This window comes from Aphanothece stagnina RSMan2012 (assembly GCF_046764815.1).
In the GTDB taxonomy this organism is placed as follows: domain Bacteria; phylum Cyanobacteriota; class Cyanobacteriia; order PCC-6307; family Cyanobiaceae; genus NIES-981.
On sequence record NZ_JBKOUC010000018.1, the window covers coordinates 1 to 54,547 of the forward strand.

At 69.9% G+C, this 54,547-nt stretch carries 53 protein-coding genes, 1 tRNA gene and 1 pseudogene (1 of these 55 cut by a window edge); 25 read left to right on the forward strand and 30 right to left on the reverse strand.

The genetic code is table 11. The features are described from left to right. Nucleotides 1-971: ribosome small subunit-dependent GTPase A (rsgA, locus tag ACLNEE_RS12190; protein ID WP_412007180.1), on the forward strand; the 971-nt coding region annotated here is incomplete at its 5' end. Between the two features lie 6 nt (nucleotides 972-977). Here the strand turns inward: rsgA and ACLNEE_RS12195 are convergent. Genes ACLNEE_RS12195 through murC form a run of 3 tightly spaced genes read right to left on the reverse strand, consistent with a single transcriptional unit; the run spans nucleotide 978 to nucleotide 3,713 of the window. Then, entirely contained in the window at nucleotides 978-1,319 is a 342-nt protein-coding gene (locus ACLNEE_RS12195; RefSeq protein WP_411424147.1) for a YbaB/EbfC family nucleoid-associated protein, read from the reverse strand. A gap of 41 nt (nucleotides 1,320-1,360) precedes the next feature. Next, complete coding sequence (murB, locus tag ACLNEE_RS12200) at nucleotides 1,361-2,260, reverse strand: UDP-N-acetylmuramate dehydrogenase (RefSeq protein WP_411424146.1); 900 nt, start codon at nucleotides 2,258-2,260, stop codon at nucleotides 1,361-1,363. A gap of 16 nt (nucleotides 2,261-2,276) precedes the next feature. Then, a complete protein-coding gene (gene murC / locus ACLNEE_RS12205; protein ID WP_411424145.1) occupies nucleotides 2,277-3,713 on the reverse strand; it encodes a UDP-N-acetylmuramate--L-alanine ligase in 1,437 nt (478 codons plus the stop codon). Nucleotides 3,714-3,915: 202 nt separating this feature from the next. Between murC and ACLNEE_RS12210 the strand changes: the two genes are divergently transcribed. Further along, on the forward strand, nucleotides 3,916-4,938 hold the full coding sequence (locus ACLNEE_RS12210) for a type I glyceraldehyde-3-phosphate dehydrogenase (protein WP_412007181.1): 1,023 nt from the start codon (nucleotides 3,916-3,918) through the stop codon (nucleotides 4,936-4,938). 144 nt (nucleotides 4,939-5,082) lie between these two features. Here the strand turns inward: ACLNEE_RS12210 and thiL are convergent, their stop codons facing one another. Both thiL and ACLNEE_RS12220 read right to left on the reverse strand, forming a co-directional pair. Beyond that, the gene (gene thiL, locus ACLNEE_RS12215) at nucleotides 5,083-6,150 is read right to left on the reverse strand and encodes a thiamine-phosphate kinase (RefSeq protein WP_411421840.1); all 1,068 of its coding nucleotides are present in this window, start codon (nucleotides 6,148-6,150) and stop codon (nucleotides 5,083-5,085) included. Beyond that, nucleotides 6,150-7,190, reverse strand: coding sequence for a peptidylprolyl isomerase (locus tag ACLNEE_RS12220; protein ID WP_411421839.1), 1,041 nt, complete (start codon nucleotides 7,188-7,190; stop codon nucleotides 6,150-6,152). The genes thiL and ACLNEE_RS12220 overlap by 1 nt, the downstream gene beginning before the upstream one ends. A gap of 164 nt (nucleotides 7,191-7,354) precedes the next feature. Between ACLNEE_RS12220 and efp the strand changes: the two genes are divergently transcribed. Next, nucleotides 7,355-7,915, forward strand: coding sequence for an elongation factor P (gene efp, locus ACLNEE_RS12225; RefSeq protein ID WP_411421837.1), 561 nt, complete (start codon nucleotides 7,355-7,357; stop codon nucleotides 7,913-7,915). Nucleotides 7,916-7,920: 5 nt separating this feature from the next. Then, nucleotides 7,921-8,412: an acetyl-CoA carboxylase biotin carboxyl carrier protein gene (gene accB, locus ACLNEE_RS12230; RefSeq protein ID WP_411421836.1), complete on the forward strand. Its 492-nt coding sequence runs from the start codon at nucleotides 7,921-7,923 to the stop codon at nucleotides 8,410-8,412. A 2-nt stretch (nucleotides 8,413-8,414) separates the two neighbouring features. Here the strand turns inward: accB and pdxA are convergent, their stop codons facing one another. Further along, the gene (gene pdxA / locus ACLNEE_RS12235; protein WP_411421835.1) at nucleotides 8,415-9,440 is read right to left on the reverse strand and encodes a 4-hydroxythreonine-4-phosphate dehydrogenase PdxA; all 1,026 of its coding nucleotides are present in this window, start codon (nucleotides 9,438-9,440) and stop codon (nucleotides 8,415-8,417) included. Here pdxA and ACLNEE_RS12240 point away from each other — a divergent pair. Next, nucleotides 9,439-9,627, forward strand: coding sequence for a hypothetical protein (locus ACLNEE_RS12240; protein ID WP_411421834.1), 189 nt, complete (start codon nucleotides 9,439-9,441; stop codon nucleotides 9,625-9,627). The two genes, pdxA and ACLNEE_RS12240, sit on opposite strands and share 2 nt — an antisense overlap. Here the strand turns inward: ACLNEE_RS12240 and ACLNEE_RS12245 are convergent. Continuing rightward, nucleotides 9,600-10,478 carry an SDR family oxidoreductase gene (locus ACLNEE_RS12245; RefSeq protein ID WP_411421833.1) on the reverse strand — a complete coding sequence of 293 codons (879 nt, stop codon included), beginning with the start codon at nucleotides 10,476-10,478 and terminating at the stop codon, nucleotides 9,600-9,602. The genes ACLNEE_RS12240 and ACLNEE_RS12245 overlap by 28 nt on opposite strands. A gap of 270 nt (nucleotides 10,479-10,748) precedes the next feature. Beyond that, nucleotides 10,749-11,225, reverse strand: coding sequence for an HNH endonuclease (locus ACLNEE_RS12250; RefSeq protein ID WP_411421832.1), 477 nt, complete (start codon nucleotides 11,223-11,225; stop codon nucleotides 10,749-10,751). Between the two features lie 74 nt (nucleotides 11,226-11,299). Here ACLNEE_RS12250 and ACLNEE_RS12255 point away from each other — a divergent pair, with 74 nt between their 5' ends. Next, nucleotides 11,300-12,886, forward strand: coding sequence for a DEAD/DEAH box helicase (locus ACLNEE_RS12255; protein ID WP_411421831.1), 1,587 nt, complete (start codon nucleotides 11,300-11,302; stop codon nucleotides 12,884-12,886). A 22-nt stretch (nucleotides 12,887-12,908) separates the two neighbouring features. Here ACLNEE_RS12255 and ACLNEE_RS12260 read toward each other — a convergent pair whose 3' ends face one another. The 3 genes from ACLNEE_RS12260 to ACLNEE_RS12270 form a co-directional block, all read right to left on the reverse strand. Then, complete coding sequence (locus ACLNEE_RS12260) at nucleotides 12,909-13,382, reverse strand: hypothetical protein (protein ID WP_411421830.1); 474 nt, start codon at nucleotides 13,380-13,382, stop codon at nucleotides 12,909-12,911. After that, a complete protein-coding gene (locus ACLNEE_RS12265) occupies nucleotides 13,345-13,764 on the reverse strand; it encodes a DUF6554 family protein (RefSeq protein ID WP_411421829.1) in 420 nt (139 codons plus the stop codon). Before ACLNEE_RS12265 ends, ACLNEE_RS12260 begins: the two co-directional genes overlap by 38 nt. Nucleotides 13,765-13,834: 70 nt before the next feature. After that, nucleotides 13,835-14,548, reverse strand: a complete 714-nt coding sequence (locus ACLNEE_RS12270; protein ID WP_411421828.1) for an AbrB family transcriptional regulator — start codon at nucleotides 14,546-14,548, stop codon at nucleotides 13,835-13,837. Between ACLNEE_RS12270 and ACLNEE_RS12275 the strand changes: the two genes are divergently transcribed. The 3 genes from ACLNEE_RS12275 (at nucleotide 14,501) to ACLNEE_RS12285 (ending at nucleotide 16,001) form a co-directional block, all read left to right on the forward strand. Further along, nucleotides 14,501-14,866, forward strand: a complete 366-nt coding sequence (locus ACLNEE_RS12275; protein ID WP_412007189.1) for a hypothetical protein — start codon at nucleotides 14,501-14,503, stop codon at nucleotides 14,864-14,866. The genes ACLNEE_RS12270 and ACLNEE_RS12275 overlap by 48 nt on opposite strands. 209 nt (nucleotides 14,867-15,075) lie before the next feature. Beyond that, a complete protein-coding gene (locus ACLNEE_RS12280) occupies nucleotides 15,076-15,213 on the forward strand; it encodes a hypothetical protein (protein ID WP_411421826.1) in 138 nt (45 codons plus the stop codon). 464 nt (nucleotides 15,214-15,677) lie between these two features. After that, nucleotides 15,678-16,001 (forward strand): hypothetical protein, encoded by a 324-nt coding sequence (locus ACLNEE_RS12285; RefSeq protein ID WP_412007182.1) that lies wholly within the window; start codon nucleotides 15,678-15,680, stop codon nucleotides 15,999-16,001. A gap of 92 nt (nucleotides 16,002-16,093) precedes the next feature. On the opposite strand, the gene ACLNEE_RS12290 is transcribed toward ACLNEE_RS12285, so the two are convergent. After that, a tRNA-Gly gene (locus ACLNEE_RS12290) sits at nucleotides 16,094-16,165 on the reverse strand. Between the two features lie 181 nt (nucleotides 16,166-16,346). Next, entirely contained in the window at nucleotides 16,347-17,498 is a 1,152-nt protein-coding gene (locus ACLNEE_RS12295; RefSeq protein WP_411421847.1) for a pyridoxal-phosphate-dependent aminotransferase family protein, read from the reverse strand. 106 nt (nucleotides 17,499-17,604) lie between these two features. On the opposite strand from ACLNEE_RS12295, the gene cbiD reads away from it, so the two are divergent. From cbiD to mrdA, 5 genes are all read left to right on the forward strand, one after another. Beyond that, nucleotides 17,605-18,753, forward strand: a complete 1,149-nt coding sequence (gene cbiD / locus ACLNEE_RS12300; protein WP_411421824.1) for a cobalt-precorrin-5B (C(1))-methyltransferase CbiD — start codon at nucleotides 17,605-17,607, stop codon at nucleotides 18,751-18,753. 33 nt (nucleotides 18,754-18,786) lie between these two features. After that, entirely contained in the window at nucleotides 18,787-20,424 is a 1,638-nt protein-coding gene (guaA, locus tag ACLNEE_RS12305; protein WP_411421823.1) for a glutamine-hydrolyzing GMP synthase, read from the forward strand. A gap of 75 nt (nucleotides 20,425-20,499) precedes the next feature. After that, complete coding sequence (locus ACLNEE_RS12310) at nucleotides 20,500-21,129, forward strand: hypothetical protein (protein WP_411421822.1); 630 nt, start codon at nucleotides 20,500-20,502, stop codon at nucleotides 21,127-21,129. 54 nt (nucleotides 21,130-21,183) lie between these two features. Further along, nucleotides 21,184-21,567, forward strand: a complete 384-nt coding sequence (locus ACLNEE_RS12315) for a hypothetical protein (protein WP_412007183.1) — start codon at nucleotides 21,184-21,186, stop codon at nucleotides 21,565-21,567. A gap of 2 nt (nucleotides 21,568-21,569) precedes the next feature. Then, the gene (gene mrdA / locus ACLNEE_RS12320) at nucleotides 21,570-23,321 is read left to right on the forward strand and encodes a penicillin-binding protein 2 (protein WP_411421820.1); all 1,752 of its coding nucleotides are present in this window, start codon (nucleotides 21,570-21,572) and stop codon (nucleotides 23,319-23,321) included. A gap of 12 nt (nucleotides 23,322-23,333) precedes the next feature. On the opposite strand, the gene ACLNEE_RS12325 is transcribed toward mrdA, so the two are convergent. The 4 genes and pseudogenes from ACLNEE_RS12325 to ACLNEE_RS12340 all read right to left on the reverse strand — a co-directional run. After that, a complete protein-coding gene (locus ACLNEE_RS12325; RefSeq protein WP_411421819.1) occupies nucleotides 23,334-24,482 on the reverse strand; it encodes a glycosyltransferase family 4 protein in 1,149 nt (382 codons plus the stop codon). Nucleotides 24,483-24,506: 24 nt separating this feature from the next. After that, complete coding sequence (locus ACLNEE_RS12330) at nucleotides 24,507-25,700, reverse strand: NAD-dependent epimerase/dehydratase family protein (protein WP_411421818.1); 1,194 nt, start codon at nucleotides 25,698-25,700, stop codon at nucleotides 24,507-24,509. 105 nt (nucleotides 25,701-25,805) lie between these two features. Next, the gene (gene psb34 / locus ACLNEE_RS12335) at nucleotides 25,806-25,976 is read right to left on the reverse strand and encodes a photosystem II assembly protein Psb34 (protein ID WP_411421817.1); all 171 of its coding nucleotides are present in this window, start codon (nucleotides 25,974-25,976) and stop codon (nucleotides 25,806-25,808) included. A gap of 95 nt (nucleotides 25,977-26,071) precedes the next feature. Then, nucleotides 26,072-26,860: pseudogene (locus ACLNEE_RS12340) on the reverse strand (glycine oxidase ThiO); the annotation flags it as partial. A gap of 156 nt (nucleotides 26,861-27,016) precedes the next feature. Between ACLNEE_RS12340 and ACLNEE_RS12345 the strand changes: the two are divergent. Further along, a complete protein-coding gene (locus tag ACLNEE_RS12345) occupies nucleotides 27,017-27,643 on the forward strand; it encodes a hypothetical protein (RefSeq protein WP_411421816.1) in 627 nt (208 codons plus the stop codon). A 9-nt stretch (nucleotides 27,644-27,652) separates the two neighbouring features. On the opposite strand, the gene ACLNEE_RS12350 is transcribed toward ACLNEE_RS12345, so the two are convergent. The 3 genes from ACLNEE_RS12350 to rpmI are packed head-to-tail and all read right to left on the reverse strand — an operon-like array spanning nucleotide 27,653 to nucleotide 28,809. After that, the gene (locus tag ACLNEE_RS12350) at nucleotides 27,653-28,189 is read right to left on the reverse strand and encodes a tetratricopeptide repeat protein (RefSeq protein ID WP_411421815.1); all 537 of its coding nucleotides are present in this window, start codon (nucleotides 28,187-28,189) and stop codon (nucleotides 27,653-27,655) included. Between the two features lie 23 nt (nucleotides 28,190-28,212). Further along, nucleotides 28,213-28,560: a 50S ribosomal protein L20 gene (gene rplT, locus ACLNEE_RS12355; protein WP_411421814.1), complete on the reverse strand. Its 348-nt coding sequence runs from the start codon at nucleotides 28,558-28,560 to the stop codon at nucleotides 28,213-28,215. Between the two features lie 51 nt (nucleotides 28,561-28,611). Beyond that, nucleotides 28,612-28,809: a 50S ribosomal protein L35 gene (gene rpmI, locus ACLNEE_RS12360; RefSeq protein WP_411421813.1), complete on the reverse strand. Its 198-nt coding sequence runs from the start codon at nucleotides 28,807-28,809 to the stop codon at nucleotides 28,612-28,614. A 72-nt stretch (nucleotides 28,810-28,881) separates the two neighbouring features. Between rpmI and ACLNEE_RS12365 the strand changes: the two genes are divergently transcribed. Both ACLNEE_RS12365 and ACLNEE_RS12370 read left to right on the forward strand, forming a co-directional pair. Beyond that, a complete protein-coding gene (locus ACLNEE_RS12365) occupies nucleotides 28,882-30,480 on the forward strand; it encodes a SpoIID/LytB domain-containing protein (protein ID WP_411421812.1) in 1,599 nt (532 codons plus the stop codon). 24 nt (nucleotides 30,481-30,504) lie between these two features. Continuing rightward, nucleotides 30,505-31,869, forward strand: a complete 1,365-nt coding sequence (locus ACLNEE_RS12370) for a glycosyltransferase family 2 protein (RefSeq protein ID WP_411421811.1) — start codon at nucleotides 30,505-30,507, stop codon at nucleotides 31,867-31,869. A gap of 38 nt (nucleotides 31,870-31,907) precedes the next feature. Here ACLNEE_RS12370 and ACLNEE_RS12375 read toward each other — a convergent pair whose 3' ends face one another. From ACLNEE_RS12375 to tig, 5 genes are all read right to left on the reverse strand, one after another. Beyond that, entirely contained in the window at nucleotides 31,908-33,809 is a 1,902-nt protein-coding gene (locus ACLNEE_RS12375) for a DNA polymerase III subunit gamma/tau (RefSeq protein ID WP_411421810.1), read from the reverse strand. A 32-nt stretch (nucleotides 33,810-33,841) separates the two neighbouring features. Next, nucleotides 33,842-34,531 (reverse strand): lecithin retinol acyltransferase family protein, encoded by a 690-nt coding sequence (locus ACLNEE_RS12380; protein WP_411421809.1) that lies wholly within the window; start codon nucleotides 34,529-34,531, stop codon nucleotides 33,842-33,844. 11 nt (nucleotides 34,532-34,542) lie between these two features. Further along, entirely contained in the window at nucleotides 34,543-35,904 is a 1,362-nt protein-coding gene (clpX, locus tag ACLNEE_RS12385; protein WP_411421808.1) for an ATP-dependent protease ATP-binding subunit ClpX, read from the reverse strand. 114 nt (nucleotides 35,905-36,018) lie between these two features. After that, nucleotides 36,019-36,630 carry an ATP-dependent Clp endopeptidase proteolytic subunit ClpP gene (clpP, locus tag ACLNEE_RS12390; RefSeq protein ID WP_411421846.1) on the reverse strand — a complete coding sequence of 204 codons (612 nt, stop codon included), beginning with the start codon at nucleotides 36,628-36,630 and terminating at the stop codon, nucleotides 36,019-36,021. Nucleotides 36,631-36,785: 155 nt separating this feature from the next. Beyond that, nucleotides 36,786-38,246, reverse strand: coding sequence for a trigger factor (gene tig / locus ACLNEE_RS12395; RefSeq protein WP_411421807.1), 1,461 nt, complete (start codon nucleotides 38,244-38,246; stop codon nucleotides 36,786-36,788). 396 nt (nucleotides 38,247-38,642) lie between these two features. Here tig and ACLNEE_RS12400 point away from each other — a divergent pair, with 396 nt between their 5' ends. From ACLNEE_RS12400 to ACLNEE_RS12410, 3 genes are all read left to right on the forward strand, one after another. Next, nucleotides 38,643-39,674: an aspartate-semialdehyde dehydrogenase gene (locus tag ACLNEE_RS12400; RefSeq protein WP_411421845.1), complete on the forward strand. Its 1,032-nt coding sequence runs from the start codon at nucleotides 38,643-38,645 to the stop codon at nucleotides 39,672-39,674. Then, nucleotides 39,671-40,588 (forward strand): 4-hydroxy-tetrahydrodipicolinate synthase, encoded by a 918-nt coding sequence (dapA, locus tag ACLNEE_RS12405; protein WP_411421806.1) that lies wholly within the window; start codon nucleotides 39,671-39,673, stop codon nucleotides 40,586-40,588. The genes ACLNEE_RS12400 and dapA overlap by 4 nt, the downstream gene beginning before the upstream one ends. 73 nt (nucleotides 40,589-40,661) lie before the next feature. Next, nucleotides 40,662-42,674, forward strand: coding sequence for a ribonuclease J (locus ACLNEE_RS12410; RefSeq protein WP_411421805.1), 2,013 nt, complete (start codon nucleotides 40,662-40,664; stop codon nucleotides 42,672-42,674). A gap of 22 nt (nucleotides 42,675-42,696) precedes the next feature. Here the strand turns inward: ACLNEE_RS12410 and ACLNEE_RS12415 are convergent, their stop codons facing one another. Together ACLNEE_RS12415 and tilS are read right to left on the reverse strand one after the other, a co-directional pair. After that, on the reverse strand, nucleotides 42,697-43,353 hold the full coding sequence (locus tag ACLNEE_RS12415; protein WP_411421804.1) for a hypothetical protein: 657 nt from the start codon (nucleotides 43,351-43,353) through the stop codon (nucleotides 42,697-42,699). Continuing rightward, nucleotides 43,337-44,413 carry a tRNA lysidine(34) synthetase TilS gene (gene tilS, locus ACLNEE_RS12420; RefSeq protein WP_412007184.1) on the reverse strand — a complete coding sequence of 359 codons (1,077 nt, stop codon included), beginning with the start codon at nucleotides 44,411-44,413 and terminating at the stop codon, nucleotides 43,337-43,339. The genes ACLNEE_RS12415 and tilS overlap by 17 nt, the downstream gene beginning before the upstream one ends. 54 nt (nucleotides 44,414-44,467) lie before the next feature. Between tilS and ACLNEE_RS12425 the strand changes: the two genes are divergently transcribed. From ACLNEE_RS12425 to uvrB, 3 genes are all read left to right on the forward strand, one after another. Continuing rightward, nucleotides 44,468-45,247, forward strand: coding sequence for a DUF561 domain-containing protein (locus ACLNEE_RS12425; protein ID WP_411421802.1), 780 nt, complete (start codon nucleotides 44,468-44,470; stop codon nucleotides 45,245-45,247). Nucleotides 45,248-45,363: 116 nt separating this feature from the next. Further along, nucleotides 45,364-45,792, forward strand: a complete 429-nt coding sequence (locus tag ACLNEE_RS12430) for a phage holin family protein (protein ID WP_411421801.1) — start codon at nucleotides 45,364-45,366, stop codon at nucleotides 45,790-45,792. A gap of 118 nt (nucleotides 45,793-45,910) precedes the next feature. Then, a complete protein-coding gene (uvrB, locus tag ACLNEE_RS12435) occupies nucleotides 45,911-47,917 on the forward strand; it encodes an excinuclease ABC subunit UvrB (protein WP_411421844.1) in 2,007 nt (668 codons plus the stop codon). 21 nt (nucleotides 47,918-47,938) lie between these two features. On the opposite strand, the gene ACLNEE_RS12440 is transcribed toward uvrB, so the two are convergent. Together ACLNEE_RS12440 and holA are read right to left on the reverse strand one after the other, a co-directional pair. Further along, complete coding sequence (locus ACLNEE_RS12440) at nucleotides 47,939-49,795, reverse strand: aspartate kinase (RefSeq protein WP_411421800.1); 1,857 nt, start codon at nucleotides 49,793-49,795, stop codon at nucleotides 47,939-47,941. A 33-nt stretch (nucleotides 49,796-49,828) separates the two neighbouring features. Beyond that, complete coding sequence (gene holA, locus ACLNEE_RS12445; RefSeq protein WP_411421799.1) at nucleotides 49,829-50,833, reverse strand: DNA polymerase III subunit delta; 1,005 nt, start codon at nucleotides 50,831-50,833, stop codon at nucleotides 49,829-49,831. Between holA and ACLNEE_RS12450 the strand changes: the two genes are divergently transcribed. Further along, complete coding sequence (locus tag ACLNEE_RS12450) at nucleotides 50,832-51,530, forward strand: precorrin-8X methylmutase (RefSeq protein ID WP_411421798.1); 699 nt, start codon at nucleotides 50,832-50,834, stop codon at nucleotides 51,528-51,530. The genes holA and ACLNEE_RS12450 overlap by 2 nt on opposite strands. Here ACLNEE_RS12450 and mutS read toward each other — a convergent pair. Next, a complete protein-coding gene (mutS, locus tag ACLNEE_RS12455; protein WP_411421797.1) occupies nucleotides 51,515-54,376 on the reverse strand; it encodes a DNA mismatch repair protein MutS in 2,862 nt (953 codons plus the stop codon). The two genes, ACLNEE_RS12450 and mutS, sit on opposite strands and share 16 nt — an antisense overlap. Nucleotides 54,377-54,525: 149 nt before the next feature. On the opposite strand from mutS, the gene psbZ reads away from it, so the two are divergent. Further along, nucleotides 54,526-54,547 carry the 5' portion of a photosystem II reaction center protein PsbZ gene (psbZ, locus tag ACLNEE_RS12460; protein ID WP_254934362.1) on the forward strand. 167 nt of this gene lie beyond the right edge of the window, so the window shows 22 of its 189 coding nt (coding positions 1-22); it begins with the start codon at nucleotides 54,526-54,528; its stop codon lies off the right edge, out of view.

Genomic DNA, 54,547 nt, shown 5'->3' on the forward strand with positions numbered 1-54,547 from the left:
GCACCCGGCTCGGCAAGAGCGGTCAGACCATCTGTGTGGGGGATCGGGTGAGGCTGGAGGGGGTCGACTGGGCCGCGGGCAGGGGAGCCGTGGCGGCCCTGGAGCCCCGTGCCACCCGGTTGGATCGGCCCGCGGTCGCCAATGTCACCAGGATCGTTGTGGTGGCGTCACTCGCTGAGCCTCTGCTGGATCCCCTCCAGCTCACCCGCTTTCTGCTGACCGCCGAAGCCACCGGCTGCGCCGTTCTGCTGGTGTTCTCCAAGGCCGATCTGCTGCCCCCCGCTGAGGTCGCCAGCTGGTGCTCCCGGGGCCGGGCCTGGGGTTATGAACCCGTCGCGGTGTCCAGCGCCACCGGAATGGGGCTGGAGGTGCTGCGGGAGCGGCTGAGCGGGCCGGGTATCAGTGTGCTGTGCGGCCCTTCGGGTGTCGGCAAGAGCAGTGTGCTCAATGGTCTGCTGCCCGGCCTGGAGCTGCGGGTGGGCGAAGTGTCGGGCCGGCTGCAGCGCGGCCGGCACACGACCCGTCACGTCGAGCTGTTTCCCCTGGCGCCTTCGGCCCGGGTGGCGGACACCCCGGGTTTCAACCGACCTTTGCTCCCCCCCGACCCCGCCGCCCTGGCTCCGTTGTTTCCCGAGGTGCGCGCTGCTCTGGCGCGGCACGGTGGCTGTCGCTTCAGCAATTGTCTGCACCTGGGCGAACCGGGCTGCGTTCTGGGGCTCGAGTGGGATCGCTGGCCCCTCTACCGCCAGTGCCTGGCAGTGCTCCAGGCCGACGCCGAACGCCGTGGGACCCGCCCGGCCTCCAGTGCGGAGGGCCCGGGGCTGCGGCGCCGGGGGGGCGGGCTGGAACCGCGGCTGGCACCCCAGCTGCGGCAGGTGTCCCGCCGGCGTCAGCGCCAGCAGGTGGCGTCTGAATCCGAGCTGCCCAACGCGCTGCCCAGCGAGCCGCCCGCCGGTGCTGAGGAGTGCTGAGCAGGCCTAGCCTCCCAGACCAGGCAGGTTCAGGTTCAGGCCGCCGGTGAGTTCCTCCATCCGACCCTTCATCGTGCTTGTGGAGTTCTCGTAGGCGGCCTGGAGGGCCTCGAGCACGGCCGTCTCGCAGGCGCCGGCACCATCGGCGACCAGTTCGGGAGCCAGCCGCACCTTCAGGGGCTGCTGGTTGCCGGACAGCCAGACGCTGGCGCGCCCATCCGCACTGCTGCCCTCCAGTTCCATCGCATCGAGTTCCTCCTGGAGCTTCTGCGCGTTCTGCTGGAGTTCCTGGGCCTTCTTGAAGGCTTCGGTGAGCTGACCGAAGTTGGGGAGTCCGAAGCCGGCCATGCCTGATGAAAAGCTGCGGGCAGGCTAAGCGGGCCCCGGTTTCAGAATCCCAGCCGCTTCACCTCGGGATGGAGGGCAATGCCGTGGTGCTCCTGCACCCGGTGCTGCACCTCGCGGATCAGGGCGTCGATGTCGCTGGCGGTGGCCTCCCCGGTGTTCACGATGAAATTGGCATGGATCCGGGAGACCTCGGCCCCGCCGATGCGCAGGCCCTTCAGGCCGAGCGCCTCGATCAGACGCCCGGCCTTGAGGGGTTCCGGATTGCGGAACACGCTGCCGCAGCTCGGTTGCTGGTACGGCTGGGTGCTGGTGCGGCTGTGCAGGTTGGTGCTGGTGCGCTGGCTCACCGTGGCGGGATCGTGGCCGGGTTCCAGCTGGAAACGGGCGGAGAGCACGATCAGGGGTTCCTCCTGGAGCCGGCTGTGGCGGTAGGCGAAGTCGAGATCGGCCCGGCCCAGCTCGAAGGGGTGGTCCGGCCGGGCGGGGTCCAGGACCCAGACCGAGTGGAGCCATTCCGCGGTGCACCCCCCCTGGGCACCGGCATTCATCACGGCGGCACCCCCCACGGTGCCGGGGATGCCCACGGCCCATTCCAGGCCACTCAGCCCGGCGCGGGCTGCCTTGCGGGCCAGGCTGGGGATGGGTTCCCCCGCTGCGGCTTCCACCCACCCCGTCGTCGCGTCGAGCTGGCTGCCCTGCAGGCGACGGTTGCAGAGCGTCAGCCCGGTCAGCCCGGCGTCGGCAATCAGCAGGTTGGAACCGGCCCCGATGCAGCGCAGGGGTCTGGCTTCCCGCCAGGCCCAGGCGGCCAGGGCCACCAGCTCCTCATCCCGGGAGGGCTCCGCGAACCATTCCGCCGGTCCGCCCACCTTCCAGGTCGTGAAGGCCTCCAGTGGGATGTGCCGGCGCAGACCCGGCGGCTGGCTGCAGGTGGCTGGCATCGCGGCGGCTCCGGGCTCAGGCCACCAGCTCGAAGGAATCCGACTGCAGCCGTTCCAGCCGTGTCCAGAGGCTGTTGACATCGCCCGCTCCCATCGCCAGCACCAGATCGCCGGCAAGGCTCGCCTCGGCCACCTGGGCGGCCAGGTCATCGAGGCTTTCCGCCACGGTCACGGACAGACCCGGCGCCAGGGCCCGAACCGCTTCGCCGATGGCACGGCTGCTCACCCCCGCGATCGGAGCCTCGCCGGCGTCGTACAGCGGGGCGATCATCACCGCATCCGCCAGGGTGAGTGCCTCGGCGAAACCCTGAAGGAACTGGGCGGTGCGGCTGTAGCGGTGGGGCTGGAACACGGCCACAAGCCGCTGGGGAACCTCAGGCAGGGGGCTGCGGCCGCTGCTCACCATCAGCCGGGCCATGCCGAGGGTGGCGGCCACCTCGCTGGGGTGGTGCGCATAGTCATCCACGACCATCCGCCCGTGCCAGATCCCCCGGAAGTCGAAACGCCGGCCGGGTGGTCTGAGCTGGCTCACGGCCAGGCGCAGCTCCTGGAAGGAGATGCCCTCCAGCCTGCAGGCGGCCAGGGCGGCGAGGGCATTGCTGAGGTTGTGCCGGCCGGGCAAGGGGAGCGCGATCTGGCCCACCAACTGCCCGTGTTCGAAGAAGTCGGCCAGGGTGCCATCACCCCGCTCCTCACGGGCAATGGCGGCGTAGTCGACGCCGCTGGGCGACGCGGTCGACCACCAGTGCTGGGCGTCGAAGTGCTCCCGCAGGATCGGGCAGTCCCTGTTGGCCAGCAGGCGGGCGGAACGGCCAGCGAAGCGCTGCAGGGTGCTGATCAGGGCGTCCAGGTCGGGGTAGTGGTCGGTGTGGTCCAGCTCCACATTGGTGAGGACGCCGAGCTGGGGGCGGAACTTCACCAGCGATCCGTCCGACTCGTCGGCTTCCGCCACCAGCAGGGCCCCCTTGCCGTGGCGTCCGTTGCTGCCGAAGGCGGGCACGACCCCACCGATGACGGCCGTGGGGTCGTGGCCGGTGGCCTCCAGCAGGGTGGCGATCAGCGTGCTGGTGGTGGTCTTGCCGTGGCTGCCGGCGACGGCGATCGAGGGCTGGGCGTTGATCAGGGCCGCCAGCACATCGGACCGGTGGAAGATCTGCAACCCGGCGCGCCGGGCTTCGCTCAGCTCCGGATTCGACTCGGGCACGGCCGAGCTGACCACCACCTGGGGGGGGATGGAGGTGCCGCTGCGGATCGCCGCCACCGTGGTCGCGCTCTGCTCACGGAACACCCTGACCCCGAGACGCCTGAGGTTGGCCAGCACCGCATTGTCGCGGGGGTCCGAGCCGCTCACCGCATAGCCCCGTTCGGCCAGGATCCCCGCCAGGGCGGACATGCCGATGCCACCGACCCCGATGAAGTGCAGCGGCTGGTGGCGATCGAGCTGGGGGATCAAGGTCGTCTCCGAACCGGGAAGCTGCTTCTGGGGAAATTAGGCTGCCCCGGGCCCCCAGCACCATTACGAGATGCTGCGCCCGGGCGGTGTCGCCGGCCGCATCCTCCTGCCTGGCTCAAGGCGCAGCAAGGGGGGCGGAGGCAATTTCTGTATGATCGGCAGCCAAATCCCCCCTTGCCGGCGGTTCTGACCGCCCTCAGCCATGACGTTGAAAGTTGCGATCAATGGATTCGGCCGGATCGGTCGCAACTTCATGCGCTGCTGGCTCAGTCGCGGTGCCAACACCGGGATCGAGGTCGTGGGTCTCAACGACACCTCCGATCCCCGCACCAATTCCCACCTGCTCACCTACGACTCGATGCTGGGTCGGATCCGTGATGTCGAAGTGGGCTATGCGGATGATGCCATCATCGTGAATGGCAAGACGATCAAGTGCTTCTCCGATCGCAATCCTCTCAACCTCCCCTGGAAGGAGTGGGGAGTGGATCTGGTCATCGAGTCCACCGGGGTCTTCATTGACAAGGACGGAGCCGGCAAGCACCTCCAGGCCGGAGCCAGCAAGGTTCTGATCACCGCTCCCGGCAAGGGCGACGGGGTCGGTACCTTCGTGGTCGGTGTGAACGATTCCGAATATCGCCACGAGGACTGGGACATCGTCTCGAACGCCAGCTGCACCACCAACTGCATGGCGCCGCTGGTGAAGGTCCTCGACCAGGCCTTCGGCATCGTCAAGGGCACGATGACCACCACCCACAGCTACACGGGTGACCAGCGGATCCTCGATGCCTCCCACCGGGACCTGCGCCGCGCCCGCGCCGCCGCGGTGAACATCGTTCCCACCAGTACCGGCGCGGCCAAGGCTGTCGCCCTGGTGTATCCCCCCATGAAGGGCAAGCTCAACGGCATCGCCCTTCGCGTTCCCACTCCGAACGTGTCGGTTGTCGACATGGTGCTCGAGATCGCGCGTGACACCACCAAGGAGGAAGTCAACGGTGTTCTCAAAGCCGCTTCAGAGAACGGCATGAAGGGAATCATCAAGTACTCCGATCTCCCCCTGGTCTCCAGCGACCATGCCGGCACCGATGAGTCCACCATCGTCGATTCCGACCTCACCCTGGTGATGGGCGGCAACATGATCAAGGTCGTCTCCTGGTACGACAACGAATGGGGTTACAGCCAGAGGGTTGTTGATCTCGCCGAAGTCATCGCCCGCAACTGGAAGTGACCCTTCCGTCCGTTCAGTCCCGGCCCGTTCAGTGCCCGTGAGACGGTCCGGCTGAGGGGGCCTCCAATGGGGCCGCGCCAGTGCTGTCCTTCCCAGGCCGCCTCCGACAGGGGCGGCTTTTCCATGCTCAGGCTGGATGCGGGTTCAGGCCGGACCCCCGCGGCCCCTGGTCGCCTCGAAATGGTGAAAGCCGCCTGTCCCGCTCGGCAGGGATGCGCCATCCAGCCAGGTGATCGCCCCGGGGGGACCTTCGCCAGACGCCAGCCTGCCGATCACGTGGCTGCCATCCAGGGCTGCCACCAGGGCCGCGGCCCAGGGACTCTCCAGGGCCAGCACGAGTTCGAAGTCTTCTCCGCCGGCCAGGCACCAGCGTTCCCCCTCGGCGAGCTGGGCCAGGCCGGGCTCGATCGGCAGGGCAGCGCGGTCCAGCCGAGCGTGGCAGCCACTGGCCCGGGCCACGGCAGCGGCGGCGGCGACCAGACCATCGCTGCTGTCGGTGCCCCCCACCCGCCAGGACGATGCTGCCGGCCTGGTGGCATGCAGGGCCCGCACCGCGTCAAAGCGCGGCACGGGCAGCTGGTGGGCCCGCAGGGCCCTGGCCACCAGCCCATCCCCCAGGAGCTGGCATGGCCCCGGAGGCAGGCTCCGCTGCAGGAGGGCCAGCCCCAGCCTGCTGAGCCCATGGCTTCCCGTGCAGACCAGCACGTCACCGGGACGCCCGTCGCAGCGGCGGATCACCGGGGCGCCCGAGCCCGGGGCCTCCCCTGGGGCGGATGGCGGCAGCAGGCCAAGGGCGGTGATGCTCACGATCCTGTGCTGCCCGCTGCTGCAGTCCCCTCCCAGCACTTCGCCCCCGCCATGGGCGTCGAGACAGCTGCGCAGGCCCTGATACAGCTCCCGCACCCAGGGCCAGGGTGTCTGGGCTGGGGCGACCAGGCCCACCGTCAGGCCGAGGGCGCCGAGACAGCCCATGGCGGCCAGATCGGACAGATTGGCCGCCGCCGCCCGCCAGCCCACATGGAAGGGCTCGGTGGTGGCCGCGCTGAAATGGACTCCCTCGACCAGGAGATCGGTGTTGACCACCAGGTCCCCCTCGAGGCGGAGCCGTGCGGCGTCGTCCTCGTACTGCCCGGGGGGGGCGAACCGGGCCAGTTGATCGATCAGCCCCGCTTCCCCCAGCTCGGCCAGGGTGGGTTCCTCAGCCGAGCCCATCAGGCATGGGCTTGAAGGTTGTCGGCGCCCTCCACGACCTTGACCCGCACGACGCGGTCGTCGACCCCCAGCTCCTCGAGGACCTCGAAGCCGTCGATCACGTACCCGAAGGCGGCATAGCGGCCATCCACCAGGTTCAGTCCGGCCGGGGTCAGTTCCGCTTCGTAGAGAAAGAAGAAGAACTGGGAGGATCCGTCATCGAGTCCCTGGTCGGAGTGGGCCCAGCCCAGGGTGCCGAGGGTGGCGAAGGGAAGCTCCGGGGTGGCCTTGAACCGGCCGAGGTCTTCAAAGGTCTGGTTGTAGAACGGTGCCGGCTCGCCGGGGATCTTGATCTCCAGAGGGACCCGTCGCTCGGTCTTGGTCACCGGGTCGACGTACCCGTCCGCGGGACCCTCCGGATCGCCGGTCTGCAGGACGTAGAAGTCCTCGGCGCGGGTGAAGGGAAGGCCGTCGTAGAACCCCCGGCGAGCCAGGTCCACGAACGCCCCGGCGGTCAGCGGGGCGTTGTAGCCATCCACCACGGCGGTCAGGTTCCCCTTGGTGGTTTCGAACGTCACGGTGGCCCTGCCCAGCAGCCGGGGGAGGCTGTCGAACTCCGAGGGGATGGTGAAGGGGAACGGACCCACCAGCAGGGCCTCTGCTTCGCCGATGGTGGCGAGAGCTTCGCGGCGGGCGCTCAGGAAGGTGTCGCGCTGCTGGACTTCGGCGCTGCTGGCCAGGGTCTGCAGCTGCGTTTCCAGCTGATCGAGCAGCGCCTCGGCGCGGGCTCGGGAGTCGGCGGGAAAGCCCTCCAGGATCTCCTGGCGGCGGGTGCCGAGCTGGGACTGGCTGCGGCGTACCGTGCCGGCGAGCGCGGTCCATCGCTTGGCCCGCAGGTCGTTGCTGGTGCCCTCCAGCCGGTGCTGCAGGTCCTGCAGCTGCGGGGCATCCACGGGCAGGGCATTGCGCAGAATTGACGCCGGATCCTTCACGGCGTTGCCCTCGGGCAGGGCGGCGCTGGCGGGCAGGACCGCCAGCGGCAGCGCCAGCAGGAGCGCCATGACCCAGGCGCCTGCCCAACCGATCCGGAGCCTGGCCATGGCCCTGTCTGCCTCTCTGGCCGGACTTTGGCACAGCCTGAGGGGCCTGAGGCGTCCTGCCCAGGAAGCCTTCAGGGTCTGCTCCGGTAGCCAGCTCTACAATCCGCCAGATCCGAACTGCCGGGATGATCTCCAGCAACGACTTTCGTACCGGTACCTCGATTGAGCTGGATGGCCAGGTCTGGCGGGTCGTTGAGTTCCTGCATGTGAAGCCCGGCAAGGGCTCGGCCTTCGTGCGCACCAAGCTCAAGGCGGTCCAGAGCGGCAACGTCGTTGAGAAGACCTTCCGCGCCGGCGAGATGGTGCCCCAGGCCATCCTTGAGAAGAGCACCCTCCAGCACACCTACATGGAGGCTGAGGACTATGTGTTCATGGACATGGGCACCTATGAGGAGACCCGCCTCACCGCCAAGCAGATCGGCGACAGCCGCAAGTACCTCAAGGAGGGCATGGAGGTGAACGTCGTCTCCTGGAACGGCAGACCCCTGGAAGTGGAGCTTCCCAATTCCGTGGTGCTGGAGATCACCCAGACCGACCCCGGCGTCAAGGGCGACACGGCCACCGGCGGCACCAAGCCCGCCATCGTCGAGACCGGTGCCCAGGTGATGGTGCCCCTGTTCCTCTCGATCGGCGAGAAGATCAAGATCGACACCCGTACCGACAGCTACCTGGGTCGGGAGAACTGATCACCATGCAGCTCGATCACGATCAGCTCCACCAGCTCCTGGCCCTTCTCGGGGAAAGCGACATCCAGGAACTCAAGCTCGAGGGCGACGACTTCCGCCTCGAGGTGCGTCGCAACCTTCCGGCGGCGGCCCCTGTCGCCATGCTCCACAGCCCGCCGGCACCCCCCGCTGCGCCGTTCCCCGTCGCGGCCCCGCCCGGATCCATCCCCCCCGGCCCTTCGGCCCCGCCGCCGGCTGCCGCCGCCAGCCGCAGCGACCTCGTCGAGATCACCGCGCCGATGGTGGCCACGTTCTACCGGGCCCCGGCACCGGGCGAACCCTTCTTTGTCGAGCTTGGAGCCCGCATCAAGGTCGGTCAGACCATCTGCATTCTCGAGGCCATGAAGCTGATGAACGAGCTCGAGGCCGAGGTGAGCGGAGAGGTCGTCGAAATCCTGGTGGAGAACGGCACGCCCGTGGAGTTTGGCCAGGTGTTGATGCGTGTGAAGCCCGGCTGAGTTCAGCCCAGCTCCCTGGCCGTGGTCAGGGCCGCCAGCATGCTGGCGGGCCGGGCCAGGCCCTGACCTGCGATGTCGAAACCCGTGCCGTGGTCCGGTGAGGTGCGCAGGAACGGGAGCCCCAGGGTGGTGTTCACCGCCGCGTCGAAGGCCAGCAGCTTCACGGGAATCAGCCCCTGGTCGTGGTACAAGGCCAGATAGCCATCGGCGCCCCCTGAACCACCGTTCCAGGCCACGCCGGCGCTCAGCCAGCAGGTGTCCGGCGGCAGTGGACCGATCAGCTCCACCTCCGGATGGTGGAGCTGCCACTCCAGCAGGGCCCCGTTCAGCCATCGCTGCTCCTCGAGCCCCAGACGACCGGCTTCGCCGGCGTGCGGATTGAGGCCGGCGACCGCCAGCCGCGGCCTGGTCGTGAAGCGCTGGCAGAAGTCCAGCAGCTGGTCCAGCTTGCGCTGCACCAGCGCGCCGGAGAGGTGCTCGGCGACCGCCGCCAGGGGGATGTGGGTGGTTGCCAGCAGCGTGTTCAGGCGCCAGTGCCCCTGGGGGGACAGGGCTGTGAACAGCATCGAGGCCTCCGCGGCGCCGCTCAGCTCCGCCAGCCGTTCCGTCTGGCCGGGGTAGGGGTGGCCGGCCTCGTGCCAGCTGGCCTTGGCGATCGGGGCGGTGACCAGGGCGCGGCAGTCCCCGCGCAACACGAGGGATGCCGCCGCCGTCAGCCAGCCGAAGCTGGCTTCTCCGCAGGCGGGGCTGCTGCAGCCGCTCTGCACGGGCTCCGGCAAGGGAAGATCCAGGACCTCGAGGTCGGCCGGATCGCGCAGAGGATCGGGGCTGCGGTGCCGCAGGGACTGGTAGCTGGATTCCAGCCAGCGACGGCAGCCCACGAGCACAGGCTGCAGATCGGCGGCCTCCGGCCGTGCCAGCGCCTTGAGGGTGACTTCCGCGCCGATGCCGGCCGGATCCCCCAGGGCGATGGCCAGATGGCGGGATTCAGGGTTGGATAGAAGCTGATCGCCGGTCGGGTTGCCCATGCTGCGCTGGTTGATGCTCGCGTTGGTGCTGTTCGGTCTGGGCACCGGCTTCAACCGGGGATGGCTTCAGCTGCGCTGGGGTCTGATGATGCGGGACCTCGGTTTCCCCTTCGTCTGTGATCCCGAGGATGACACCAAGTGCTACCCCAAGGGATCGCCCTACATGGAAGAAAAGAAGGCCCGATAGCCCTCCCGGTAGCTGGGGTAGAGGAGGCGGTAGCCCAGCTGCTGGCAGAGTCTCCGGTTGCTGACCCGCCGATTTTCCATCCAGAAACTGCGCGCCATCGGGCTCATGCCCCCCTCGATGCTCGCGAACCTCTCCATTGCAGGCAGTTTGCAGCCCAGCAGATGGGCCGCGTAGCTGATCGCCTCGCTGGATGAGCAGGGACAGTCGTCCGCCACATTCAGCAGGCCGGGCCGCTCGGTCGCCGGCAGCGCCAGGCAGTGCAGCACGGCTCCGGCGATGTCCTCGACGTGGACCCGGGAGAAGACCTGGCCCGGTTTGTGGATGAGCCTGCTTTGGCCGGCCTGCAGAGCCCGGAAGGGGGTGCGCTCGGGCCCATAGATCGCCGGCAGTCGAAAGATCTGCACCGGCAGGCCACTCGCCCGCCAGGCGTCCTCGGCCTTCAGTCGGGCCAGGCTCCGGCCGGGCCGGGCCGGTGTCGCTGCCGTTTCGTCCACCCAGGCCCCATCGGTGTTGCCGTAGACCCCCGTGGTGGAGAGGTAGCCCACCCAGCGGAGGGGCAGAGTCCGAAGGCTCGGGCCCAGCAGTCGCAGGCTCGGATCACCCTCCTCACCATCCGGGGGAACGGTCACCAGCACATGGGTGACGTCCGCCAGGTCCTCGGCCCGGGGCAGGACCCCGCTGCGGCTGTCGAACGGCAGCCAGCGGATCGTGGCGGTGGAGTCCCGGGGTTCCCGGCTGGTGAGCAGGGTCTCGAAGCCAGCCGCTCGGGCCCGCGCGGCCAGCCGCTGGCCGGTGTAACCCCCACCGACCACCAGCATCCGCCCCGCCGACTTGACACCCGTGGCCGCCATGAGTACACCTGTATCAGTTGAATGGATTCCGATGGCTGCGTCGTTCGTCGCCCGGCCGGCCAGGCCCTGCGCCCTCCCGGCGGCGCGGCCCCGATCCGATCGGTGGAGCCGCATATCCGGGATTCTCCCTCCCCGCAGCGCACCTGCGGGGAGAAAGGGTCGCGCGGATGGCGCTCGGTCGCTGGAGCGTCTCCCCGGGCTGATTCCTGCCGTGTTGGTGGTCCTGTTGCTGGGCGTTGCTGCGGTCGCGGCCCCCGAGGCCCCGCAGGATCAGGCGGCCATCTGCCAGCGCCACAACGGCCCGGTGGCCTGTCGGGTCTGGTGATCGCCCGGCTGGGCTGGCGTGGCCCTGTCGGCTCCGCCCGTCGCCGGGGGCGTGGCCGTCCACTCCAGCAGGCGTGCGGCCAGCTTCATGTCTCCCTCGGTCCAGGCCCGGATGGCGACGGCCCGCCGGGGGTCGTAAAAGGGTTGCTGGCGGTACCAGCTGAAGGCCTCGCTGTCCCCTTTACGGCCGTTGCAGGCCAGACAGGCTGGTACGCAGTTCTCGCTCACACTGGGACCACCCCGGCTCTTGGGGAGCACATGGTCAATGGATTCGGAGCGATCGCCGCAGTAGATGCAGCACTGATTGGTGATCTGGTGCAGGGATTGGCGCCAGCGCCGTACTCGTAATTTGGGACAGAGTTCATCAAGGAAAACCGCATTCCTTGAGGCTGCGTTCCTGGACGCCCAGTCCCTGGCCTGCATGCGCGTGGCTCGGTTGGCGGCAGTCTGGCGGCAACCTCCAGGGTGGCAATGTGTCGAGGACTGCCATTCCGCGCATGCGTTGCCTGTTGCGGTTGGGCTCCACCGGTCGCATCGAGGTGGTGTGTCCCTTTGATGCCGTCACCTCGGCCCAGCTTCGCGCCATCCGGCCGCGGGGGCAGTGGCTGCCCAGCCGCCGTTGCTGGGACTTCCCCCTCGAGGCGGCCCCGGCGTTGCAGGCCCAGCTCGCGGGCCGCTTCCCGGTGGATCCGGAGCTGGCCACCTGGTTGGGTTGGCTCTCCCTGCCCCTGCCCCCCCTCCCGCCCCACCGGGAGCTCGTGGCTGCAGCGACCCTGGCCGATCCGCTGACGGATGGGCGCCGGCTGTTCGCGCACCAGCGCGCGGCCGTGCGCTGGCTCCTGGCCCGACGCGGGGCCCTGCTGGCCGATGCCATGGGTCTCGGCAAGACCCTCTCGGCCCTGGTGGCGGCCCGGGCGATGGTGCGCCTGGCCGACTGCCGGATTCTCGTGGTGGCTCCCGTCGGTCTGCATGATCACTGGCACAGCGAGTCTCTGGCACTGGGCTTGACGCTGCAGCTCCACAGCTGGGCACGGCTCCCGGACGCGCTGCCCCCGGCCGGTACCGTGCTGATCGCGGACGAGGCGCACTACGCCCAGAACGCCCAGACGGCCCGCAGTCAGGCCCTGCTGCGGCTGGCCCGGCACCCCCGGCTCCGTGCGGTGTGGCTGCTCACCGGCACGCCGATGAAGAATGGCCGCCCGGCCCAGCTCTTCCCGCTGTTGGCGGCGATCGGTCACCCCCTCGGGGCCGATCAGCGCCGGTACGAGGAACTGTTCTGCCAGGGTCACTGGCGCGAGCAGGGAGGGCGGCGGGTCTGGCAGGCCACCGGGGCCAGCCATCTGGACGAGTTGCAGCGACTGACGCGGCCGCTGCTGTTGCATCGCCGCAAGCAGGATTGCCTCGACCTGCCCCCGAAACAGCGGCGGCTGCTTCCCGTCGAACTGGAGGATCAGCAGGCCCGGGGTTTTCAGCACCGGCTGGACCGCCGGGTGGAGGATTACCGCCGCCGGGCCGCCCGGGGGGAGGTACGGCGCGATGCCGAGGTGCTGGCGGTGCTCACGGCGCTGCGGCAGATCGCCTCCGACTACAAGCTGCCCATGGCCCGGCGGCTGGTGGAGACCTTGCTCGCCCGGGGTGAGCCCGTGGTGGTCTTCACGGCCTTCGTGGCCACGGCCCGTCTGCTGCACCAGCACCTGGGGGGCTGCCTGCTGACCGGAGGTGTGGCTCCCGCCCTGCGGCAGGGGCTGGTCGATCGCTTTCAGGGCGGAGCCAGTGACCTGCTGGTCGCCACGTACGGCACCGGTGGTCTGGGTTTCACCCTGCACCGGGCGCGCCACGTGCTGTTGATCGAGCGGCCCTGGACTCCCGGCGATGCGGAGCAGGCCGAGGATCGCTGCCACCGGATCGGGATGACCGCCGCGCTCACCAGCCACTGGCTGCAGCTGGGGGTTGCCGACCAGCTGGTGGACCGGGTGATTGCCAGCAAGGAGGAACGCATCGCCCTGTTGCTGCATCGCGGCGAACAGCTGATGCGTCGCCGGGGCATGCCGGCCATGGTGCGCGAACTGCTGCGCAGGTGGTGAGGCCCCAGGCCCTCCCCCCCGGTCACGACGGGGCGGCAGCGGATGGTTGGCAGAGTTCCTGCCGCACCTTGAGATCATTCCGCAACTGCGGATCGAGGCGCTTCGCCGGCAACCGGGCGGCCAGGTTCACCGCGGCCCGCATGTCCTCGCAGGCGGCAGGGTCGTTGCCCGCCAGACTGTGCAGCAGGTAACGGTCGTTGCGGGGCCCTGGATCCTCCGGGAAGGCCTCCACCACGCCATTGCAGAGCTTCAGCTGCTCGCTGAGCCGATCCAGTCGCACGTTGCGCAGGCAGTCGTCACGGCGGATGGCGCGTCTGGGCAGGGGCTCCTCGGCGCAGGCCCCGGCCAGGAGGCTGAGCGCCAGGGCCAGGGCCAGCGGGCGCAGGGAACGTGCCCGTGGGTGGTTCCCTGTGCCCTTGCGCCGAGGCGGCCCCCCACCGGCGCTGCCGGATCCCGGCTCAGTAGGTGCCGAATCGTTCGTTGCGGGTGGCTCCACGCGAGGTGGCAGGCGCCTCTTCCACGGGGTCGGGTTTGCTGAACAGATCACCGAGATAGCGGCCGCAGTCGGAATAGGTGCCGGGGTTCTGCACCACGGCTTCGGTGATCATCACCGCCGCGTGTTCCGGCGAGGTCTTGAACAGCTGGTCGCTCTGGCGCTTGATCACGGCATAGGACGCGTCCCAGCTGACCTGGTGGTTGTTGCCGCTGTTGCGCATGAAGCAGTAGATCTGCGCCCCCTTCGGACCGGCACCCTCCAGGGCGGCCCCGCTGTCGCCGCCCTGGGCGCGGGCAACGCCGGCTCCAAGGCTGGCCAGGGCCAGGGCCAGCACCCAGGGCAGGCGGCGGAACGCGGTCGCGAAGGAGGGGCGCGGGGCCATGGCCTCAGGGCTGCAAAGCAGCGCCCAAGTTATCGATCGACCCTGGTGCAGTCGAGGCCGGCGGTGCCGGTCATGGGGGAGGCTCCCCCTCGGGCAGCACCGCCTTCACCACGACGGGCAACACGATCAGCACCGTGATCAGCCGCACGGCGTGCAGCGCGGCCACGGCGGCCCCGACCCCGAATTCGGCGCCGACCAGGCTCATGCCACTGATGCCCCCTGGAGCTGCGCCAAGCAGCGCCACGGTCGGGTCCACGCCCAGCAGCCGGCTGCAGATCAGGCCCACACCCAGACCTGCCAGGACCAGGCTGATGGTGATCACCAGGGCTGGCCGCCAGAGTTCGTGCAGCTGCTGCAGCACGTTCCCACTCAGCCCGGCGCCGATGACGGTGCCGATGCCGATCTCCAGCGCCGTGCGGGTTCCGGGCGGCCACGCGGCCGTTTCGAGATGGCCGCCCAGGCTCACCAGGGCCGCCGCCAGCAAGGCCCCGGCCAGGGGGGCCGCCGGGATCCCCGTGCGCAGGGCGAGGAGCCCTCCCGCGAGCCCGGCGCAGGCGTAGATCGCCAGATTCAAGGCATGGCTCATTGGCCCAGTCTGCCCTTGGCTGTTGGGGGATTGTGTGTTCTCATCGGACCCACAGTGCTCCCCGCCATGGCTCCCGAGTCTGTCTCCTTTCGGATCACCCGAAACACCGAAGATCTGGCCCAGACCATCCATGCCCTGTCCCAGCGTTTGGTGACGCTGGAGCAACGCATGGAGGCGATGCAGCTGCAAGTGGAGCATCGGCTTGCCGAGCAGGTTGAGCAGGCCGAACCGGACAGCGAGACGTTGGCCAGTCTCGACAATGTCGAGCGCCTGCTGCATGACTGCCGGTGTCTGCTGGCCTTGGATGGCTCGGAGGACGGGACGTTCGTACAGCCGCCGCTGCAACCGAAGCTCGGGTCCATCCCGACCGAGGAGTTCGGAGCCGAGGCGATGGCGTCGGAGGAGGTTCAGGCCGATTGGGCTCAGGTCGATCGGATGGTTGATGCGCCCAACGCTGCCGACCTGGAGGGCAGGGATCTCGAGAGCGTGACGGAACCGTTCAGCCAGGCGGCCTGAGCGCCAGCCGCCGCCCCCTGGGCAAGGGTGTCAGAATGGGAAGAAAGTGAGCCATGGCTTTTCCAGCTCCTTCGACGCCAGAGTTTTCCCATACCGCTCCGTCCACTACCGCTCCGTCCACGGGTTCGTCCCACCCCCAAGCCAGTGCACCGGTTTCGGGGCGCAGTCCATCCAGAACTCGGTCCACGGGCTTTCCCCCAGCCCGCACCATGGAGGGAGATCACCAGCTCGAAAAGCTGGAGTTTGCCCTGGCGGTGGCCCTCAGCCGGGGTGATCAGGAACGCATCAGGCTGTTGCGTGCCGAGATTGATGCTTTCGGCGCCCATGGCGAAGAGCCGGGAACCTGAGCATTCAGGCCAGCGAGGACGTCCTCGATCCAGGGCCTCTACCCCTGGATCGAGATGTTACTTTCAGTGTTAGCATCATCAGGCAGATCTGCTCAGGCAGTCCATTGCATGGTTGACTGATTGCTATTCAGGAGTGAGCGCAGGGCTCTTTCATTTTTCTGCCCTTTCAGCGTCTTCCAACGAGCGGCGGCTCGCACGGCCTTCGTTCCAGAAACCTGGCTTCCCAGGCAACCATCGCCGTGAAAGCATTCAACCCATGCTTTGGTCTTGGCAGGCGGATTCAGGGGTTTGATCCACGCGTCGGGTTGTTCTGGCCGGGCCATGGAACGATCGCTGTTCTGCCTGGTGTTGCTCTCCGGTTCATCGGTCCTGCCAACCCTGCAGCTGGGGACCACCCCTCCGCTTCGATCCTGAGCCATTCCTGATCTCCTGAAGTCTCCATTCCCAGCCCTGATCCCCAACCCGTGTCTCCCACCGCGAACTCGACGATGACGGCAACCTTGTCCCCCAGGAGCCTGTTCCCCTCGATGGCTGGTTCCAAGGCCGTCGCCTCGCGGGCGGTGACGTCGCCCCGCACCCTGTCCCGATCGAAGCCGGGCACAGCGAACGCCATGCCCCGCATGTCGCTGCAGGATCAGATCGGTGTGCATGAGAGCGCGGCCCGACGCGCTGCCGAACAGGGCGCGATTGCAGAATGTGCGCAGCAGATCCTGGCGGCCCTCGATTGTGAGCGGCGGCTGGCCAACACCGGGCCCCAAGTGCTGCAACTGATCAAGCCCCGGAACTGAAATCCCGCGCGTAGGGAGAACGAGGGGAGTGATCCACACGACGGGTCTGCCCAGGCCTTCTCAAGGGATGAGCAACTGTTGGTGGGTCAAGAAGCGGGTGACCGGACTCGAACCGGCGACGTTCAGCTTGGGAAGCTGACATTCTACCACTGAATTACACCCGCAAGGTGTAAGCAATGCTGGATTAATTCCAGGAGCTGGATGGATTCCAGCGGAGCGATGGGAGTTTTTTGTGCTCCCTGCTGTCGTTAGGAGGTTAGCAAGCGGTGGCAGGCACCCCGGCCAGGCCTGCCGCCGCTTGCTGACCATTCAGCCCAGCTGCCCCCAGGGGCAGCCGGAGGCCGATCAGCCTGCCAGGGCCGCCGCGCAGGCGGCCACCCCTGCCCCGACCGAACCGGTGTGGAGACCCAGCTCCTGGAGGGTCGCTTCGATGGCCGCCACGGCGGTGAGCACGTCGCGATCGCAGACGAAACCCAGGTGGCCGATGCGGAAGACCTTCCCCTTGAGGTGGTCCTGGCCGCCGGCGAGCAGGATGTCGAAGCGGTCCTTCACCTTCTTCCGCAGGACTTCGGCATCAATGCCTTCGGGGGCCACGGCGGTGATGGCGGGGCTGCCATGGCCGGCGGCGGCATAGAGGGGCAGCCCCATGGCCGTCATGCCGGCCTGGGCGGCCGCACGATGGCGGGCATGGCGGGCGAAGATCGCCTCGAGGCCCTCCTCCTGCATCATCCCGAGGGCGGCCTCCAGGGCGAAGTAGAGGTTCACCGGCGGGGTGAAGGGATTGCTGTCAGCGTGGGCCGATTTGCGGTACCTGCCGAGGTCCAGATAGAACTTGGGCAGATCGGAGCGCTCGTAGGCGCTCCAGGCCCGATCACTCATCGCCACGAAACCCAGGCCGGGCGGCATCATGTAGCCCTTCTGGGAGCCCGAACCCACCACGTCCAGTCCCCAGCGGTCCATGGGGACATCACAGGCGCCCAGGCTGGTGACGCAATCCGCGATCGTCAGGGCGGTGCCATGGGCCCGCACGTGGCCGGCGATGGCCTCCAGATCGTTGATCACCCCCGTGGAGGTCTCGGAGTGGGTGAGGATCACGGCGCGGATCTGCTTGCCGGCATCGGCATCAAGGGCGGCTCGGAAGGCTTCCGGCTCCAGGGGTTGGCCCCATTCGGCCTGGATCACCTGCACGGTCAGCCCATAGGCCTTGGCCACCTTCACCCAGCGCTCACCGAACTTGCCGTTGTCACCGCACAGCACCGTGTCGCCCTTGCTGAGCACGTTGATGATCCCGGCCTCCATGGCGGCGGTGCCGCTGCCCGCCAGGGCGAGCACATCGCCGCTGGTCTGGTGAAGCCAGCGGAGCTGTTCGGTCGTGCGACGCACGATCTTCTGGAAGTCGGCGCTGCGGTGGCCGATCGGGTGGCGACCCATCGCCAGCAGGACGCTTTCCGGCACGGGGGTCGGGCCGGGGATCATCAGGGAGAGCTTGTCCTGCATGGGGCGCTGCGGAGTCGGTGGGGGCGCGGCTGGAAAGCGACGCGATCGACCAATGTAAAAAACGATCCCCTGGGGCCCAGTCCGCAGGCATTGGGGCGCATGGTCCATGGCTGAAACCGGGTTCATCCTGCCGGTGTGGTTTGCGGCCGCAGCACGGGCCGCGGTGCTCGGCCTGCTGGGAGAGCCCTGGCGCGACAGCCAGCCCCTGGAGCTCGACCCCGGGGCTGAACCGACGCTGGTGCCGGTCGAGGCGGTGGCGCCTCTCGCCGAGGGGTGGGTGCTGGCCACCGCCCGCTCCGACCCGGGGAGCGGCGTGCTCGACCTGACCCGGGGACAGCCGCTCTGGGCCCTGGTGCGCTGGGGTGAGGGGCCGGGTGACTGGCTGGACATCGCCGCCGGCGAGGGGGTGGGGGTGGTCGCCGCCACGGGCCAGCCGTGCCTCTCGTCCTATGCCCGGGACCTGCTCATGCGGACCCTGCGACCCCTGGTCCCGCCGGGGTGGCGCCTGGAACTGCGGCTGGTGATTCCCGAAGGACGCCGCCTCGCCGAGCGCACGAGCAATGCCGCCTTCGGGGTGGTGGAGGGCCTGGCCCTGATCGGCACCCAGGCATCGGTGCAGCGCAGTGCCGCACCGGAGCAGCTGGAGCAGGCGTTGGACATCCTGCGCCGGAAGGCTTCAGCGGCCCGGTTCGATGGCGCCCTGGTGCTGGTGGTCGGCGAGAACGGCCTGGACCTGGCCCCGCGGCTGGGGGTTCCCGCCGATCGGCTGGTCAAGGCCGGCAACTGGCTGGGGCCGCTGCTGGTGGCCGCGGCCGCGGCGGGTGTGCAGCGCCTGCTGCTGTTCGGATACCAGGGCAAGCTGATCAAGCTGGCTGGGGGGATCTTTCACACCCACCACCACCTGGCCGATGGCCGCTCCGAGGTGCTCACGGCGCTGGCGGCACTGGAAGGGCTCAGCGGGCCGCCCCTGGCCGCGCTCCATCGGGCTCCCACCGTGGAGGAGGCTCTGGCCGGGCTTCAGGCAGAGGATCCGGACCTGGCCGCCCGGCTGCGGGCTCGCATCGCCGCGGCCATCGAGGAGCGCAGCCTGGCCTACCTGAGCCGCCATGGCCACCGCAGCACGGCGGTGGGGGCCGTGCTGTTCGATCGGGGCCGTCGCCTCAGTGCCCAGGGGCCCCGGGGGGCAGGGCTGCTGCGTGCCCTGGCGGGCCCCACGGTGCTGCCGGCAGCTGAAGGCCTCGGCGGTGGCGCCTAGGGTGGCCCGAATGTCCTGGGCCCCGCCCCGCTGATGACCGCCGCCCCCCAGAAGTCGCCGGTGGACCTGCCGGCGGATGCCAGCGCCCGTGTGGATGCCGCGTCCCAATCCTCGCGCCATCCGGCGATCGTGATCCTGGATTTCGGATCCCAGTACTCGGAACTGATCGCCCGCCGCGTGCGGGAGACCGAGGTGTTTTCCCTGGTGATGGGTTACACCACCAGCGCGGAGGAACTCCGGGCCATTGCTCCCAAGGGGATCGTGCTCAGCGGCGGTCCGAGTTCCGTCTACGAGACCGGTGCCCCTGTCTGTGATCCGGCCATCTGGGAGCTGGGCATTCCGGTGCTGGGTGTCTGTTACGGCATGCAGCTGATGGTGCAGCAGCTGGGCGGATCCGTGGTGGCGGCTGGTCGGGCTGAATACGGAAAGGCGCCCCTGCACGTGGACGATCCGATCGATCTGCTCACCAACGTCGAGCAGGGCTCCACGATGTGGATGAGCCATGGGGACTCGGTGGAACGGTTGCCGGAGGGTTTCGTCCGCCTGGCCCACACGGACAACACCCCGGAGGCCGCCATTGCAGACCATGGCCGCCATCTCTATGGCGTGCAGTTCCACCCCGAGGTGGTCCACTCCACCTGCGGAATGGCCCTGATCCGCAACTTCGTTTACCACATCTGTGGCTGCGAGGCGGACTGGACCACGGCCGCCTTCATCGAGGAAGCGGTGGCGGATGTGCGCGCTCAGGTGGGGGACAAGCGGGTGCTGCTGGCTCTCTCCGGGGGCGTGGATTCCTCCACCCTTGCCTTCCTCCTCCACAAGGCGATCGGTGATCGGCTCACCTGCATGTTCATCGACCAGGGCTTCATGCGCAAAGGGGAGCCCGAGTTCCTGGTGGAGTTCTTCGATCAGCGCTTCCACATCAATGTGGAGTACATCAATGCCCGGGAGCGGTTCATCGGCAAGCTTCACGGTGTCACCGATCCGGAAGAGAAACGCAAGCTGATCGGTACGGAGTTCATCCGCGTGTTCGAGGAGGAGAGCAAGCGCCTCGGACCCTTTGACTACCTGGCCCAGGGCACCCTCTACCCGGATGTGATCGAGAGTGCCGGCACCAACATCGACCCCAAGACCGGGGAGCGGGTGGCCGTCAAGATCAAGAGCCACCACAACGTCGGCGGTCTGCCCAAGGATCTCCAGTTCAAGCTGGTCGAGCCGCTGCGCAAGCTGTTCAAGGACGAGGTGCGCAAGGTGGGCCGCTCCCTGGGCCTGCCCGAGGAGATCGTGGGGCGCCATCCCTTCCCGGGGCCCGGCCTGGCGATCCGGATCCTCGGCGAGGTCACCGATGAGAAGCTCGACATCCTGCGGGACGCGGACCTGATCGTGCGGGAGGAGATCCGGGATGCCGGCCTCTACAACGCGATCTGGCAGGCCTTTGCGGTGCTGCTCCCCGTCCGCAGTGTGGGGGTGATGGGCGACAAGCGCACCTACGCCTTTCCGGTGGTGCTGCGCTGTGTGTCCTCCGAGGACGGCATGACCGCGGACTGGTCGCGGCTTCCCTACGACCTGCTCGAGACGATCTCCAACCGGATCGTCAACGAGGTGAAGGGTGTGAACCGGGTGGTGCTGGACATCACCAGCAAGCCCCCCGGCACGATCGAGTGGGAGTGACGGGATTTTCCGGCTGATGCCCCGTGGCCTGGCCCTGTCCCCTCCGTTACCCTCGGGGCCCATCCCAGCTGCGCCGTGACTGCCGCTCCAGCGACATCCAGCGACCCTGACCTGCAGCGCCGGCTCCAGCAGGACAGCATCCAGCTGGGCGGCAAGACGATCTACCTCAATCCGTTTCTGTACTGGCGTCGTTTCGATGCCAACACCGACCGCTGGCTGCGTGAGCCGGGCCAGCTGCCCGAAGAGCAGATCGCTCCCAACCGCAGCCGTTTCTACCCCGAGCTCGACTGGGAGCTCCTCGATCCTGCCGAGCGGGCGGCCAAGGACGGGGCCGTGGAGATGTTCCTCAAGAGCCTGGAGCTGATCAGCACCTTCAACCCCGAGCTCACCGCCGGCCAGCTGCTCGAGGTCGAGCGCAAGATGGCCGTCACCAAGAAACGGGCCTTCGAACGCTGGGTGGGCAAGTCTCTGCAGCGGCGCCAGCAGCAGGAAGCCCGTGAGCGGCGGCGGTTCGATCGGGAACGTTCCCTGAGGGCCTGGCGTGAATGGGTCGCTCTGGAGGTGACCCGTCAGGCCCTGCTGCCGCTCACCGCCTTGATCGTGCTGGCCGTGGGTGCCGGCTGGTGGTGGGGCAGCCAGCAGGCCTGTCGCCAGGTGATCGTCGACCCCGGTGTGCCGGCCTCGCTGACGCCTCCCAGCCCCTGACCCCAACCGCCGACAGAGGGGCGGCAGACTGGGGATTCGTCACCGCCTGGGGCCATGGCCGCCGATCCGCTCGATACCCTGCGGCTCACCCTGATGCAGGACGTGCTGCCTGTCGGTCTCGCCATGGTGGAACGGGTCCGCAAGGGCGGGCCGCAGCAGGTCATGGCCGCCTTCGATGGCTCCAGTTCCGATCCCCTGGACCAGCTCCGCCGCGAGGGCGAGACGGCAGCAAGCCAGGTCCGCGAGCAGCTGGATCGGGTCAGTCCGGGCCTCGGCAATCCGGTGATGAAGGTGGAGGTGCGGGATGTGGAGCCTGCTCCTTCCCAGCCGGACCAGGCGGCTGCCGACCCGGCTGAACTGCAGGCCCGCCTGGCGGCCGTCGCGGAGCGGCTGACCCTGCTGGAGCAGCGCCTCGCTCCCCCTGTCCAGGAGACCTAGCCATGGCGGCCTACGGCCAGGCGGGGCGGCACAGCGGCATGGGGCAGCAGCCCGTGCTGCTGCTGCTGGTGGTGGTGCTGTTCAGCGGTGCCATGGTGGCGCGCCTCGCCTGGCTGCAGCTGATCCATGGGGCCGAGAACCGCGAGCGTGCCGACGAGAACCGCATCCGGCTGATGCCCCGCAATCCGATCCGGGGCCGACTGCTGGATCGCCATGGCCAGGTGCTGGCCACCAGCCGGCTCACCTACAACCTCTACATCCAGCCCCGCGAGGTCTCCGAGGCCCGCTGGCCGGAGCTGCGGGACCGGCTGGCTTCCCTGCTGGGCCTGGCGGTGGCCGATCTGAATGAGCGCCGCCGCAGCGGTACCAACGCCGAGGGCTTCCGGATCGAGCTGGCCCAGTCGCTGGGACCCGAGCAGGTGCTGCGTTTCCGGGAGCAGGCCAGCGGTCTGCGGGGGGCCGAGGTGGATGTGGATGTGCTGCGCAGCTACCCGAACGGCCGTCTGGCGGCCCATGTGCTGGGGTACACCAGCGGCATCACGGAGGAGGAATACGAGCGTCTGCGCCAGAACGGGTATCGCATCCGGGACCGGGTGGGGCGCAGCGGGCTCGAGAAGGTGTTCGAGTCCCATCTGCGGGGGGAGTGGGGCGGACAGCAGGTCGAGGTCAATGCCGCCGGGCAGGTGCAGCGGGTTCTGGGGGACAAGCCCGCCAAGGCGGGCAAGGATCTGCGCCTCACCCTGGATCTGCCCCTGCAGCGGGCGGCCGAAAAGGCCCTCGACGGGGTGCGCAAGGGCGCCATCGTGGCCATGGATCCCCAGACCGGGGCCATCCGTGCCATGGCCAGCCGTCCCAGCTTCGATCCCAACGTCTTCTCCCCGGCGCCCACCAGCAAGCAGTGGGCCGCCCTCAACGGGCCGGATGCCCCCCTGCTCAACCGGGCCTTCCGGGGTTTTCCGCCGGCGAGCACCTTCAAGATCGTCACCACGGCCGCGGCGCTGGAGTCGGGGATCTACCAGCCCGACGACAAGGTGCTCACCACCGACTCCTTCTGCTACGCCGGCCTGTGCTACGGCGACCATGGGGCCCACGGCATGGTCGGCTTTCCCTTCGCCCTGGCCGTGAGCAGCAACACCTTCTACTACCGGGTGGGGGTCAGGATCGGCCCCGATGCGCTGTTCAAGGCCGCGCGCCGGCTGGGTTACGGCAGTGCCACGGGCATCGAGCTCACCGAGGAGGAGACGCCGGGCCTGCTGGGGGATCAGGCCTGGAAGAAGGAGGTGCTCGGGGAACCCTGGACCCCCGTCGACACGATCACCTCCGCCATCGGCCAGGGTGCCCTGCAGGTCACGCCCCTGCAGATGGCCCGGCTGTATGCCGCCGTGGCGAACGGGGGGTGGCTGGTCACCCCGCACCTGGTGGAGCGGCCCACCACCCGCACCCGGATCGGTCTCAAGCCGGCCACGCTGGCGGTGCTTCAGAAGGGTCTGCGGATGGTGGTCACGGAGGGCACGGCCCGGCTGCTGAACGATCCGAACCTGCCTCCCGTCTCCGGCAAGACCGGCACCGGTGAGGACCCACCGCGGCCGGACCACGCCTGGTTCGGAGGCTATGCCCCGAGTGGTCATCCCACCCTGGTGATCGTCGCCTTCGGAGAGAATTCCGGCGGCTACGGCGGCACGGTGGCGGCCCCGATGGTGAAGGCGCTGATGACCACCTGGTTCCGGGGCACGCCGGCCAGCGGGGGCAGCTAGCCCCCTGGCCGCTCAGGCCGCCAGCTGCAAATGGGGCTGGCCCAGCAGGTCGGTGTAGAAGCCGCGAAGCTGCTGGGTGGCCGCACCCCAGCCCCAGCGCTCGGCTTCGCTGCGGGCAGCCTGGCGCAGGGCCGCTCGCTCGGCAGGGTTGCCGAGCAGCCGCGCCACTGCGGCCGTCAGGCTGCCGGCCCCGCCGTCGGCCCCGTCGGGGTCGTAGAGACAGCCATTGACCCCGTCGGTCACGATGTCCGGGATGCCGCCGCGGTTGGCTCCGACGACCGGGCAACCGGCGGCCATCGCCTCCAGCAGCACCAACCCGAGGGTTTCGGTGCTGCTGGGGAAGACGAAGGCATCGCCGCTGGCGTAGGCACTGGCCAGTTCCTCGCCGGCCAGGTAGCCCACGAAGGTCGTGGGGGTACCGGCAAAGACCCGCTCGAGCTGCTGGCGGTGGGGGCCGTCGCCCACCAGGGCCAGCCGGGCGTCGGGCATGGCCTCCAGCACCGGCCGGATCCGCTCGATCTGCTTTTCCGCGGAGAGGCGTCCGATGTAGAGCAGCAGCTTGCCCGTCTCGCTGTGGCCCCCCAGCAACCGCTCGCGGGTCGCGCTTCGGCGCAGTTCCGGTCGGAACAGTTCGGTGTCCACGCCCCGTTGCCACAGATCGGTGTGGTGGATGCCTTTCTCGCTCAGTTCCTGCACCATCGCCGTGGAGGTGCACAGGTTGAGGCGGGCCTGGTTGTGGGCAGCCTTGAGCAGTTCCCAGAGCAGGGGCTCCAGCATGCCCATGCCGTAGTGCTCCAGATATTTGGGCAGATGGGTGTGGTAGCTGGCCACAAGGGGAAAGCCCTTGGTCTTGGCGAGCCAGATGCCCCCCAGGCCCAGCACGGCCGGGTTGACCACATGCACCAGGTCCGGCTGGAACTGGTCGAGGGCCTCGGCCACCGCCGGGCGGGGCAGAGCCAGCTTGAGCTCGGGGTAGAGGGGCAGGGGCATGGCGGGGACCCCCACCACCCGGGCCCCCATGTACTCCTGCGGGGCTCCCTCCGGGCAGAAGATCAGCACCTCATCCCCCAGGCTCACGAGGTTCTGCACCGTCTTGGTCAGGCGGGTGACGATCCCGTCGACCTTGGGGAGGAAGGTCTCGGTGAAGAAGGCGATCTTCAAGATGGGGGCCCGGGGGGTTCGGGGTCAGACGGCCTGGATGGCCTCGGCCTGTTTGGTGGTCCAGGCGGAGATGCAGGGGATGCGGCTGCGGTCGCAGCGGTCAGCCCAGCGGCGGGCCACGTCCACCACTTCGGCCATCAGGCCGTCATCGAGGGTGGTGGGCTTGAGCCCCAGCTCGATGAAACAGCGGTTGTCGACGATGAGGTCGTTCTCGATGGCCTCCTTGCGGGGGTTGGGCAGGTGGCTGATCTCAGCACCGGTGAGGGCGGCGACCTTCTCGGCCAGTTGGCCCACCTGGTGGCTCTCGGTCATCTGGTTGAAGATCTTCACCTTCTCGCCCGACTGGGGCGGATGCTCCAGGGCCAGCTGCACGCAGCGCACCGAATCGCGGATGTGGATGAAGGCGCGGGTCTGACCTCCGGTGCCGTGCACGGTGAGGGGATAGCCGATCGCGGCCTGCATCAGGAAACGGTTCAGCACCGTGCCGTAATCCCCGTCGTAGTCGAACCGGTTGGTGAGCCGCGGATCCTTCTCGGTGAGCTCGGTGTTGGTGCCCCAGACGATGCCCTGATGCAGGTCGGTGACGCGGATCCCGTCGTTCTTGTTGTAGTAGAAGAAGAGCAGCTGATCGAGCGTCTTCGTCATGTGATAGACGCTGCCCGGATCAGCCGGGTGCAGGATCTTCTCGGTGAAGCGGCTGCCGTCGGGCTGGGGCACCTCCACGGTGAGGTAGCCCTCGGGAATCGTCGCCCCCCGGTGGGAGCCGTAGCCGTAGACGCCCATCGTGCCCAGATGGACGATGTGGCAGTCCACCCCGCTCTCGACGATCGCGGCGAGGAGGTTGTGGGTGCCGTTGACGTTGTTGTCGACGGTGTAGCGCTTGGTGGCGCTGCTCTTCATCGAATAGGGAGCCGCCCGCTGCTCGGCGAAGTGCACCACCGCCGCGGGGCGCTCATCCCGGAGCAGGTCCAGCAGGCGGGTGTACTCCTGGGCGATGTCCAGGTGCACGAAGCGCATCGCCTTGCCGCCGACCTGTTCCCAGGCCCGCAGGCGGTCCTGGATCGTCGCGATCGGCGTGAGGGACTCGACGCCCAGATCGATGTCGATCTTGCGGCGGCTGAGGTTGTCCACGATCACCACGTCGTGACCGGCATCGGCCAGGTTCACCGCACAGGGCCAACCGCAGAAGCCATCGCCACCGAGAACGAAAACCTTCATCCCGAAACCTTCATCCCGACCGAAACCTTCATCCCGAAACCCCCAGACCCCTGCAGGACGAGCGGATGCTCAGCCACGCAAGCTACTACAGGCGTTTCCGGGGGCCTAGCCGCTGATCCCGGCCGCCACGGCCACCAGCAACACCACCAGGACGGCCCCGCCGATCAGCAGCAGCTTGCTGCCGCTGGTGCTCCGCTCGCCTTCCTCCATCACCACCATGCGCGGCTCCCGGGCGAAGGCATTCAGCTTGCCGCCGTCTTCTTCGGTGACCTGCATGGATCGGGGGTGAACAGGGCCACACCCTATGGAGGGAATCGCGGCGGGCCCGGCGCGGTGGCCACGAAGTTCAACGGAACTTCACGGGATCGGGTTCAGGTCCCGACCCTTCCCTGGAGCGGTGAACTGGGGCTGGCCTGGGGGCGCACCGGCAGGCGCCCCGCCCGGAAGGCGGTGCGGCCCGCCTGGCAGGCCTGGGCCATGGCCCAGGCCATGGCCGGGGGGTCCCCCGCCAGGGCGATGGCACTGTTGATCAGCAGCGCGTCGGCACCCATTTCCATGGCCTGGGCCGCCTCGCTCGGCACGCCGATGCCCGCATCCACCACCACCGGCACCGCGGCGTTCTCGATGATCAGCGCGATGTTGGCGGCATTGCGGATGCCCTGGCCGGAACCGATCGGAGATCCGAGCGGCATCACGGTGGCGCAGCCGGCCTCCTCGAGGCGTTTGGCGAGCAGGGGATCGGCGTTGATGTAGGGGAGCACCGTGAAGCCCTCCTTCACCAGCTGTTCGGCGGCCTCGAGGGTGCCGATCGGATCGGGCAGCAGGTGGCGGCTGTCGGGGATCACCTCCAGCTTCACGAACGTGTTGTCCTCCTGGCCGGCCAGCTTCGCCAGCTCCCGCCCGAGGCGGGCCACCCGGATCGCCTCCTCGGCGGAGGCGCAGCCGGCGGTGTTCGGGAGCATCCAGATCTTCTGCCAGTCGATGGCCTGCATCAGTCCCTCGTGGCCCGCGGCCGCGCTCTGGACCCGTCGCACGGCCACGGTGACGATCTCGCAGGCGCTGTGGCGGAGGCTCTCCTGCATGGCGGTCAGGGACGGGTATTTGCCCGTGCCCGTCATCAGGCGGCTGCGGAAGCGGCGGCCGCCGATCACCAGGGGATCCTGGTCCAGGGGGCTGGCCTCCCCGTCCGGGCTGCCGGAGCCGGCTGGACGGAGGGAGGGGCTGAACCCGGGCTCCCGGGCGGGCTGCTGGACCACGGTGGCTTGAGGCGCATCGATGACAATGGATCTAGCCTCCCATCAGCCCCAGCTGATGCCGTGCCGCGAACGCTCCTCCTGACCGCCCTTCAGCTGGCGGCGACATCGGCCCTGGCGGCCACCCCCCTGGCGGCCACCCCCCTGGCGGCCCTGGCGGCCACCCCCCTGGCCAGCGATGGTTTTGTCCCCTTCACCCCCCCCGCCTCGGCCGCCCTCAGCGGTGAAGGCAGTGTGGCCACCGGTGAGGTCGAAACCTTCGATCCTGTGGCCCGCGCCCAGCTCCTGGCCCGGGAGATGCCCAGGGACTGGAGTGGCACCTACCAGCCCTTCGACACCTACCAGCCGATTCCGGCGCAACTGCGCCTGGCCAGGGCCACCCCGATGGGCCAGATGATCGACCTGCGCGGTGAACTGATCATCGGCGGCAACGTCACGCCGGTGCAGGGCAACCTCAACGCCGAGTCCGACCAGCTGGATCTGCTGGTGCTCTGCAAGTGCGATGTGGGAGGTCTCGAGCTCGGCGGTTCCTTCAGCGGCCAGCAGGGTCTGGCGCTCTCCGGCTGGAATGCCCCTCGCCTGACCAGCCCCGGAGGCCGCCTCGATCTGCGTCCGCAGTCCGCGACCCTGGCCCCCTACCCGGCCCCGGCGGCACCCAGCTCGGGCGTGCCGGTGCGTGGCATGTGGTGACGCCTCGGCTCAGGCCGCCGTGCCGAGGGTGCGCTCCAGTCTGCTGAGGCGCTTTTTGGCCGTCTTGTTGGCGGCGTCCAGCGCCAGAACTTTCTGGTAGGCGGCCCTGGCTTCCTCCGGGTTCTGCTGTTTCTCCAGGGCAAAGGCGAGGTTGTTGAGGGCGACCGGGTAGTCCGGCTTGACCTGGAGGGCCTGGTTGTAGTGGCGGATCGCCTGCTTGTACTTGTTCTGGGCCGCCAGGGCGAAGCCGAGGGCGTTGTGGATCAGGGCCACCGCTTCGGTCGGGGCCTCCTCGGCCTGGGCGCGCTGGAGAGCCCGGCTGAGGTTGTCAGCCGCCTCGCCGAACAACCGCTTGCGCAACTGAACCGAGGCGAGTTCGTAGAGACTGGCGGCGTCGCCATCGGGGCCATCGTCCTGGCGCTCCAGGCGCGACAGGGTGAGTTCATCCCGGCGCACCAGCCAGATCTGGCGGGCCACCACGACGGCGGCGCCTCCGAGGAGAACAACCAGGCCGATCAGGTAGGCCTGGGGAAGCAGGGTTTCCAAGGGGCGCTAGGGGGAGGACCGTTTCAGTTCTTGGCCGCACCGACGACACTGGTGAAGCTGCCGGGATCGACAACGGCGAGCTGGGCCAGCATCTTGCGGTTCAGGCGCACGTCGGCCTTCTTCAGGCCTCCCATCAGGCGGCTGTAGCTCACGCCGTTCAGGCGGGCAGCCGCGTTGATGCGGGCGATCCAGAGGCGACGGAAGTCGCGCTTGCGGCGGCGGCGGTCACGGTAGGCATTGCACAGCGCCTTCATCACCCGCTGGTTGGCCGTGCGGAAGAGGGAGCCGTTGCCGCCGCGGAAGCCGCGGGCCAGACGCAGGATCTTGTTACGGCGCTTACGGGCAACGTTGCCCCTCTTGACGCGGGCCATGGCAGGGAATCAGGTGTGGTGGAACTCGTGGTGACGGCTGGGCCCTGGGGCTCAGGCGTAGGGAAGCATGGCGCTCACGTTGTCGGCGTCGCGCTCGTCGACGACGGCCATCGTGGCGAGGTAGCGCCGGCGCTTGGGGCTCTTGTGATCCAGCAGGTGACTGCGGAAGGCACGGCGACGCAGAAACTTGCCACTGCCGGTCACCTTGAACCGCTTGGCGGCTGCTTTGCGGGTCTTGAGCTTCGGCATGTCTCCCCAGCACGGGCACAAACAAGCAGAGTACGACGTGGTGTTGCCTTCCTCCAACCCCAAGCCTTCCGGATGCCCCCTCGCCACCACCTGCTCCCGAACCTTCGCCCCCTTCCCCGCCAGCGGCGGCGCCCTCGCGCAGCCCGCCTGCTGCAGGCCAGCCTCGGCGTCGGGGTGCTCCTGATGACGACGGGCTGCCGGGCCGAGACGGTAGGGCCGCCGCCGGCGCCGGAGCCGATGGGGTGGCCGGTGCCGGCCCCTCCGGAACTGGACGGCCGTAACCCCGTGCTCTGGGTCGCCCTGGCGGACCATCTCAGGCCGTCGTCACCCCTGGAGCTGCGCAGCGGTTCCGGACTGCTGACGGTGGTCACGGCCGAGGGGGCCCGCTTCAGTTCCAATCGGATCGTGCTCCACTGGCGCAGCCTGCCCCTGGATCCGCCGCTCCAGATCCGCCGGCAGGTGCTGGGCCCCTTCGCCAGCTTCGAGAGCGCCGAGGAGGCCGCGGGCCGCTGGCGCGCCGCCGGAGTCCAGGTCCAGATCGCCCATCCGCGGGACTGGGAGGTCTGGGCGCCCCCCCAGGCCCCACTCCCACCGGACCTCGGGCCCGCCCGGCAGGTCGAGCAGCGGCTGAGTGAGCGGGTGGTGCTCGAGCTGCGGCGCGCCGAGGGGCCGGTGACTCTGGAGGGCCCCACTCGGCTGGAGACCCCCGGAGGTCTGCACTGGCAGGGGGGGCTGTTCCAGGGACCGTTCCGCCTTCAGCCCGATGCCTACGGCAGCTGGAGTCTGGTGGAGGAGGTCCCGCTGGAGCGCTACCTCCAGGGGGTGGTGCCCCATGAGATCGGGGCCGGTTCGCCTCCCGGCGCCCTGGCCGCCCAGGCGGTGCTCGCCCGCACCTGGGCGGTGCGCAACCGGATCCGCTTCCGGGTCGACGGCTATCACCTCTGCGCCGACACCCAGTGCCAGGTCTATGCCGACCCGCGCCAGGCGGGCCGTGCCGTGCGCGAGGCCATCGCGGCCACCAGCTCCCAGGTGCTCACCTGGCAGGGGGAGCCGATCCACGCCGTCTACCACGCCACGAATGGCGGGGTGGCGGCCGGCTTCGAGGAGGTCTGGAGCGGCACGGCCCTGCCCTATCTGGTACCCGCCGTGGATGGCTCCCGGGCTCTGCAGGAACGGTTCCCGCTGCCCTTGGCGCCCGCCCAGCTCCCGACGCTGCTCGCCGGCAGCACGGGCTTCCACGGCGCGGGCCACCCCCGTTTCCGCTGGACCCGCAGCCTCGATGCGACCCAGATCCGCCAGGCCCTGGTCGGCACGGCGCCCCAGCTCGGCACTCCCCAGCAGGTCACGGTCCTGGAGCGGGGGGTCAGCGGCCGGGTGCTGGCGTTGCGGATCCAGGGCAGCGGGGGCGCGACCGTCCTCCGCCGGGATGCGATCCGCCGCAGCCTGCGCCAGCTTCCCAGCACCCTGTTCGTGGTCACCCCCCAGGGCCCAGGACGCTGGCGGTTCGAGGGTGGCGGCTTCGGCCATGGGGCTGGTCTCTCCCAGGCCGGAGCCATCGACCTGGCGGGCCGGGGCTGGCCGCTGCAGCGGATCCTCAGCCACTACTATCCGGGCACCAGCCTCCAGTCCCTGTCAGGCCTGAACAGCAACGCCTCCGGGAACGCCCCTTAGAGTCCGCTCACTTCCGGGATCGCCATGGCCGCGGACGGCAGTACCAACGATCGCCGCCGTGGCAAGTCTGCCCTGTTCGTGGTCGCCTGTGGCTGGGCCGGGCTGATCCCCCACTGGCTCGACCCGGCCGTGCGCCTGTTGCCGGCCACCAGCATGGCCGTGCTGCTTGGTGGCTACAGCATCTACACCGTGTTGCTGCCGGCCCTGGGTCGCAGCCGGTCTGGTGCCGCGGTCCCCGCCGAGCCTGGCGGGGGCCCGCTGCCGTGTCCCTTGCCGCCGGTGGATGTGGTGGCGGCGGCAAGGGACGAGCAGGCCGTGATCACCCGCCTGGTCGAGCGCATCGCCGCGCTCCGCTACCCGGCTGAGCAGCTGCGGCTCTGGGTGGTCGATGACGGCAGTGCCGACCGCACGCCCCAGCTGCTCGCGGAGCTGCAGGGGCGTTTCCCCTTCCTGCGGGTGCTGCGGCGGGAACCGGATGCCGGTGGGGGCAAGTCCGGTGCGCTGAACCTCGCCCTTCAGCATGCCGAGGCCCCCTGGATGCTGGTCCTCGATGCCGATGCCGATCTTCAGCCCGACACCCTGGAGCGTCTGATTCCCTGGGCCGTGGCCGGTGGCTGGGGGGCTGTGCAGCTGCGCAAGGCGGTGGCCAATGCCCAGGCCAACTGGCTCACCCGGGCCCAGGCCATGGAAATGGCGCTGGACGCCGTGATTCAGGAGGGGCGCCTGGCCCGCGGTGGGGTGGTGGAGCTGCGCGGCAACGGCCAGTTGCTCCGCCGGGATGCCCTGCAGGCCGCCGGCGGCTTCAACGAGGCCACGGTGACCGACGATCTGGACCTCAGCTTCCGGCTGCTGCTGCATGACCAGCCCACGGGAATCCTCTGGGATCCCCCGGTGCGGGAGGAGGCGGTGCTGAGCCTGGCGGCCCTCTGGCGCCAGCGTCAGCGCTGGGCGGAAGGTGGGCTGCAGCGCTTCTTCGACTACGGGCCGGGCCTGTTCTTCGGCAGGGTCAACGGCAGGCGCCGGCTGGATCTGCTCTGTTTCTTCCTGCTCCAGTACGCCATGCCGATGGTGGCGATGGCCGACCTGCTCGGCGCAGCCCTGACCCTGACGGCTCCGACGATCTGGCCGTTGTCCTTCGTGGCCTTCGGCCTCTCCGGCTGCTCGATCCTGCTGGGATGCCGTCGCGGCAGTGAGGGGCCTCCCCTGCCCCGCATGGCTCCGTGGAACCTGGCCCTGGGCATCGTCTATCTCGGCCACTGGTTCGTGGTCATCCCCTGGACCAGCCTGCGGATGGCCCTGCTGCCCAAGCGGCTCGTCTGGGCCAAGACCCTCCACCTGGGCGAGTCCGGGCTCGAGGAAACCGCGGTCGAGGATCCCGCCGCCGCCTGAGTTGCCGCTGCGGGCCTGGGGCCAGGCCGGACGCAGGCTCAGGCGGCGTCCACCCCGAGCCCTTCCGGTGGCTCGTGGCCTTCGAGCGGTCCGTCGAGCTCCACCACCTCCCCGTTGAAGAATTCCGCCAGCCGGCGGGCCTTGTCATCGATCGGGGCACGGACCTCCGGTGGGCCGTCGCCCTTGGCCCCGGTCCCGGCCTCGCCGTGCTCGCGATCTCTGCGGTCGGCACCGCTGAGGTGGTCGGGACTGCTGAGCTGGTGGGTCGTGTCGGTGCTGGGCTGGGGCTGGGCGAGCCCCTCGGCCCCGGATGTGGGTGACGGTGCGGGTTGGGGTTGGCCCGGGGGGGTGGCCCCCATCCGCTCGCCCGGCCGCGGCGGCGGGGCTGAGGCGTTGATGGGGGGTTCGCCGCCGGCCTCCAGCACCAGTTGCCTGGGGCTGCCCAGGGCCCGTGCCATCGCCTGCTCCACCAGAGCCTGGCGGCTGTGCACCATGGCCATCCAGTTGCCGGCCACCTGCACGACGGCCCGGCGGTCGTCGAGACGGATCAGCCGGGCCTGCTGGGAGAGCAGCATGCGGGTGGACGGGAGTTCCAGGCTGGCCAGGATCTGCTGCCACAGCTCGGCGAGGTCGGTGCCTCGGGGAGGTTCGGCGTCGGCGGCAGCCACCGCAACCGGCTCCGGCTCCGGCGCTGGGGGCGTGGGGGCGACCGCCGAAGGCGGGCTCACCGCGGCTGGGGCGGCCACCGAGCTGCGGGGGGGCGGCGCCGAGCTGGGCGGCACCGGGTGCCGCGGCCCTGGGTTGGGGGTGGGCTGGCGCAGGCTGGCGGCGGATTCGCTCGCGGCCGGCTGGGCCAGCAGGCCGAGCAGCAGGACCTCCAGCCACAGGCGTGGATTGACGCTGTGGCGCAGCTGCTGTTCGCTGCCCTTGAGCTGCGCCTGCCACTGCAGCAGCCGCGTGCGGCCCAGGCTGCGGGCCAGCTCCGGAAGCTGGCCGCGGAACTGGGGGGAGATGCCGGTGAGTTCCAGCCGCTCGGGTGCGCTGCCCGCCAGCACCAGATCCCGCAGCAGGCTGGCCATCCCCTGGAGCACGGCCGCGGGTTCGCGACCCCGCTCCAGCAGGTTGCGGGTCGCATCGATCAGCGCGATCGGCTCACCCCCCGCCAGCCCCTGGGCCAGGTCCAGGAGTTCCTGCTCCGGAACGGCGCCCAGCAGATCCCAGACCGCCGTGGCTTCGATCGGCGCCGGCAGCAGACTCAGCTGATCGAGCAGGCTCTCGGCGTCGCGCAGGCCGCCCTGGGCCCGCTGGGCCACCACATGGAGCGCCTCGGGCGTGATGCCGATGGCTTCCTGCTCGGCGATCCAGCCCAGATGCTGCTGCAGCGCCTCGAGGGGAATGCGCCGGAAATCAAAACGCTGGCACCGGCTCAGGATGGTGGGCAGCACCCGCTGGGGGTCGGTGGTGGCCAGCACGAAGACCACCTGCGGCGGGGGTTCCTCCAGCGTCTTGAGCAGGGCGTTGAAGGCGGCCGTGGAGAGCATGTGGCACTCGTCCACCACGTAGACCTTCCAGCGGGCCTGCACCGGCGCGAAGCGGGACCGCTCGATCAGCTCGCGGATGTTGTCGACGCCGGTGTTGGACGCCGCGTCGATCTCGATCACGTCCAGCGCGGTGCCGGCGGCGATCGCAGTGCAGAGCTCGCAGCTGCCGCAGGGATCCGGCGTTGGCCCCTCGCTGCGGATGCAGTTCAGCGAGCGGGCCAGGATCCGGGCACTGGAGGTCTTGCCGGTGCCGCGGGGGCCGCTGAACAGGTAGGCCGGCGCGATCCGTCCGGAGCGCAGGGCATTGCCGAGGGTCGCCGCGATCGCCTCCTGGCCCACCAGCTGGTCGAACCGCTGGGGCCGGTACTTGTGATGCAGAGGCTGGTAGGCCTGGCCCATGGGGCTTGCCCCGGTGAGGCGGGAGCATGAGGCTACCGGTCCTGCCCCGCTTCCAGCTGTCCCTGCAGCCGGGATTCCAGAGCGGTTTCCAGGTCCTCCACCTCCGCCAGCTGGTCGGCCAGTTTCTGGGCGGCCCGGCGCAGAACCTCGAACTGGCTCTGCCCCCAGCGGGCCTCCGCCTGCGCCAGGGCCTCGTCGAGCCTGGCCTGGAGCTTTTCGCGCAGGCCCTCCAGCTGGGTGATGGTCTGGCGGGCGAACTCCAGTCCCTTCTCCACATGGCTGGGATCCAGGTTCAGGCCATCCAGCCGTTGTCCCTGGCTCAGCAGCAGCCGGGCGGCGGACAGCACGGCGGCCGGCATCCACTGGCCCAGGGCGAGGGCGCCAAGGCTGCCGCTGTGCAGCCAGCCCTCGACCTGGGCGCTGCGGTGCCGGCCCGTCTTGCACCAGTGGGCGAAGTGCTCGCAGTTGTTGAACAGCAGGTTGTAGTTCTGCTCCCCCAGCCGGCCCATGGCACGCCGCAGGCAGACGCCGGTCGGAGAACAGCTGCCGTCGGGGTAGGGAACCACCCGCACCGGTTGGCCGCGGCTGAAGGTGTCGGTGGGGCTGCGCAGGATCTCCCTGCCCTCGAGGTAATGGGCGACGGTGCCATCGCCCAGGTCAATGCCGTGGTGGTTGAACAGACCGTGCTGGCGAGGAACCTCCAGATGGTCGGCGGCGGCCACGAACGGCCCGCTCAGGCGCTGGCCTGGGCGTCGTCCAGGTTGGCGGCCAGGGAGAGCACCTTGGCCTGGCTGCGCTGCTCCACCAGCTCGCGGGTGACGGTGAAGGAGCGGACGTTGCGGCGGGAGGGCAGGTCGTACATCAGCTCGAGCATCAGCTCCTCGAGAATGCCCCGCAGGGCCCGGGCGCCCGTCTTGCGGCGATGGGCTTCCGCCGCGATCGCGGCGATGGCGCCGGGCTCGAAGTCGAGCTGCACCTCGTCCATGCTGAGCAGGGTCTGGAACTGCTTCACCAGGGCGTCCCGGGGCTCGGTGAGGATGGCCTCCAGGGCTCGGGTGTCCAGGGGCTCCAGCACGGCGCTCACCGGCAGGCGACCGATGAACTCGGGAATCAGGCCGTACTTCACCAGGTCGTCGGGCTCGAGGTGGCGCAGCACATCGGTGGCCTGCCGGTCCCTGGAGCTGCGGGGGCGGCTGCTGCCGTCAGGGCTGATGAAGCCGATCGCGTTGCGGCCCATGCGCTTCTGCACCACGTCATCGAGCCCGACGAAGGCTCCGCCACAGATGAACAGGATCTGGCTGGTGTCGATCTGGATGCAGTCCTGGTAGGGGTGCTTGCGTCCGCCCTGGGGAGGCACATTGGCCACGGTGCCCTCCAGCATCTTCAGCAGGGCCTGCTGCACCCCCTCACCCGAGACATCGCGGGTGATGGAGGGGTTCTCGCTCTTGCGGGCGATCTTGTCGATCTCGTCGATGTAGATGATCCCCCGCTGGGCCTGATCCACATCCATGTCGGCCTTCTGCAGCAGCCGCAGCAGGATGTTCTCCACATCCTCTCCGACGTAACCCGCCTCGGTGAGGGTGGTGGCATCCGCCACGGCGAAGGGCACATCCAGCATCTCGGCCAGGGTCTGGGCGAGCAGGGTCTTGCCGCAGCCCGTGGGACCGATCAGCAGGATGTTGGATTTGTGCAGACGGGTGGCCGTGCGGTCGGTCTCACCCTGGCCATCCCCCTGCCAGGCCAGCCGTTTGTAGTGGTTGTAGACCGCCACCGAGAGGGACTTCTTGGCCTCGTCCTGACCCACCACCTGGCGATCCAGAAACGCCTTGATCTCCTGGGGCTTGGGCACCTCCGCCAGGGTGGGGGCGGGCTTGGAGCTCTTCTTGGCGGGCGCCTTGCCACGGGAGGCCTCGGGGGCGTTGCGGCCTCCGCTGGCCGTGCCGTGACTGTCCACCAGCTCCTCGTCCAGGATCTCGTTGCAGAGATCGATGCACTCGTCGCAGATGTAGACGCCTGGACCGGCGATCAGCTTGCGCACCTGTTCCTGGGACTTGCCGCAGAACGAGCACTTGAGGTGGGCGTCGAACTTGGCCATCGGCAGGGTCGGCTGGACGAAGGGTCCCGTGCGGGGAGGGGAGGGCGAAAAGCCCTGGGTTCAGGATTGACCCAGGTGCCGGGGCCGGCAGCTTTCCTTAAGGATCAAACTGGATCAGGCAGGGCTGCTGTCGGTCACAACCCGATCGATCAGGCCGTATTCAACCGCCTCGGCGGGAGAAAGAAAGTAATCGCGGTCAGTGTCTTCAGTGATCTTTTCCAGGGGCTGGCCGGTGTGCTCGGCCATCAGCCCGTTGAGGGTCTCCTTGAGGAACAGGATTTCCCGGGCCTGGATCTCGATGTCCACGGCCTGGCCCTGGGCCCCGCCGAGGGGCTGGTGGATCATGATCCGGGCGTTCGGCAGGGCGAGGCGCTTGCCCTTGGCGCCGCCGGAGAGCAGGAAAGCCCCCATCGAGGCCGCCAGCCCGTAGCAGATGGTGACCACGTCCGGAGTCACCTGCTGCATCGTGTCGTAGATGGCGAGGCCCGCGGTCACCGAGCCCCCGGGGGAGTTGATGTAGATCTGGATGTCCTTCTCGGGATCCTCCGCTTCCAGGAAGAGAAGCTGGGCGACCAGGGCGTCCGCCACGGTGTCATCGATCCCCGTGCCCAGGAAGATGATCCGCTCGCGCAGCAGCCGGGAATAGATGTCGAAGGCCCGCTCCCCCTTGCCGGACTGCTCCACCACGGTGGGGAGCACCCCCGGGGCTGCGGAGGGACGGGCCATCGTGGCCCCCGGCCGCGGTCCCCGCCAGAGGCTCCGGATGGGGTGCGGACGCAGAGCGATGGGTTGGGAGGCGTCGATCACGCGCAGGGGAGGTCTGGTGGCGTCAATCTATGGCGAGCCCCGGGGGGATCGCCGGGGGGACGGCCGCCCGGGGCTCAGCTCTCTGGCTCCTGCGCGGGCTCGTCCCCGGCCGGCTTGCCCGACGTCGCAGGCTTCGCCGACTTCGCTGGCTTCGCCGGTGTCTCGGCGGCGGCAGGGCTGGTCGTCGGGGCCGCCTCGGTGATGGTGCTGTTGGTTTCCAGCCAGTCCAGCAGTTTGTCCCGCAGCAGGTCGTCGGCCACCACCTGGCGCAGGCGCTGGGGATCGATGGAGCCCTGCTGGCTCAGCCCGCGGCTGACCTCGCGGACCTTGGCCTCGAGCTCCTCGGCGGCGACCTCAATGGCCTCGGCGCTCGCCAGGGCCTGCAGGGCCAGGCTGCGCCGCAGGCGCTGCTCGGCCTCCGGACGGGAGGTGTCCATCAGGCTGCGCACCAGATCGGGGGTGAACAGCTTCTTGACATCCATCCCCTGCTGGGCAATCTGACCGGCCGTCTGCTCGATCAGGTTGCGGATCTCCTGCTGGAGCAGGGTCTCCGGCAGTTCCACCTCCAGCTCCTCGACCAGGGCCGTGAGCAGGGCGTCATGGCGGGCCGCCCGGGCCCGGCGTTCGGCATCGTCCTGCAGGCGGGTCTCCAGGTCGGCCCGCAGCTCGGCCAGGGTCTGCTTGTCGCTGGCCTGCTGGGCGAAGGCGTCATCCAGGGGGGGGAGCTCCCGGGTCTTGAGGTCCTTCAGCGTGATCGTGAAGCGGGCCTCCCGCCCGGCGGCGTCCTCCTGGGCATAGCTCTCGGGGAACTGGCAGTCCACCGTTCGGGTGTCGCCCACCGCCATGCCGATCACCCCCTCGACGAAGCCTGGGATCATGCGGCCCTCCTCCAGTTCCACCTCCGTGGCGTCACTGCTGCCACCGCTGATCGGCTCCTCGGTGTCGGCATAGATCCCGCTGAAGCTGAGCACAGCCACATCGCCAGCCTCGGCGGGCCGTCCTTCCACGGGCACCAGGGTGGCCAGCTGTTTGCGGGACTGTTCGATCAGCTCGTCGACCCGGGCAGGGTCGTAGCTGATCACCTCAGCCTCGGCCTTCAGACCGCGGGTCTTGCGCAGGCTGGGCGTCGGTTCGACGTCGAGTTCCAGGGTGAAGTGCAGGTCGCTGCCGGGTTGGAACCGCTCCAGCACCACCTCGAAGCTCTCGCTCAGTTCGGGGCGGCTGATGGGGGAGACGGTCTCGATCGCCAGGGCGTCGCGGAAGGCGGCATCCACCAGGTCCTCGAGGGCGGTGGCGCGGATGCGGAGGGGGCCGATCTGCTGGAGCAGCACCGGGCGGGGCACCTTGCCCTTGCGGAACCCCGGCAGCTTGATGCTGCGGCTGAGCTTCTCTACGGCCGCGTCAAAGCTCGCCTGGCTGCGGCCGCCGGGGATGGCCACCTCCAGGGCCACCCGGCTGCCAGGACGCGGGCTGGCGGTCACCGTCAGCTCCGAGGGGCTGCTCTGGGACTGGTTGGCGGCGGCGGCAGGACTCATGGCGGCTCGATGCAGCCCCCGATCCTAAGAAAGTGGCCGAACCGGGACGGGCCCCAGTATTGTTCGCTCCATGCACGACGAAGGCGATAGCCCCGCCAGCCTCCGGTTCCACCGCCCTGCCCTCTCCCCTGAGCCCCTGCGTGGCCGGTTCGGGACTTCCCCGAGCCTTAAGACCCGTATTCCTGAGATCCGCGCCCTGGATCAGCGGGTCCTGGCTCATCCGGACGCGGCTGACCGTGTGGGCGCCGCTGACCGTGGCCTGAGCAGCCTTCCCGCAGCTCGTCTGGCGTGGGTAGCCAGCCGGGATCGGTGCCAAGTTTTCGACAACCCTTTCTCCCACCCTTGACCGCCGCCCAGACCTCTCCCGACGCCACCGCCTCTACCGCGCCCATCACCCTGCCCCAGCGTCCGCTGCGGGTCGCCATCCTCGGAGCCACCGGCGCCGTGGGTCAGGAACTGCTGCAACTGCTCGCAGAGCGGCACTTTCCCGTCGGCGAGCTGATTCCGCTGGCCTCGCCCCGCTCGGCCGGCCATCCACTCGACTGGCAGAACCAGTCGCTGATGATCCAGCCCGTCAGCGAAGCCATCTTCGAAGGGGTGGATCTGGTGCTGGCCTCGGCCGGCGGCTCGGTGTCGCGCCAGTGGGCGCCGGTGGCCGCCGCGGCGGGTGCCGTGGTGGTGGACAACTCCAGTGCCTTCCGCATGGATCCCGCCGTGCCTCTGGTGGTGCCGGAAGTGAACCCCGAGGCGGCGTTGACCCACCAGGGCATCATCGCCAACCCGAACTGCACCACGATCCTGCTCACCCTGGCCCTGGCACCCCTCCATGCCCGCCGACCGATCCGCCGGGTGGTGGTGAGCACCTACCAGTCGGCCAGCGGGGCCGGGGCGCGGGCCATGGAGGAGCTGCGTCAGCTCAGCCGCACCGTGCTGGAGGGCGGTGAGCCGGTGAGCGAGGTGCTGCCCCATTCCCTCGCCTTCAACCTCTTTCTCCACAATTCGCCGCTGCAGCCCAACGGCTACTGCGAGGAAGAGCTGAAGATGCTCAACGAGACCCGCAAGATCATGGGGATTCCCGATCTGCGTCTCTCCGCCACCTGCGTGCGGGTGCCGGTGCTGCGGGCCCACTCCGAGGCCGTGAACATCAGCTTCGACGAGCCCTTCCCCGTCGCTGAGGCCCGGGCCCTGCTGGGCGCGGCCCCCGGGGTCGAGCTGCTCGAGAACTTCGAGTCCAACCGCTTCCCCATGCCCACCGACGTGACGGGTCGGGACCCCGTGGCGGTGGGACGCATCCGCCAGGATCTCAGCGATCCCAACGGTCTTGAGCTGTGGCTCTGCGGAGACCAGATCCGCAAGGGCGCCGCCCTCAATGCGATCCAGATCGCCGAGCTGCTGCTGCAGGGCCCCAGCCAGGGAGGTGACCGTTGAGCGGCGTCGTCGGTCGTCCCCCCTGGGATCACGCCCCGTTCGGCCGGGTCGTGACCGCCATGGTCACGCCGTTCCAGGCCGATGGTCGGGTCGACCTGGCCCTGGCGGCCCGCCTGGCGGATCACCTGGTCAGCCACGGTTCCGACGGGCTGGTCCTCTGTGGTACCACGGGTGAATCCCCCACCCTCAGCTGGCAGGAGCAGCACGACCTCTTCGCGGCCGTGCAGGAGGCGGTCGGTGGTCGGGCCCGGCTCGTCGCCGGGAGTGGCAGCAACTGCACCGCCGAGGCCGTCGAGGCCACCCAGCAGGCCGCCGCCCTCGGGGCCGATGGGGCCCTGGTGGTGGTGCCCTACTACAACAAGCCGCCCCAGGACGGCCTGGAAGCCCATTTCCGGGCCGTCGCCCAGGCCGCTCCTGAGCTGCCGCTGATGCTCTACAACATCCCCGGCCGCACGGGGACCAGCCTGGCCCCGGAGACCACCGCGCGACTGCTCGACCTCCCCAATGTGGTGGCGTTCAAGGCCGCCAGCGGCTCGACCGACGAGGTGAGTGCCCTGCGCCTGGTCTGTGGCGATCGGCTCGCCATCTACTCGGGTGACGATGCCCTCACGCTGCCGATGCTGGCCGTCGGGGCCGTGGGGGTGGTGAGTGTCGCCAGCCATGTGGCGGGTCCCCAGATCAGTCGCCTGGTGCAGGCCTTCCTGGAGGGCGATCTGGCGGCGGCCCTCGCCCAGCATGAGCAGCTCCTGCCCCTCTGTCGGGCCCTGTTCTGCACCACCAACCCCGTGCCGGTGAAAGCGGCCCTCGAACTGAGCGGCTGGCCGGTGGGTGCCCCAAGACTTCCCCTTCTCTCCGCCAACGACGACGTGAAACGACGCCTCTCCGAAACCCTCGCTGCCCTGCGTCCTACCTGACGCCAAGGCTGATTCGCTGACCGGTCGTCAGCACCCTGTTCCAATCCATCCCTCAATTCTTCGACGTTCCTACATGTCAAGTTCCAACGGCCATGGCGCCAGCACCAAGCCCCAGGCCCTCCGGGTGATTCCCCTCGGTGGCCTGCACGAGATCGGCAAGAACACCTGCGTCTTCGAGTACGGCGACGACATCATGCTGGTGGATGCCGGTCTGGCCTTCCCCAGTGATGGCATGCACGGGGTCAACGTGGTGATGCCGGACACCAGCTATCTGAAGGAAAACCAGAAGCGCATCCGCGGCATGATCGTGACCCACGGTCACGAAGATCACATCGGCGGCATTGCCCACCACCTCAAGAACTTCAACATCCCTGTGATCCATGGACCGCGCCTGGCGCTCTCCATGCTCACCGGCAAGATGGAAGAAGCTGGTGTGATGGACCGGACCATCCTCCAGACGGTGGCCCCGCGGGATGTGGTCAAGGTCGGCCAGCATTTTTCCGTGGAGTTCATCCGCAACACCCACTCGATGGCCGACAGCTTCTCGCTGGCCATCACCACGCCGGTGGGCACGGTGATCTTCACCGGCGATTTCAAGTTCGACCACACGCCGGTCGATGGCGAGTACTTCGACATGGCTCGGCTCGCCCATTACGGCGATCAGGGCGTGCTCTGCCTGTTCAGTGATTCCACCAATGCGGAAGTGCCCGGCTTCTGCCCCCCCGAGCGCTCGGTGTTCCCGAAACTCGACCAGCACATCGCTCAGGCCGAAGGGCGCGTGATCATCACCACCTTCGCCAGCTCGATCCATCGCGTGGCGATGATTCTGGAATTGGCGATGAAGAATGGCCGCAAGGTGGGCCTGCTGGGTCGCTCCATGCTCAACGTGATCGCCAAGGCTCGCGAGCTGGGCTACATGCGTGCCCCCGATGATCTGTTCGTGCCGATCAAGCAGATCCGCGATCTGCCGGACCGTGAGACGCTGTTGCTGATGACCGGCAGCCAGGGCGAGCCCCTTGCGGCACTGAGCCGCATCTCCCGCGGCGAGCACCCCCAGGTGCAGGTGAAATCCACCGACACGATCATCTTCTCGGCCAGCCCGATTCCCGGCAACACCATCTCCGTGGTGAACACCATCGACCGGCTGATGATGCTGGGCGCCAAGGTGGTCTACGGCAAGGGTGAGGGCATCCACGTGTCCGGCCACGGCTTCCAGGAGGACCAGAAACTGATGCTGGCCCTCACCAAGCCGAAGTTCTTCGTGCCCGTGCACGGCGAGCACCGCATGCTGGTGGCCCACTCCAAGACCGGCATGTCGATGGGCATTCCGCCCGAGAACACGCTGATCATCGACAACGGCGATGTGGTGGAACTCACGCCTGATTCGATCCGCAGGGGGGATCCGGTGAAGGCCGGCATCGAACTGCTGGATGCGTCCCGCAACGGCATCGTGGACGCACGGGTGCTCAAGGAGCGCCAGCAGCTGGCCGAAGACGGGGTGATCACCCTGCTGGCCGTGATCAGCACCGACGGGGTGATGGCGGCGCCGCCGCGGGTGAATCTGCGCGGGGTGGTCACCACCGCGGATGCCCGCAAGCTCAGCCTCTGGGCCGAGCGCGAGATCACCTGGGTGCTCGAGAACCGCTGGAGCCAGCTCAGCCGCAACACCGGTGGCAAGGCCCCGGATGTGGACTGGGTGGGCGTGCAGCGCGAGGTGGAGCTGGGTCTGCAGCGCCGTCTGCGGCGCGAACTGCAGGTGGAGCCCCTGATCATCTGTCTGGTGCAGCCGGCGCCCGCCGGCACTCCCGCCTACAAGGGCCGCGCCGATGCCGAACCGGACAGCCGGCCCGCACCCCGCGGCCGCGGTGGCCGTGATGGCCGCGATCGGGAGCGTGGTGACCGGGAGCGCGGTGACCGCGAGCGTGGCGACAGGGCACCGCGTCGCGAGGTGGCGGCCGTGGCGGCCAGCCCCTCCCCGGCTGCGGCGGGAGCAGCTCCGGCGCCGGCCCCGGCCCTGGTGGCCCCGGCTCCCGAGCCGGAGATCGCCGGCCGGACCCGTCGTCGCCGTTCAGCCGCGGCCCGCTGAGGGTCACTTCAGCCAGCTTCCCTCAGCGCAGCACCACGCGCAGCAGACCCCGGGCGAGCTCCTGTTCCTCCTCGGGGTCCCGCCGCCGCAGGGTCTGGAGCACTCCTTCCGAGGGCTCCAGCGCGGCCAGTTCCTTCAGTTCCAACTCCTCCCGGCGCTGGGGATCCGCCAGCGCCACGTCGATCTGCTCGGGTTCGTCGATGATCTCCACGGCCAGGGGGTCGAGGGCCGTTCCTGACCCGCTGCCCGCGGCGGCGGCCTGCAGCCAGGGCATGGCCGGCTCCCCGCCCTCCTGGCTCGGCCCGGCGCCGGGCTTGGCACTGAAGGGGAACAGCTGGCCTTCGGCCGGCGGGGTGGGGTTTCCGCCGCTCTCCTGCTGACGGGCCACCTCGGCGCACTGCTCCAACCCCTGCTCGGCGATCTGGCGCAGGGTGGGCTCGGCGCCGTTCTTCAGCACCGCTTCGTAGTGGCGCCGTGCCGTGGCCACATCCCCCATGCCGTACAGGCGGGTATGGCCAAGCAGGAGCACCACCCGCTGGCGCAGGGGGTCGGCCGGATCGTCGGGCAGATCGACCAGCAGGGCGTGGCTGAGGGATTCCACCTGCGGCCATTGCCGCTCGCTGTAGACCAGCTCGATGGCGGCGTAACGCTGGCGGAGGGACTCAGGGGTGGCGGTCATCGGGCGGCCGATCGGCATCGTGGCTGAGCCACAGTGTGGTGCGTAGCCAGTGCAGACGCCAGCCACCGGCCAGGTCCGCCTGGCCCGGGCCCCGCGCCGGTGCCAGCCGGTCCAGCAGGCTGTCCAGCCCGCGGCGGCTCAGCCGTCGTCCGGTTCGCGCCTCCAGCCAGTGCTGCAGCAGGAGCCGCTGGTTGGCCCGCTCCAGCCGGGTCAGGGGCCGACGGCGCAGGGCTTGATCCCCGATCTCCCCCGGGCCGCGCGCGATCAGGGGTGCCAGGGCCAGATCCAGCAGTTCCCCCGCGGCATCCTCCTCCTCGGCCAGCTGCTCCGCGAGCTCGGCGAGCCGCCCTTCCGCCCCGGGGTGGAGGGCTTCGAGCACCGGCAGCACCTCGCCCCGTACACGGTTGCGGCTGAAGCGGGGGTCATGGTTGCTGGGATCCGGCCAGACCGGCAGCCCCAGCTCGCGGCAGATCCGGGCCGTGTCGCGGCGCCGGATACCCAGCAGGGGCCGCACCAGGGCGATCCCTCCGCTCAACGGTCGCCGGCGTCGCAGGCTGGCCAGGCCGCGGCGGTGGCTGCCGCGGGCCAGGTTGAGCAGGAGGGTTTCGGCCCGGTCGCTGGCGGTGTGACCGGTGACCACCCGTGCGACCTGCAGGTCCGAGGCCAAGGCGCGCAGCCGGTCGTAACGCCACTGCCGCGCCGGCGCTTCGCGGGGGCCGCCGTCGGGGGCGTCCTGCCAGGTGTCCACGCTGATCGGCAGGCCCCGTTGCCCGGCCCAGGCCTCCAGCTCGCGCGCCTGTTGCTCAGACTCCGCTCGCCAGCGGTGGTCGCCGTGCCACAGGTGCAGCGTCCAGCCATGCAGCCGCCGCAGCCCGCTGAGCAGCCCCACCAGGGCCATGGAGTCCTGTCCCCCGGAGACCGCCAGCAGCAGGGGGCTGCCGGCTGGCAGCAGGTCCGGTTGCCGCCGCAGCAGGCGATGCAGATGCAGGTGATCCGCCCCCCAGTCAGCCGGCGCTGCGGGGGAGGGCGTTGATGGGGGTGGCGGCGGTGGGGCAGACAACCGAAACGATGGGGCTTCGGGTGGGAGAATCGCCCCACTGTGCGCCCCTTCGGCATGTCCCGCCTCGATCACCTGCCCGCCCAGCTGCGTCGTGCCCTGCTCGAGCGTCGTCTGCTGAAGGTGATCGCGGGGCTGACCAACTTCGACGCCGCCGCTGTCGAGCGCATCAGCCGGGCCGCCGGCCTGGGCGGGGCCGATCTGATCGACATCGCCTGTGATCCGGAGCTGGTGCGCCGTGCCGCCGCCGTCTCCGGGCTGCCGATCTGCGTCTCCGCCGTGGATCCGGACCTCTTCCCCGCCGCGGTGGCGGCCGGGGCCACCCTGGTGGAGATCGGCAACTACGACGCCTTCTATCCCCTCGGCCGCGTCTTCGATGCCGCCGAGGTGCTGGCCATCACCCGCCGCAGCCGCGAGCTGCTGCCCGAGGTGGTGCTCAGCGTCACCGTGCCCCACGTGCTGCCCCTCGACGAGCAGGAGCAGCTGGCCGTGGATCTGGTGGCCGCGGGCGCCGATCTGATCCAGACCGAGGGCGGCACCAGCGCCAAGCCCTTCAGCGCCGGCACCCTGGGCCTGATCGAGAAGGCGGCGCCCACCCTGGCCGCCGCCCATGCCATCAGCCGCGCCCTGGCCGCCGCCGGCCGTCCGGACGACGTGCCCGTGCTCTGCGCCTCCGGCCTCTCGGCCGTCACCCTGCCGCTGGCGATCGCCGCGGGTGCCGCCGGCGTGGGCGTGGGTTCCGCCGTGAATCGGCTCGACGACGAGCTGGCCATGCTGGCCGTGGTGCGCGGCCTGCGCCAGGCCCTGGCTCCGGTGGGGGCCGGGGTGACGGTCTGAGCGTCCCTCGCCAGTGCCCCACCGGTCCGGCCCGGACCCGGTGAGGCCGTGTGTCACAACCGCCGGCCAGCCGCGGAACCCATGCCTACGTTGCGGAGGTCTCCTTCAGACCTGTCATGGGTTCTCTTGTCTGGCTGCTGCAGTGGCCCATCCGGGCGGTCGTGTTGCTGATCGTCGCCTGGCTGCCGCTTGGGGTTGAGATCGACAGCTTCCCGATTGCACTGCTGGCCGCCGTGGTCATCGGGCTGCTGGGCACGCTGCTGATCCTGCCCCTGAAACTGGTGTTCGGTCCCGTCTGGGCCGTCACCAGCCTGGGAGGGCTGATCAGCCCGGTGAGTCTGCTGTTCAACTGGCTGATCACGGTGGTCCTGTTCGCGCTGGCGGCCTGGCTGATCCAGGGGTTCCGGCTCCGGCAGGGTCTGGTGAGCGCCATCCTGGGGGCGATCGTGTACGCGGTGCTCTCCGCGCTGATCCTGCGGATGCTGGGTCTGGACGTGGACTTCACGCGGGCTTCGGCGCTGGTGAGCCTGCTGCCGGTCGCCTGATCGTCGTCAGCAGCGCCCTCAGCAGCGGCGTCAGCAGGTCGGGCCATCAGGTCGGGCCATCCGCCACGCTGGTCACCGCAGGGGATGGCCGGGACTCCCCACAATGGGCGCCATGGCCATGGTTCCCTTCCAGCTGCACGCCCCCTACCAGCCCAAGGGCGATCAACCGACCGCCATCGCCGGGCTTGTGGCGGGGGTGCAGCGCGGCGAGCGCTACCAGACGCTGCTGGGGGCCACCGGCACCGGCAAGACCTTCACCATCGCCAACGTGATCGCCAGCACCAGCCGGCCCACGCTGGTGCTGGCGCACAACAAGACGCTGGCGGCCCAGTTGTGCAACGAGCTGCGGGAATTCTTCCCGAACAATGCCGTCGAGTACTTCATCTCGTACTACGACTATTACCAGCCTGAGGCCTACGTGCCCGTCAGTGACACGTACATCGCCAAGACGGCGTCGATCAACGAGGAGATCGACATGCTGCGCCACTCGGCGACGCGCTCGCTGTTCGAGCGGCGCGATGTGATCGTGGTGGCCTCGATCAGCTGCATCTACGGCCTGGGTATCCCCAGCGAATACCTCAAGGCCGCCGTGACCTTCCAGGTGGGCGAAACGCTCAACCTGCGCGGCTCCCTGCGGGAGCTGGTGAACAACCAGTACTCCCGCAACGACGTGGAGATCTCCCGTGGCCGCTTCCGGGTGCGCGGCGATGTGCTCGAGATCGGCCCGGCCTACGAGGACCGGCTGGTGCGGATCGAGCTGTTCGGCGATGAGGTGGAGGCGATCCGCTACGTGGATCCCACCACCGGCGAGATCCTGCAGAGCCTCGAGACCATCAACATCTACCCGGCCAAGCACTTCGTCACCCCCAAGGAGCGCCTGCAGGAGGCGATCCAGGCGATCCGCGCCGAACTGCGCGAGCGGCTGGAGCTGCTGAACGGCCAGGGCCGGCTGCTGGAGGCCCAGCGGCTGGAGCAGCGCACCACCTACGACCTGGAGATGCTGGAGCAGGTGGGCTATTGCAACGGCGTGGAGAACTACGCCCGCCACCTGGCCGGACGCCAGGCCGGCACGCCACCTGAGTGCCTGATCGACTATTTCCCCGACGACTGGCTGCTGGTGGTGGATGAGAGCCACGTCACCTGCTCCCAGCTCCAGGCCATGTACAACGGCGATCAGAGCCGCAAGCAGGTGCTGATCGAGCACGGCTTTCGCCTGCCTTCGGCGGCGGACAACCGGCCGCTCAAGGGGGAGGAGTTCTGGGAGAAGGCGCGGCAGACGATCTTCGTGAGCGCCACGCCCGGTGCCTGGGAGCTGGGCCAGAGCCACGGCCAGGTGGTGGAGCAGGTGATCCGGCCCACCGGCGTGCTCGATCCGGTGGTGGAGGTGCGCCCCACCGAGGGGCAGGTGGACGACCTGCTCGGCGAGATCCGGCTGCGGGCCGAGAAGCAGGAGCGGGTGCTGGTCACCACCCTCACCAAGCGCATGGCCGAGGATCTCACGGATTATCTGGCCGAGAACGGTGTGCGGGTGCGCTATCTGCACTCGGAGATCCACTCGATCGAGCGGATCGAGATCATTCAGGACCTGCGCAACGGCGAGTACGACGTGCTGGTGGGGGTGAACCTGCTGCGGGAGGGCCTCGACCTGCCCGAGGTGTCACTGGTGGCGATCCTCGATGCCGACAAGGAGGGCTTCCTGCGGGCCGAGCGCTCCCTGATCCAGACCATCGGCCGTGCCGCCCGCCATGTGGAGGGGGTGGCCCTGCTCTACGCCGACAACCTCACCGATTCGATGGCCAGGGCCATCTCGGAAACCGAGCGCCGCCGTGCCATCCAGCAGACCTACAACGAGCAGCACGGCATCACCCCCACGGCGGCCGGCAAACGGGCGGGCAATGCGATCCTGGCTTTTCTGGAGGTGTCGCGCCGGCTCAACGACGAGCAGCTCGAACAGGCCACCGAGGAGGCTGAACACAATGCCGTGCCGCTGGATTCGCTGCCGGAGCTGATCCAGCAGCTGGAAGAGCGGATGAAGGCGGCCGCGAAGAACCTCGAGTTCGAGGAGGCGGCCAACCTGAGGGACAAGATCAAGGGGCTGCGGCAGAAACTGGTGGGCAAGCACTGAGCGCCTCACCTGAACGGGGGGCTACACCGGGGCCTCGCTGCCTTCGGCCCGGTGCAGGGCCGTCCCCCCCAGGCCGAAGCTGGCATGCACCGCCTGAAGGGCGCGCACCCCGTCGGCCTCGGCCACCACGCAGCTGGTGCGGATCTCGCTGGTGGCGATCATCTCGATGTTGATCCCGGCCTCCGCCAGACAGCGGAACATCCGCGCCGCCGTGCCCGGCGTGCAGGGCATGCCGGCCCCCACGGCGCTGACCCGGGCGATGGCGGGCCCCTCCTCGAAGCGGGAGCCCGGCCAGAGGCGCAGCAGCGGGGCGAGGGCCGCCTCGGCATGGCGGCGGTCGTCCCGTTTGAGCGTGAAGCTCATGTCCCGGCTCAGCTGGCTGCCGCTGCCGTGGGTGCGTTCCGACTGGACGATGGTGTCCAGGCTGATGCCGGCATCGGCCAGGGCCCGGCAGACGGCGGCCGCGGTGCCGGGGCGGTCCGGCACCTGGCGGACCGCCACCTGGGCCTGATCCCGGTCGAGGGCGACGCCGCGCACGGCCGGGTCGCCCAGCCGGCAGGGCTGGGGATCGTGGCGCAGCTGGCCGTCGCCCAGCTCGAAGGCCTCGGCGGCCGCCCGCAGGGCGCGGGCCCCCTGGTCGCCGGCCACCAGGCAGCTGACCTTCACCTCGCTGGTGGCGATCAGGCGGAGGTTGATGCCATAGCGGGCCAGGGTGTCGAACAGCCGCGCCGCCACCCCCGGGCGGCCCATGATCCCGGCACCGGAGATGCTGAGCTTGGCCATGCCGCGCTCGCCGCACAGCTGGGCCCCTCCCTCCCCCAGCTCGGCGCCCAGACCCGCCAGCACCTCGCGGCACACCAGCTGGGCCTGGTCCAGATCGTCCTCCGCCAGGGTGAAGGCGATGTCGTTCGTGTAGGCAACCTGGCTGGAGGCCCCCTGGGCACGGCCCTCGTGGGTGGCCTGCACGATCAGGTCCACGTTCAGGCCCGCGGCGCCGAGCGCCTCGAACAGCTGGGCGGCCACGCCTGGACGGTCCGGCACGTGGGAGAGGGCCACCACCCCCTGCCGGCTCTCCAGATCGGCACCATCCACCGGTTTGCCCAGCTCCAGGCCTTCATGGCCGATCGGCCGGGGGTTGCCGCTGGTGAGCCGGGTGCCGGGGGCGTCACTCCAGCTGGAGCGCACCACCAGCGGCACGCCGTAGTTGCGGGCGATCTCCACCGCCCGGGGATGCAGCACCGCCGCGCCCAGGCTGGCCAGCTCCAGCATCTCGTCACAGCTCACCTGCTCCATCAGCTGGGCATCGGCGACCTTGCGCGGGTCGGTGGTGAGCACGCCGGGCACATCGGTGTAGATCTCGCAGGCCTCGGCACCGAGGGCCGCGGCCAGCGCCACCGCGGAGGTGTCGGAGCCGCCGCGCCCCAGGGTGGTGATCTCCGGGGTGCCGGCCTGGCCGCTGCTGGTGCCCTGGAAGCCCGCCACCACCACCACATGGCCGTCGTCGAGCAGGCGGCGCAGGCGCTCGGTGCGGATCTCGAGGATGCGGGCCCGGCCGTGGGCCGACTCGGTGACGATGCCCGCCTGGGTGCCCGTCATCGACACGGCCGGCACGCCCTCGGCATGGAGGGCCATCGACAGCAGCGCGATCGACACCTGCTCGCCCGTGGCCAGCAGCATGTCCATCTCCCGCTGGGGAGGCTCGGCTGAGATGGCCCGGGCCAGGCCGGTCAGTTCGTCGGTGGTGTGGCCCATGGCCGAGACCACCACCACCAGCTCGTGGCCTTCCTCGCGGCTGGCCGCGACCCGGCGGGCGACCGCCTGGATGCGCGCCACGTCGGCGACCGAGGTGCCCCCGAATTTCTGAACCAGCAGGGCCATGGGTGCGGGATCCGGCGTGATCGGAACGGGTGATTATCGGCCGTTGCCCTGCAGGGCGGGGGCGAGCAGAAAGCCGTCCCGGAAGGCGTCGCCGGCATCGGCGCCCCGCTTGAGCGCCGCCTCCACCTCCAGCAGCTGGCCCAGCAGGGCCAGGAACCGGCCCCCGCCCTGACCGCGGATCTGTTTGCGCATCACGTAGATGCGCTTCGGGTTGCCGATGCCGGCCGCCTTGGCGATGACGCTCACGTCCTGCTCGCCCCGCTGGTCGAGCAGGGCCACCCACAGCCAGCCGCGGATCTGGCTGGTGAGGGAGGCCACGATGCGCAGGGCCGGCTCCCCGGCCTCCAGCAGCGCATCGGTGAGGGCGATGGCCTCGGCGGGCTGTCCGGCCAGCAGAGCCTCCCCCACGGCCAGGGCACTGGTGCTGTGACCGCCCACCAGCGCCTGCACCGCCGCCAGGCCGATCGGGCCGCCGCCCTGACCGCTGTAGAGGCTCAGTTTCTCCAGTTCGCTGGCGATTCGGGCGCTGTCGCTGCCGACCGCCTCGCTGAGGGCCTCGGCGGCGCCGGGCTCCAGGCCCAGGCCGAGCTCCCGCGCCGTGCGAGTCACCAGCTCGAGCTGGCCGGCGCCGTCCCAGATCGCCGGCAACGGGAAGCTGCGCTCCACGGCCTCGCCGGCCTTCACCAGCTTCTGCAGGGTCTTGGTGGTGCGCAGCCGCCCGTCCGGCTTGGCGGCGTTCACCAGCAGCAGATGGCACTGCTCGGGGATCAGCGGCAGGGTGGCCTCCAGCTGGTCGGCCAGGTCGGCGGGGCACTGGTTGCAGAAGGGGCTGCGCTGCAGCACCACCAGCCGGGCCCCCGCGCCGAAGGGCGGAGTGCGGGCCTCCTCCAGGGCCTGGGCGGCCTGGGCGGGTTCGTTGCCGTCGAGGCGGCTGAGGTTCACGGTGGCCCAGGCCGGATCGATCAGGTCCGCGATCAGGCTGGTGACGGCCCGGCCGCGGGCCGCCTCGTCATCGCCCCAGAGCAGGTGGATCGGCATGGCTGGAGTCTGGCCAACGCGGCAGGGTTGGGGCACGCTGCCGGCCTCAGCCCGCCGATCCCACCCCATCGATCACCCCATCTTCACCGAGAGCATCCGTCGGATCCGGGCCCAGCTGGAGGCCCGGGGCGGGGCCGAGGAGCTCACTCCCCTCGAGCGCGATGTGCTCGAGCGCTGCATCCACAGCAGCGGTGATCTGACGATCGCGCCGGATCTGCGCTTCTCCCCGGGGGCCTGCGGGGCCGCGCTGGCGGCCCTGGCGGCGGGGGCGCCGATCCTCACCGACACGGCCATGGCCGCGGCGGCCGTGGCGCCGATGGCGGCGCGCACCTTCGCCAACCCGGTGCACTGTGTGCTCGCCTGGGCACCACCCCAGGCCCCGGCGGCATCCACCCGCACCGCGGTGGGCATGGAGCGCGCCCTGGCGGAGCTGGGGGGCGGCCTGGTGGTGCTGGTGGGCAGTGCCCCCACGGCCCTGGAGCGGCTGCTGGAGCGGGTGGCCAGCGGTGCGGTGCCGGCGCCGGCCCTGGTGATCGGCATGCCCGTGGGCTTCGTGGGGGTGGCGGAGAGCAAGCGCAAGCTGGCGGCGAGCGGCCTGGCCCAGGTGCGGCTGGAGGGGTCGAAGGGCGGTGCCGCTCTCGTGGCCGCGGCCTGCAACGCCCTGCTGCGGGCCGGCTGGCTTCAGGCGGCGTCCTGACCCACCCGCACCTGGCTGTTGGCCTCGATGCGGCTCAGCACCTGCCGGGCGCGCAGCAGCACCGAGGCCGGCACCCCGGCCAGCCGGGCCGCCTCGATGCCGTAGCTGCGGCTGGCACCGCCCGGCACGACGCGGTGCAGGAAGCGCAGATCGCTGCCGGTCTCCTCCACCAGCACCTGGGCATTGGCCACGTTGGGCAGCAGCTCGGCCAGCTCGTTGAGCTCGTGGTAATGGGTTGCAAAGACACTGCGGGCGCCGATGCCCTGGGCGAGCTCCTCGGCCACCGCCCAGGCGATCGAGAGGCCATCGAAGGTGGCTGTGCCCCGGCCGATCTCATCCAGCAGCACCAGGGAGCGGGCGGTGGCGTGGTGGAGGATGTTGGCCGTCTCGGCCATCTCCACCATGAAGGTGGACTGGCCGGCGGCCAGGTCGTCGCCGGCGCCGACCCGGGTAAAGATCCGATCGGCGATGCCCAGGCGGGCCGAGCGGGCCGGAATCCAGCTGCCCATCTGGGCCATCAGCTGCAGCAGGCCGGTCTGGCGCAGGTAGCAGCTCTTGCCGCTGGCATTGGGGCCGGTGAGGATCAGCAGGTCCGGGGGGCCATCGCCGCCGGCTTGGCGGTCGCCGATGGGCGGATGGTCCGGCTCCCGCCCCAGGGCGATGCCGTTGGGGGTGAAGGGTTCCTCCACCAGCAGCTGTTCCACCACCGGATGGCGCCCCGCCTCGATCTGCAGCTCCCTGCCCTCGGTCATGGTGGGGCGGCAGTAGCCGCCGGTGGCGGCCACCTCGGCGAGGGAGGCGAGGGCATCGAGCTCGGCCACCAGCCGTGCCGCCTGCCGGATCGCCGGGGCCTGCTCCCCGACCCGACGGCGCAGCGCGCAGAAGAACTCGTACTCCCGCTGGGCGGTGCGGGCCCGCAGCTGCTGGATCTGGCCCTCGCGCCCCTTCAGTTCCGGGGTGACGAACCGCTCCTCGTTGGCCAGGGTCTGGCGGCGGATCCAGTGGTCCGGCACCGCGGCGGCCCGGGCTCTGCTCACCGCCAGGAAATAGCCGAAGGTGCGGTGGTACTGGAGCCTCAGGCTGGCGATGCCGCTGGCGGCCCGCTCCGCGGCCTCCTGGCGCGCCAGCCAGGCGTCCTGGTCGTCGAGCTGGTTGCGCAGGCCGTCCAGCAGGGGATCGACGCCGTCGTGGATCAGGCCCCCCTCCGTCAGCGAGAGGGGGGGGGATTCGAGCAGCAGGTGGCGCAGCTCGGCCGCCAGGGCCTCCAGTTCGGGCCACGGCCTCGCCAGGCCCTGCAGCGCCGCCGCGCCGCAGGGCTGCAGCAGGTCGGCCAGCTGGGGCAGGCGTTCGAGCCCGTCGGCCAGCGCCACCAGGTCGCGGGCCGAGGCACTGCCGGCCCCGGCCCGGCCGGCCAGCCGTTCCAGATCGCCCATCGGCCGCAGCAGCCGGCGCAGGGCCAGCCGCAGGCGGCGATCGTGCACCAGCGCCGCGACGGCCTCCTGGCGGGCCTCGATGCCGGCCAGATCCACCAGGGGGGCCTCCAGCCAGCGGCGCAGGCACCGGCCTCCCATGGCCGTGTGGGTCCGGTCCAGGGCCCACAGCAGCGAGCCATGGAAGCTGCCGCCCAGCTGGGTGCGGGTGAGCTCGAGGTTGCGCCGGGTGGCCGCATCCAGCACCAGGCTGTCCCCGGCATGCCAGCAGGTGGGGACATCGAGGGGCACGACGCCGCCCGCCGCAACGCTGCCCGCCGCAACGCCGCCCCCCGCCGTGTTGCCCTGGGTGCCGTCGAGGTAGGCCACGAGCCCCCCGGCGGCCCGCAGGGCCAGGGGCCGCTCGCCCAGGCCGAGCCCATCGAGGCTGGCCAGGCCGAACCGCCGCCGCAGGGTGACGGAGGCTTCCGGGGCCTCGAAGGGGGTCCGGGGCAGGGGGGTGAGGGGCAGGCCCTCGGGGCACCAGCTGGGGGCGGCGGCTGCCTGCCCCCGTTCGCCGGGCCAGAGCACCTCGGCGGCCTCCACCTGCAGCAGTTCCTGGTGGAGGGTGTCGCTGCCCGCCCGTTCGGTGAGGCGGAACTCGCCGGTGCTGACATCGGCCACCGCCAGGCCCCAGCGGGCGCCGCTCCCCTCCGGCTCCACCACCACCGCGCAGAGCCAGTTGTTGCGGCGGGCGGCGAGCATCCCCTCCTCCAGCACCGTGCCGGGGGTCAGGATCCGGGTGATGTCCCGCCGGAGCAGCTCCCCCTTGGCGGGGGTGGTCTCCAGCTGGTCGCAGAGGGCCACGCTCAGGCCGCGGCGCACCAGGTCGGCGCAGTAGCGCTCAGCGGCGTGGTGGGGAATGCCGGCCATCGGCACCCGGCCGAAGGCCTTCCCCGCCTCCTTGCCGGTCAGGGTGAGTTCGAGCAGGCGCGAGAGGGTGATGGCGTCTTCGAAGAAGCACTCGAAGAAGTCGCCCAGGCGGTAGAGCAGCACGTGCTCGGGGCGGGCCCGCTTGAGCTCCACGTAGTGGCGCAGCATCGGGGTGAGCTGGGCGGGCTCCACCAGGCTGTGATGGTGCCAGGGCGGCAGGTCGGTGTCCGCTTCGGTCCCGCTGTCGCCAGCGGGCTCGCCTGGGGGATCGGTGGCGGCCTCGCCGGCGGCCCCGGGGGTTGGCCTGGTGCCGGGCCCCTGCCGGCGCCGGCGGGGGCGGGCTGCCGCGTCCGCCACGGGATCGTCCGCTGCCGCCGAGGCTGGGGCCGCTGCCCGCGCGGGCTGCTCCGGGACCTGGTCTTCGCAGGCCGGCTCGCCGAACAGGGAGCCCTGCAGGGCCAGCTCAGGCGCGAGCGAAAGCTGGAGGTCGGCTTCCGCGGCCACGGCTGCTCGCAGGGGACGGGGGGAGATCGTAGGCCGATCGTCCGTGACCTCCCCGACAACTTGTGAAGGATCCAGCCCCGGGCTCCCGGCGGCGCCGGTGTCGCGTGTGAGAATCCCGGCACTGACCGGCCCGGCGACGCCGCTGATCCATGCAGATCCTCAACACGCTCA

Bases quoted from the DNA above. Each gene is read 5' to 3' on its own strand.
- ACLNEE_RS12195 (WP_411424147.1), bottom strand. From the start codon at position 1,319: ATGGCCGGCTTCGGACTCCCCAACTTCGGTCAGCTCACCGAAGCCTTC.
- murB (WP_411424146.1), bottom strand. From the start codon at position 2,260: ATGCCAGCCACCTGCAGCCAGCCGCCGGGTCTGCGCCGGCACATCCCA.
- ACLNEE_RS12210 (WP_412007181.1), top strand. From the start codon at position 3,916: ATGACGTTGAAAGTTGCGATCAATGGATTCGGCCGGATCGGTCGCAAC.
- thiL (WP_411421840.1), bottom strand. From the start codon at position 6,150: ATGGGCTCGGCTGAGGAACCCACCCTGGCCGAGCTGGGGGAAGCGGGG.
- ACLNEE_RS12220 (WP_411421839.1), bottom strand. From the start codon at position 7,190: ATGGCGCTCCTGCTGGCGCTGCCGCTGGCGGTCCTGCCCGCCAGCGCC.
- efp (WP_411421837.1), top strand. From the start codon at position 7,355: ATGATCTCCAGCAACGACTTTCGTACCGGTACCTCGATTGAGCTGGAT.
- accB (WP_411421836.1), top strand. From the start codon at position 7,921: ATGCAGCTCGATCACGATCAGCTCCACCAGCTCCTGGCCCTTCTCGGG.
- ACLNEE_RS12240 (WP_411421834.1), top strand. From the start codon at position 9,439: ATGCTGCGCTGGTTGATGCTCGCGTTGGTGCTGTTCGGTCTGGGCACC.
- pdxA (WP_411421835.1), bottom strand. From the start codon at position 9,440: ATGGGCAACCCGACCGGCGATCAGCTTCTATCCAACCCTGAATCCCGC.
- ACLNEE_RS12245 (WP_411421833.1), bottom strand. From the start codon at position 10,478: ATGGCGGCCACGGGTGTCAAGTCGGCGGGGCGGATGCTGGTGGTCGGT.
- ACLNEE_RS12250 (WP_411421832.1), bottom strand. From the start codon at position 11,225: ATGCAGGCCAGGGACTGGGCGTCCAGGAACGCAGCCTCAAGGAATGCG.
- ACLNEE_RS12255 (WP_411421831.1), top strand. From the start codon at position 11,300: ATGCGTTGCCTGTTGCGGTTGGGCTCCACCGGTCGCATCGAGGTGGTG.
- ACLNEE_RS12265 (WP_411421829.1), bottom strand. From the start codon at position 13,764: ATGGCCCCGCGCCCCTCCTTCGCGACCGCGTTCCGCCGCCTGCCCTGG.
- ACLNEE_RS12270 (WP_411421828.1), bottom strand. From the start codon at position 14,548: ATGCTCCACTTGCAGCTGCATCGCCTCCATGCGTTGCTCCAGCGTCAC.
- ACLNEE_RS12280 (WP_411421826.1), top strand. From the start codon at position 15,076: ATGGAGGGAGATCACCAGCTCGAAAAGCTGGAGTTTGCCCTGGCGGTG.
- ACLNEE_RS12295 (WP_411421847.1), bottom strand. From the start codon at position 17,498: ATGCAGGACAAGCTCTCCCTGATGATCCCCGGCCCGACCCCCGTGCCG.
- cbiD (WP_411421824.1), top strand. From the start codon at position 17,605: ATGGCTGAAACCGGGTTCATCCTGCCGGTGTGGTTTGCGGCCGCAGCA.
- guaA (WP_411421823.1), top strand. From the start codon at position 18,787: ATGACCGCCGCCCCCCAGAAGTCGCCGGTGGACCTGCCGGCGGATGCC.
- ACLNEE_RS12315 (WP_412007183.1), top strand. From the start codon at position 21,184: ATGGCCGCCGATCCGCTCGATACCCTGCGGCTCACCCTGATGCAGGAC.
- mrdA (WP_411421820.1), top strand. From the start codon at position 21,570: ATGGCGGCCTACGGCCAGGCGGGGCGGCACAGCGGCATGGGGCAGCAG.
- ACLNEE_RS12330 (WP_411421818.1), bottom strand. From the start codon at position 25,700: ATGAAGGTTTTCGTTCTCGGTGGCGATGGCTTCTGCGGTTGGCCCTGT.
- psb34 (WP_411421817.1), bottom strand. From the start codon at position 25,976: ATGCAGGTCACCGAAGAAGACGGCGGCAAGCTGAATGCCTTCGCCCGG.
- rplT (WP_411421814.1), bottom strand. From the start codon at position 28,560: ATGGCCCGCGTCAAGAGGGGCAACGTTGCCCGTAAGCGCCGTAACAAG.
- rpmI (WP_411421813.1), bottom strand. From the start codon at position 28,809: ATGCCGAAGCTCAAGACCCGCAAAGCAGCCGCCAAGCGGTTCAAGGTG.
- ACLNEE_RS12365 (WP_411421812.1), top strand. From the start codon at position 28,882: ATGCCCCCTCGCCACCACCTGCTCCCGAACCTTCGCCCCCTTCCCCGC.
- ACLNEE_RS12370 (WP_411421811.1), top strand. From the start codon at position 30,505: ATGGCCGCGGACGGCAGTACCAACGATCGCCGCCGTGGCAAGTCTGCC.
- ACLNEE_RS12375 (WP_411421810.1), bottom strand. From the start codon at position 33,809: ATGGGCCAGGCCTACCAGCCTCTGCATCACAAGTACCGGCCCCAGCGG.
- clpX (WP_411421808.1), bottom strand. From the start codon at position 35,904: ATGGCCAAGTTCGACGCCCACCTCAAGTGCTCGTTCTGCGGCAAGTCC.
- clpP (WP_411421846.1), bottom strand. From the start codon at position 36,630: ATGGCCCGTCCCTCCGCAGCCCCGGGGGTGCTCCCCACCGTGGTGGAG.
- tig (WP_411421807.1), bottom strand. From the start codon at position 38,246: ATGAGTCCTGCCGCCGCCGCCAACCAGTCCCAGAGCAGCCCCTCGGAG.
- ACLNEE_RS12410 (WP_411421805.1), top strand. From the start codon at position 40,662: ATGTCAAGTTCCAACGGCCATGGCGCCAGCACCAAGCCCCAGGCCCTC.
- ACLNEE_RS12415 (WP_411421804.1), bottom strand. From the start codon at position 43,353: ATGACCGCCACCCCTGAGTCCCTCCGCCAGCGTTACGCCGCCATCGAG.
- ACLNEE_RS12425 (WP_411421802.1), top strand. From the start codon at position 44,468: ATGTCCCGCCTCGATCACCTGCCCGCCCAGCTGCGTCGTGCCCTGCTC.
- ACLNEE_RS12430 (WP_411421801.1), top strand. From the start codon at position 45,364: ATGGGTTCTCTTGTCTGGCTGCTGCAGTGGCCCATCCGGGCGGTCGTG.
- uvrB (WP_411421844.1), top strand. From the start codon at position 45,911: ATGGTTCCCTTCCAGCTGCACGCCCCCTACCAGCCCAAGGGCGATCAA.
- ACLNEE_RS12440 (WP_411421800.1), bottom strand. From the start codon at position 49,795: ATGGCCCTGCTGGTTCAGAAATTCGGGGGCACCTCGGTCGCCGACGTG.
- ACLNEE_RS12450 (WP_411421798.1), top strand. From the start codon at position 50,832: ATGGCTGGAGTCTGGCCAACGCGGCAGGGTTGGGGCACGCTGCCGGCC.
- holA (WP_411421799.1), bottom strand. From the start codon at position 50,833: ATGCCGATCCACCTGCTCTGGGGCGATGACGAGGCGGCCCGCGGCCGG.